This is a genomic window from Tannerella forsythia, from assembly GCF_003860135.1.
In the GTDB taxonomy this organism is placed as follows: Bacteria; Bacteroidota; Bacteroidia; order Bacteroidales; family Tannerellaceae; genus Tannerella; species Tannerella forsythia_A.
Window position 1 is genome coordinate 1 of the sequence record NZ_RQYN01000007.1, and the last position, 57,671, is coordinate 57,671.

Below are 57,671 nucleotides of genomic sequence, written 5' to 3' on the forward strand. Positions count from 1 at the left end.
TGTTGTACAACAACAGGGTCAAACATGCTGTTTAAGGGTCGTTGTTGTACAACAACGGGGCAAAACATGCTGTTTAAGGGTCATTGTTGTACAACAACAGGACAAAACATGCTGTTTAAGGGTCGTTGTTGTACAACAACGAGGCAAAACATGCTGTTTTAATATCATTGTTGTACAACAACGAGCAAAAACAGCTGTTTGAACGCCGGATACTCAGTTTCCGGCGACAGGATGTACGCCTTACCCGCGGTTTATTTCGCGTCGGCAGGCAGGGCGCCGCCTTCGCGCATGCCTTTCTCTACAGCGTCCCACATGTCTTTGTGAATAATGTGGACGATATCGAACACCATCAGTCCGTCCGACTTGGCGAGGTTCATCTTGATCGATTCGGTCAGTCCTTCGGGATTTTCATAAAATTGATCGACCAGAATACCGCCCAGAAATTTGTTTTCGCCAAGCACGCGGCGCAAGTTCTCGCACGAGCCTTCCACGCAGTACCAGATGTTTCGCTGCGCCTGCATGTCGGTTTCGTTCTGCACCACTTTGTCTTCGGCCATATAGGCTTCTTTGGTGATGCTCGTGTAGTAGTTGCCCACCATGTACAGGTCGATCAGTTCGGCATACCCTGTCTTTTGATACGTCGGCGAAGCCCAGTCGAATTCCTTCGACGGATCGTACTCCTTGCTCGCGAAATTCACGCCTACTTCGTAATACGACGGATACCACGCGCCGGTATAAGTACCGAAGCTCAACGCCGGATTCACGGCTTTGACCTCGTTACGCGCTTTCTCCATAAAATCGCGGATGTTCATCGCCCGCCATTCGAGCCATTGCAGGTAATGCTTGCCTTTTTCGGGGTAGTACGCTCCTTTATCGTCCTTCTTCCATTCATAGACGTCTTCGGGGAATCGTTCGACTTTTGCGCCCAGATATTCCTCGAACTTCGCGCGCGACAGCTCGGAGAAATCGGCCATAAAACCGTCGTAACGCACACGGTCGAGGATGATACCGTCGAGCGACGAGTACTTCTGTACCACTTCGCGGAAAATATTCAGAATATACTCCTGATATTCGGGAATGATCGGGTTCACCATCGCCGAATATTTTTTCGGAACCGACATGATGGGCACCAATCCCTGATCGGGAGTATAAGCGATCGTTGCCCACTCGGGGTGCTCGCCGAATACGACGCCGGAATTTTTGTAGTTATGCCCGGCCACGAACGTATTCAACGCCGCGTGAATTTTCAATCCGTTGGCGTGAGCCCGTTCGATGAAATAGCCGAGGAAATCGAACGATTCGTCCCGTTTCACGCCTTCCCACTCTTCGAGGAACGGCGCGTAAGCGCTGCGATACAGCACATGTCCCGAGATAGGACGTACATCGACTACGGCGTCGGTGAACCCGAGCGATTGAATCTTTGCCAGATAAAAATCGATCGAATCTTTGTGGTTGAAGCGCTCGAAATTGGCCGTGGCATCGAACCACATCAGTTTAGGAGTCTCCGTTTTCACTTCCGTTTCCGTATTCGCCTGCTTCGTTTGACATCCCACGGCGAACAGCGCGCATAAAATCGCGCAAATCATTGTTGCTTTTTTCTTCATTTGTTTACTTGTTTTTTGTTGGTTGTATACTTGTTTTATATTGGTTTCCGAATCGGTCGGTAGCTACGATTTCGACGGTCGATTGCCGCGAGGCGGGCGTCGCCCGAAACATGTGCGTCGTTTTAATCGGTGCAATCCATTTAAACCTCAGCCGGTCTTTGTCGGCACACATGGTCACGACTTCGGGATCGATGCCGTCGAAACGGGTCATCTCGCCCTGAAGGCGTCCGTCCTCGTACCATTCGACCTTCCAACCGGCATCCCAGTTCCAGATATTCACCGTCACGTCGTCGGGAAATTCCTTGTTCGCTCCGGCGGGATAGCCACGCATCTGATGATCGCGCGGGTGACCGGCACTCTTGAAATACCACGTTACGCGGTCGCCGTCGATCTCGTACACCCCGTAGCCGAGCGGCGTACCGTCGAGGCAATACGCTCCCTGCCACCACGTGCCGCAGATGGCCGCCGTGTTATGTTCGTACAGTCGCGGCGAGTGTACGATATTCTTATTGTAGTGCATGTGTCCGGTCAGGATATGCGCCTGATAGGGTTTCAAGAGTTCGAACAGTCCCTGCGCGTTGATCGTTTGCCCGCCCATCTGCTCGTTCGAATACGTGAAAGGTTCGGACTTCTCGGCCAATCGCGCCGGAATATGCATCGCCACGAAGACGGTACTTCCCGCAGGTACATGCGACAAGTCCTGCTCCAACCAGCGAAACATTTTTTCGGTGATATAGCCCATGTAGAAATAATCGCGGCCGATGTAAAACACATTGTCGAGTACGATGTAATGTACTTTGCCGCGGTTGAACGAATAGTAGGCCGGCCCGAAATGACGGGTGTACGTAGCCGTCGAAAGTTCGTCGGTGCGCCCGCCGTAACGCATGTCGTGATTACCGAGCACGCGGTAGAACGGTACGCCCGTCCGGCTCAGTTCGTCGATGTAACGGTTATAAAGCTCCGGTTTGTCGCCCACGAGATCGCCGCAATCGATGCCGAATACATCGCCCTGCGTGTACGCGTCGACGGTTTGCCGGCAATCGGCGACAATATCGACGTATGCTTCAAAATTTTCTTCGCTGAAAAACTGCGGATCGGCATGCACGACGAGCAAATGACGCTGATCATCCTTCGGATTCCGACGGAGGGAAAAGTCATGCTGTTGCGGTTTCGCGCGGTCGATCGCCCGATAGAACCGCGGAATGCCCGCACTGTCGGGTGGCAGATACCCCGCCGGTGTCGATACATAGACGAACTCGGCTGTCGGATCGGTCGCGGGCAACGCGTAACGCCCTTCGCGATCGGTCGTCACACACGTTTGTCCGTCGGTAACAACCACGCCCGATATTCCTTTTCCTTCACACGTCACACGGCCTTCGACGGCCGTCTGCGCCGAGGCTTCCGGAGCGTTCCATCCTCCGCCAAACACGACGCACCCTAATACATACACAAAAAATCGTTTCATACGTTTCTTTTTTTCTTGATTTGTCCTATACATTATATATATGTTATATCTTCTCGTATGGTCCCGGCCGATCATAACGGGAGGCTGTGCCAAAAAGTATCTTTCCGACACAGCCTCTCTCTTTTCTCAAGCCGCTATCCGTCAGCGTTACCGTACATTTTTATTGCAGCGTTACCTTCCAGAGCATCACTCCGCCGTTCGTGCAGAGGAACGCGACATGGGCCGACTGACCGTCAGGAGCGACACGTACTTTCACCTCCCCCGTCACGTTTCCGTTATTACCAAGCGCCTTGTCCATCGGAAACTCCAGCCACCCATTCCACTTGCGCGTATGAATGAGACTGTTTTCTACTACTTACCGGTGCTACCCATCGCCAGCCGGATACCTTCTTGGGCATAGCTCCACTGGTTGGCCAGTTTCAGATGGATCATATCGAAAAGGAAATATCCGTCGCAAGCGTCCATACAGGCTTTTACGGATTTCACAATGGCCTCGTTTTCCTGCGCGGGGGTAGCTGTATTTTTCAGGTCCCAGTTACCCACATCAGGACCTCCGGCCACCATCGGACAATCCTTTCGGATTTTCTCTTTCGCCAAACGGCAAAATCCTTCCATCGTCCACTCCGTACTTCCGTACACCTTGAGCGGCGAGGCGTAAGCTCCGATCAACATCTGATCCATCAAGTCGGCATACCCGTACTTGCGGTATTCGGCCGAAGCCCAACGGTAATCGGAAGCGGAATATTTCTTGCTTGCCCAGTTGACGCCCACTTCGTAATAAATGGAGTACCAACCGCCGACATACACGCCAAATTTCACCTTCGGGTTCGTATCTTTAACCGATTTACGGGCTTTCGCCATAAAATCATGCATCACTTTAGCCCGGAATTCAAGCCATTTCTTAAAATAAGGAGGATAAGACGTCATCTTGTTTATATCGGCCATCGTCGCGCCTTTAGGCAAAATATCGTCGGGGAAATTGTTGACTTGCTTTCCGATATAAGCTTCGAATTGTTTGCGCGTCAGGTCGGAGAAATCGGACTGAATGCCGTCGAAGCGTCCTCTGTCAAGAAAAATCCCGTCCAAATCGTATCGAGCGAGGTCTTTCAGCAATGCGCACAAGTAGTCTTGTACTTCCGGATTTACCGGATTAAAGAATTTGGTGTTTCGCTGACCGTTACTCAGCGTATTCGTAATACCGGACGCGAGATTTTCGGAGGTCGCCCAGTTCTTTTTCGACGCATCGCGAAAGAGGATGCCTTCCGCTCCGAGCGAAGTGCTGTTGCCTCCGGTCATCGTGTTAAATCCGGCATGTACCTTTAAGCCCAGCCGATGCCCTTCATCGATAAAAGCCTGAAGATAGTCCCACGTTGCCTTCCGTTCGATTTTCGTATACGTACCTTTTACCCAAGCTCCCAGCCAGCTAACCGGTTTGGATCCGGGAACGGAAGAGCGATAGAGAAGGTCTCCGTTGGTCGGACGCACATCCACGACCACATCGGTAAAACCGGCCTCTTTGGCGAGCGCGAGATCACGAGCGATATTTTCCTTGCTGTCGGCAAAATCGGGAAAATTGGCAGCCGCATCGATCCAGATAAATCGAGGTTTCTTCGAAGCCGGCGTCGTAACATCAGGCGTATCCGGTTCTTTCGGCCATTCCCAGGGCAGTTCTTTCTTTTCTTCTCCACAGGCGGAAAGAAGCGCCAAAATAAGCAGTAATAAATAAGCGTATGGATATTTCATCATAAAACATAAAAAAACGATGTGTCATAACGGGCGAATAGCGTCGTTGCTTGCGGAATGCGAACTCGGTCACATACCTCTTAGTATGCTCCCTCGCCCTCATCCTTAGCGCCTCGCATTTCACCCATTCTTACACATCTAAAGAGGGTGTGCCCAAACATTGCGTTTTGACACATCCTCTTGTATAAACAATTTATAATTACATCAGTTTACTTACATCGATACAATCGAACTCATAAGCGTCTACCCCTCCATTCGTACCGAAGAGATACAACACCATTTTCAATCCGTCGGCAGAAACTTTCAAATGAATATCTGCCGTTGAGTTTGCGTTGTTGTCGGTCGGTAACGAAGGCGATTTATATACGAGGGCATTATCCCCTCCGATGCTCGAAGGAACGGTAACATCGAAAATGAAACCGGTTGCGTTCGCTGCATAGAATTGACTGCCTAAAGCAAGATACGTAGCTCCGTTAAATACGGCTAAATCGAGCGCATGGTTCACATGCTTATCCAGACCCAGACCGGTTAAGTTCGCTCCGGCATTCAACGTTCCGTCCGCATTGAAGAACCCGACGGCATTCACAGGACCGTAACCGGCAATAAATAAGCCTTTGTTCAAATCTTTCTCCGTAGTGGCCGCATCGGCGACAAAGTTCCATTTAATCTTCGTCTCATCGGCCGTGTATATCTGCGGCTCCTGCGACTGCAATACGCCACCGGTTACCGTCCAGTAAAGAATCTTGCTCGACTTATCGGAAGGAGCGAAAATAATCGCATCTCCGTCCAGACTTCCGGAAACAGACATCCTACGTCCCGATACGGGTGCGTTCTTGAATTCGATATACTTCTCCGGGTTGGCGGTATCTTTTATTCTGTAGATCGTCAATGTCCCTCCGGCTTTGTTGTTGTAATTCGAAATAAGCAAATTATCGTTATCATCATTTGTGATAAAGAAGTTGCCCAAGCTGGATTTGAATGGCAACGAAATAGCACCCACCTTTTTACCCGTAAAACGATCGATATATGTCAAATCAGTGTTTCGCGTATTGATAAACACATATTTGGAAGATACGGCGATACCGGTACTCCAGTGATTGCCTTGATTAATTCCGATATCGGACAGACGAACACTGAACAGTTGCTTGGCGCTTTCTTTACGCAATCCGTACGGTATTTTATCGGGAATAATGACCTGAACCGTATATTTCTGTATTGATCCATCGTGGGCCGTTACCGTATATTCCACCGGCTTACTGAAATCCTGCGGTAACGAGGGATCGGGAGAAACCGAAGCATGAGCCGATGTCTTGATGGTCGGCACCATATTCGAAAGATCCAATCCTCCGGAAATAAGTCCGATCATTTTCTTATCTTCGAAAATAATTCCCTGTATTCCTTTGGGAAGCGAAAACTCGGTAATCATTTTCTTGGAGCTCTTCCGACGTTCTCCTTTGACCGTCAGTTTCGATTTCGACCCGTTCGGCGAAGTAACGGTAATCTGATGTTCCTTCGTCAAATCAAAGATACCACCTAATCCCGGTTCTACCGTAACATTATTCGGTAAAGAAGCATACAACTTCATCTTCGTCAGATCCGTCTCGTTGTTACTGTCTTCGGGATAGAACCAGGGAACAACAAAGGTCAACACATCTCCGTCTTTATAAGGAGCAGCTTTCTCGGGATAAAAGTCTCCCGACCCATCGGAGAATTTAACATTAAATCCGTGTGCTCCGGCCGAAGATTCATCCATCACCAACTCCTCGGGAGTTTGGCAGCCTGTTAATGATAAGGCTATGCTGCACAATATGCTAAAATAAATATTTTTCATCTTTCTTTCTGTTTTTATTTCCATTCATCTAATTGCTGAATAGCCGAATTGTTGGCAAGTTCGGCAGAAGGTATAGGAAACGACTTTTGAAGTCTTTCGGTATATTTTCTTACCTGATCGTCTACAACCACATATTGATAGCTAAACGAATTTCCGTTTTTTTCTATTTTCAACCCATGAAAACGCACGTTGTTAAGCTCCGTCATGGCTCTGTTCCACCGGCGAAGATCCCAATAATATTGTCCTTCAAAAGCCAATTCTACTTTTCGTTCATGACGTACAGCCTGCATTAAGGCATCGCCTGTTTTGGCGCTCCAAGGCAAATTGACACGTTTCCTTACGGCGGTAAGCGCCTGATTGGCCGTTGCCGCATCTTTCAATTCGGCCGAAGCTTCGGCTAAGTTCAAATACACTTCGGCCAGACGAATTTCGATCCAGGGTTGTGTGCTGAGATTTTTTTCCACATCCGTATTCTTTTCATCCAAATTCTTTCTCAAGAAATATCCGGTAACGGTATGTCCGTTCGACGCCGAAGCAGAACCATAGTCCTGAAAGCCATCGGCACCTCCCACAAAGGCTTCCACTTTGCGTCCTTTCCAAGATGCGCCATTGTAGAGTATGGAAGCTTTGAAACGAGGCTCCAGAAGTTCGTACGGAGGTGTTTCGGTTGTTTTAGAACGCCATTTACTCCAGTCGGGCTTCCCGCCGGTTGCCAATTCGTATTCTTCTACCATTTCCTGAGTCGGCCCCGCCAAAGCTCCCAGTCCGGCATAATCGCCTCCGGGCACGTAGTTCTTGTCGAAGTTATGCGTCGGGGAAGGGGAAACATAGCGGAAATACAGGATCGCTTCCTTGTTTCCTTGCTCATAGCTTGCGAAAGCTTTTTGATATTCAGGATTGAGTTCGTACACAAGCCCTCCTTTATCATCTTTCAAATCGATACATTCCTGAGCGGCCGTTTTAGCCTTATCCCATCGTTGGGCATAAAGCATCACTCTCGATTTGAATGCCAAGGCCATTCCTTTCGTCAGACGTCCCGATTCGGCAGCCGGACGAGTAACCGGGAGAGAAGCGATGGCTTCATTCAAATCCTTTTCGATGAAATCCCAGCCTTCAGCTTCCGACGCTCTCGGATTGTCTTTATGAGAAGTCGGCTTATCTAATAAGATGACGCTCTTATGCCGCTTCATCAATTGAAAATAGATATAAGACCTGAAAAAACGCAACTGCCCTTCAAAATCTTTTTTCTTCTCCTCCGGAAATTTAGCGAACTCATTTAATCCCAACAATGCCTCATTGACACGACGCACCCTTTCGTAAGCATCGTTCCAAACACCGAGCGAGTTCTGATCAGGCGTGATGCGTTCGGGATAGTACGCGTAGAGATTAGGCGTACCTACCCCCGCAACATTTCCGGCATATTTGAGTTGGTCTGTAAGACCATCGGTCAGCAGGGTTGCCCCGAATTGTCCGTTTCCAAAGTTTCCGTAAATGCTTATATAGGTATAAAATCCATTTAAATAAAGGGTTGCATTTTTTTCACTTTCCCACGTGAACTTATTCGAATATTTATTGGTAGGCGTAGGATCTAAAAAGTCCTGACAGCCGACAAAAAGAATAAAACCGAATAATAAGATGGTATGATAAAATCTATTTTTCATAATTTGCTTATTTTAGAAAGTAATGTTTAATCCGATACTGTATGTTTTCTGTTGAGGATAATACCCGTTGTTTACATCGGGAGCCTCCGGATCAATATACGGCATATGACTCCATGTAAACAAGTTCGATCCTGAAACATAAAGACGCAAATTATCTGCCCCTATCTTCTGTACCATTTTTTTAGGAATGCTGTATCCTAATTGAACGCTTTTAAGACGCAGATAAGAGCCGTCGATCAGCCAAAGCGTATTGGCATATCCGTTATTGTCGGGTTCGAGGGTCAGACGCGGATATTTGGCATTCGGGTTATCCGGCCGCCATGCGCCTTCCATCAGGTAAACGGGAGAGTTTCCGCCTCCGTAGAAAGGACGCGTAAACTGAGTGTTATCCCAACCTACTCCATGATAAAATCCCATCAACGCGACGTCGGACATGGCTCCGCCCTGAAACAGTGCCGAGAAGTCGAATCCTCTCCAGTCGGCACTCAGATTCAAACCGGCAATCAGTTCGGGATAATTGCTTTTGCCGATAAACGTACGGTCTTGATCGTACGTAATTTTTCCATCGCCATTGAGGTCTTTATACTTGATGTCTCCCGGACGGGTCGGTTTACCTGCCACAACAGCCGAATTGGCAATCTCTTCTTCGCTTTGGAACAGACCCAACGCGATAAAACCTTCTTTTTGTCCGACGGTACGTCCGTTATTCTTCTGCCAATAAGGGATATTCGGGCTTTGGTCCCACTTAATTATCTTACTCCGTGCCCAGCTCACATTAGCTTTAATTCGGTAGTTGAAGTCATTGATGCGGTTATTATGCGAGAGCGTCAATTCAAACCCGCGGCTATCTACAATCCCTTCATTCACGTAGATAGGGTAATACTTTCCGACAGAAGGCGGATAAGAAGAAGGTTTGCGTAAAATATCGGAAGTCACTTTATAAAACGCGTCGAATTCTACGCCGAGTTTGCCTCCCCAGAACATGGACTCGAGTCCGAAGTTATAGGTGGTAGCTACTTCCCACAGCATATCGGGACTTGCTACAACATCGGTCATCAAGGCTTTCTGAGAAGCTTCTCCGAAGATAACGGATGCGTCTTTCGAAATAAACTTCATGTAGCTCAAGTAAGAGAACGGATCCACCGCCGCATCATTCCCCAATTTACCGTATGAAGCTTTTATTTTCAGATCGTCGACAAAAGAGAGGTTCGAGTTGTTTTTAAAGAAATCTTCGTTCGAGATTCTCCATCCCAAAGAGAGTGCGGGGAAAAAGTCCCAGCGTTTGTTCTTCGCAAATTTATACGATCCGTCATAGCGACCCGACAGTTCGGCCAGATATTTCTGTTTGTAGGCATACGTAATACGTCCGACATAGCCAGCCCGAGGAGATGTTTTGCTTTCTCCGCCAAACCCTTTTCCGATATCGCTGATCTTATTCATCAGGTCAAGTTCTTCCAAACCGAGAATATCCAGATCAATTCCGGATACGTGAAATTTATTGAATCTTCTGTCGGAATGCTCATAAAGGAACAATCCGGTCACATCGTGATCGCCGAACGTATTGGCATAGTTGATCGAATACTGCCCGGTAAACCGGGATGCTCTTCCCATCGACTCCGTCAGAGAAGGTCTTGAGATAGCCTGAAAATTATTTTTAGTGTAAAATTTATCCGTATGCAATTGGGTAATATCAGCCCCCATCAACTCATACGTATTTTTAAAATTCTTTCCATACGTATAATCATGGTCGTAGCTTAACATTGCTTTGACATGTAAGCCTTTTATATGGGGGATATTCCATTTCAAAGAGAGGTTGCTTTGCAGAACCGCCATCGTTGTATTGTTGTATCCCGATAAATCTCTTGCCGCAATCGGGTTCATCGGTATCGGATTCACTTTCGAACCGGTAGGAATGCCTTCGTACTCTTTCGGCAGGAAAGGTAAAGCCTTCACCGCTTGCCTGAGAATGCTGTAACTGTAAGCACTTCCTTCGATACCACCGCCTTTTCCTGCGTCTAAAGCCGGAGCTTTTCTTTCTTCCAACCGGGCACCAATATCTAACGATAAAGACAGGTTTTTCGTGATATTGGCGTCTACATTGCTACGAATGTTATAGCGTTCGAAATCGAAATTCTTGATATTTCCCTTCTGATTATAATACCCGGCCATAACGTAGTACTTCACATTTTCATTTCCTCCGTTTACGGCAATATTATGATGTTGGGTATGTCCTGTCTGGAAAATTTCATCCAGCCAATTCGTATTTCCCAGTTTACCGCTCGGATCTCCGTTTCTCATTTTATTCACGTCATCTTCCGTAAACAAAGGATCTCTTCCGTCCATTTCGCGGGCTTTGTTATAGTAATACGCATATTGAGGCCCATCAAGGAATTTCGGGAAAGCGGTATTCTCGTTGGACGAAAAACTTGTTGAATACGTGATTTTTGGCTTCTGAGCAACACCTTTTCTTGTAGTAACGAGAATGACTCCATTGGCCGCCTGCATTCCATATACCGCTGCTGCCGAAGCATCTTTCAGGATGGTAACAGACTCAATTTCATACGGGTCAAGTTGATTATACGAACGCTGCACCCCGTCTACCAAAATAATCGGAGCATTGTTTCCGGTCGTTGAAAATCCTCTTACCAAGATACTGGCATCGTCACTACCCGGCTGCCCCGAAACCTGCGTAGAGGTAATACCCGGCAAACGCCCGGTAAGCATCGAAGAGATGTTCGATACGGGATTCTTTAACAGATCTTTTCCCTGAATCTGTACGACAGAGCCGGTAACACTGACTTTCTTCTGCGTACCGTAACCGACAACGACGACTTCGTCCAGAAGTTTGGTGTCGTCTTCGAGCACAATGGAAAAATCTTTCCGGTTTCTGACCGTAATTTCCTGCGTCACATAACCAATGTACGAGATCTGAAGAACGGCCTTTTCTGATACCTCGAGCGAAAAGCGACCGTCGATGTCGGTGATCACGCCGTGGCCTGTGCCTTTCTCCACAACATTGGCGCCAATGACCGGCTGCCCTTCAGCATCGACCACTTTTCCGCTGATACGCCTCGAAGCCTGAGTAACGGATTGTTTAACGGCCTCTTGTTTGTCTTTCGAAAGGACGATATAAGAACCGTCGATTCGATACTTGATGCCGGAATTGCCAAACAATTCCTGCAAGGTCTCCCGAATCCCCCGCTGACGTACATGGACGGAATACTCGCGCTTCATGTCTACATCGCCCGAGTAAACGAACAAATAGCCGGACTGAGATTCGATTTCATGGATAATCTGTTCGAGGCGAACGTTGTTTTTTTCGAGCGAGAGTTTGTTTTCCTGCTCCGACAATACACCGGCATGTACGCTGCCGGAAGCCAGCAGAAACGACAGCACAAACACGTTCGTACATCGAAACAGGTTTCTCAATAAAGGATTCCGTTTACCCGGGTCCTTCGATAAATGTTTTTTTGTCATGTTGTTAAATGTTTTATTTATGATGGATTAGATATTTAGCATGAACTCTCAGCGAATATAAATGACCGATTCGGCATCGTCACGTTCAAACACATAACGCTCTTCCTGTTGCAGCAAACGCAATACATTTTCTACTCCGTCCGATATGCGGAACTTCCCGCTGAAAACTTTCCGCCCGATCCGTTCGTTTTCGATCCGGATCGTAATGCCGTAACATTTTTCGAGGCGAGACATCAATTCTGCAAAAGGAATGTTCCGGAAACAAAGCAGCCCTTCGCGCCAACGGTAGCTTTCGTACTCGTCGATCGAAGTAACCGCCAGCCGTCCGTTTGACTCGACCGCTTTCTGATTCGGTACAAGCGTAATGGGATGAGCCGGATCGTCCGCAGACATAATTTCGACAGCCCCCTCCATCAACGCTGTGGAGAAAACGTCCGAACCGTGATAAGATTCGACGTTAAACTTTGTCCCCAGCACATTGATATCGTAGCGTTCGGTACGCACAACAAAAGGATGACGCGCATCGTGAGCTACCTCGAAATAAGCCTCGCCGTCGAGCTGCACTTCACGCACGTCGTCCGAAAAATACGAAGGATAGGTGATAACCGAACGAGCATTGAGCCAAACGTTCGTTCCGTCCGGCAAACGAAGATTCGCGCGTTGTCCGGCCGGAACGGTAAGCGTATGCCTTGCCGATCTTACTTCGTTCATCTTCGCCGAGTAAACCGAAAAAGCGATCCCGGCAACTACAGCGGCCACAGCAGCCATTTTCAGCAATTCTACCCCTACTCTACGATAAAGTCTCCGTTGTTTTTTAGCACGCAGGATAGCTTCTTCCTCTTCTTTTTCTGACAAGATCAGTGCATCGAAAAAAGCACGTTCGGACATCAGCTCTTTCATGTGCTCCTCCGACTCCGCCAGCCATTCCTTGACCGACCATACCTCTTCGGACGTAGCCGTTCCGTCGAAAAAACTATGTAACGTTTCGCGTTTCATTTATTATCGTTTGTGTATAAAGCAAACGTTTAGACATAAACCCTAAATAAAACCCGAAAAAAACGAACTCCTTATTTTTATATATCAAATAAACTGTGGAAAATTTTCATCCTGATTTTCAGAAAACGACATAAAATAAAACACTGGATTCCAGACATTCCAAAACAAATAAAAGATATTTACGAATTTTCAAAAAGAATCAAATGGGCAGAACGGATTTCTCAAGGTTGAAAAACATGTAGGGCGAAAATAGGCAAAAGAGAAGGTGCCCTGATTAATTCCGAACACCCACTTTCTTGATTTTGTATTCTAAGACAACTCTTCTTACTCCGATACGGTAAATCCTTCGGGAACCGTAAATTTCTCGGCCGGAACTTCGACATTTTCCTGTACTTCAACGGCCTCTTCGACCACCGTCATCCCGCCAACCTGCGTTTCCGTCTTCAACGGAATGCCTTTCCAGAGCCACAACGTCGCCTGAAACGTCTGTCCCATCTCGGTCAGTTCCAACGAAACTTTTTTGCACGGACGATCCAAGAAGGTTTCTTCGCCCAATTCCTGATATTTATACTTTTCTTTTTGCTCATCCGTCAGCGTCAGAAAGTTGTCTAATTTATCAGGCTTTTCCATCCGCTGAACAGTCTTTGCGTCCAAATCAATACTGGCAATCGAATTACCCTCATCGAGCGTACGCATATTCTTCTCGGTACCGGCAACGTTAACCGTCGTCTCTACCGCTTCCATCTTCCCATAATCATCGAAATACAATATGCTTTCGACTTTCTGCCCCATTACATTCGACACCTTCTTAACGATGCCCGATTTGATTTCATACTTGGCCTCCTGTGCCGTTATCATCCCTACTGCTGCTATCAACAGCATCATTACAAACCATGTTTTTTTCATCTTCTTTCGGTTTTTAGTGTTAATAACTCATTTTGTTTCTTCACATCTTCCGCTGCACGTGCCCAACGGATTCCGTGTTTTCTATGAAACAATCCGAAAAGAAAAATGGTTCATTTCTTCTTTTTTTCTTCTTGATAAACGTATTCGTAAGCGCCGATCGACGGGCCGGTAGTGTTATTCAGACGGCCGACTCCGTAGCGGTCGGTCGGATACCGTGCCGTTACGGCACGGTCGGCCCCGCTGATTCCAACGGATTTGTTCGCCAACCGGAAGTCAAACGCATAAGCATCATCCTCGCTTCCGGTGCGGATATACGTTGGTCTCCGGTTGAAGATGCACTGAACGAAGCGCGGGTTATCCGTTATTTTTTTCGTCTGGATAAGGCATGAATTAAAATGATAGTTGAATCCATCCCCACCTTCGGGACGGTTATCTTTCGTAAAAAATGAGATTTCCCCCCGGTAAAGTTTTGTCGTATCGTCATGCAGGCTTCCGTCGATGATGCAGTTGTCGAAAGCGGCCTGTCGTATCGGAAGATGCACCGATCGATTATTAATTTTCGCCGTATCGGAAAGTACCAGTGCAGCCACCCGTTTACGTGGCGCCAGCTTCATGTAGTTCGCTATCGTGCAATGCGTGAACTGATAGAAACCGCCGATGAGACAGACGGTGTTTTCGGCCGCGTTCGTAAATTCACTGTTCGACGCTTCGATGCGGCAGTTAACGGCTGTCAGCAGGCTGCCTTGGCTGTTCGTGATCTGCGAATCGTGGATGCGGATTTTCAGGTTATCCGGAGTCGATTCGTGGAAAAACAATCCGGAGGTCGTATTTTTTACGATCACCTGTTCAAACTCGTTATCGAAGCTCGATGCCCCAAAGTAAATACCGCCCCATTGTCCCGGTATGCGGTCGTAAGCCAAAGTGACGTTGGTATAGATACTGTCTAAACGGTCGCCACGGAAAACGATCGGTTTCTCACGCGTCCCTTTAGCCTTGATATTGCCGGAGACGATCAAGTTGGCATGCTTGTGAAAATAAAGCGTAGCACCCGGTTGCAGCGTAACGGTCACCCCTTCGGCAACGACCAGACTGTCGTAGATAAGGTAAGGACGATCGGCCGTGAGCGTCGTATTTTGGGTGTACGTCACCCCGCCTTTGAGCAGATGTACATCCTGTCCGCAAGCCTGCAACAGTACGGATTGTCTGACACCGTTCGTATAGAACAGTATGGAATCTTCGACAATCATCGGTTGATCGGAGTTGTTCGGATCAACCGTCACCTCGACAAGGATATAGAGGCTGTCTCGCTTCCAGATGTCGATGTCGCGAAACGAGCTGCCTTTCCGGCCGTCTACATTGATACGGAATCCGCTCTTTCCGGGATTAGCGAGCGACACCGACTCGATACGCAGATTCTCGTTGTGCGGGTTATAGACCTTGAAGTGCTTCGTGGCCGAACCGATCGTGGTAAATACGGTATCGAACGAAAGCGTATCGGTCGAAAAACCAAGTCGGAGGTTGGGGTTGGTCGAATAATCGCCTACCCCTTCACAACCGACGGTCAGGTTGATAAACAACCCGATCAATAAACTAAAAATGATAAACTTTTTCTCCACTTTGTCTTAGCGTTCTACCGTAATAGAACGCCTTTTTGCGCGGAATATTTTATGCGGGAATGTTTTTCAGCACCTCAAGCAAATGTTTCCACCACAAATCGACAGTGGCAATCTCGATCCGCTCCGTGGGCGAGTGTACGTCGCGCAACGTCGGGCCGAAAGAAATCATGTCCAGATAAGGATACTTTTCGAGGAACAATCCGCATTCAAGTCCGGCGTGAATCGCCATAATTTGCGCTTCCTTACCGAACAGCCTGCGATACGTCTCCTGAGCCACCTTCAAAATCTCCGAGTTCGGGTTCGGCGCCCATCCCGGATAGCCTTCGCCGTGCTGTACTTCGGCACCGGCCAGCAGGAACACGGAGGCAACCTGATCGGCCACGGCATTCTTCGCCGACTCGAGCGAGCTGCGCTGACTTGTACCTACGACGATCTTGCCACTCTCCGGCATCTTCACCGACGCCAAGTTGGTCGATGTTTCCACCAGTCCTTCGATGTCTTGGCTCATCCCCATCACGCCGTGCGGGCAGGCGAGCAACGAACGAATCAATCGCGTGGCCATTTCCTTCGGCATGCATGTCTTCGGCGCTTCAACCGTCTCCATCGTCATGCGCACGTTCGGGTCGACGTGTTTGAGTTCATTCTCCACATCGGCCTGAAAACGGTTCAGCAACACGCGCACCGGCTCACGGTCTTCATCTTTCAGACCGATAACGGCATAAGCCTCGCGGGCAATCGCATTGTGCAGATTTCCTCCTTCGACAGCGGCAAGTGCCATGTCGAACTTCTTATCCAAGGTATAAAGGAAACGCGCCATGATTTTGTTGGCATTTCCGAGTTGCTTGTGAATATCACCTCCCGAATGCCCGCCGTTCAAACCCGTAACAACGATCTTGAAATACTGTAACGAGGCCGGTACAGAAGCTGGTTCGTACGTGAATGTCGCGACTGTTCCTTTACCGCCGGCACATCCCATAAAGAGCTGTCCTTCGTCTTCGCTGTCGAGGTTGAGCAGAATTTTTCCGGTCATAAAGCCTTCGGCCAATGCCGCCGCGCCGGTCAGACCCGTCTCTTCATCGACCGTGAAGAGGCATTCGATCGGGCCGTGCTCAATATTGTCAGACGCCAGCAACGCCAGTTCGGCCGCCATACCGATTCCGTTGTCGGCCCCCAGCGTCGTCCCTTTCGCACGCAGCCATTCGCCGTCGATAACCGTTTCTATGGGGTCGTTATCGAAATCGTGCGTTACGTCGTTATTCTTTTCACAAACCATGTCCATGTGCGACTGTAATACGACGGTCGGCAATTTCTCATATCCGGGTGTAGCAGCTTTTGAAATAAGGATATTTCCCACGGAGTCTTTCTTGATCGGGAGGTTGTGTTGAGCGGCAAAGTCTTCTAAATACCGAATGATTTTTCCCTCTTTCTTCGATGGGCGAGGCACTTGAGTGATTTCGTAAAAATACTTCCACACGACGGCGGGCTGTAAATCTAAAATTGTCTTCATGTTTTTAATTATTTACACATTGATTTAAACCGTTAATATTGTTGAAGATACAAGTATCAAACGAAAAAAAAAACAGAAATATTCGCAAAAAGGAACGTTCTATTTGGCGAAACTTGTATCTTTGCGTCCACAAAGATAAGAAAAATGTTTATCACGCTAACAATAGGAACAGCAATTATTATTTTGACTATTTGTGTCGTTCTGCTCTGCGTAAGGGTCATTTTTAAAAAGGACGGACATTTTCCGAATACACACATCGACAGCAGCCTCGCTTTGCGCGAGCAGGGGATTTGCTGCGCAAGAACACAGGACAGGCAAGCTGCACGTCATAAAAACCTTGCAGAGCGCATGAAAGAAATGAATATAAATTAAATTTTGGCTGATATATGAAGAATAATGTAAACTATGTGATCCAAGGGATTCTCGCGATTGCCGTGATTATCCTGTTTGTAATGTATTTCTCCGGGAAAAAGAGCGGTACTCCCGCCCTGAGTACGACAACCGAGTCGGGCGAACAGATTGCCGGCTTTCCGGTGGCGTATATTAATGTAGATTCATTATTACTAAAGTACAATTTCTCTATCGACCTGAACGAGCAGATTCTGAAAAAGCAGGAGAACGCGCGTGCCAACTACACACAAAAAGCACGCAGTTTGCAATCGGAAGCCGAAGAATTCCAGTACAAGTTGCAAAACGGCGCATTTGCTACGCGCGAACGGGCGGAGCAGGAACAACAGCGCCTGATGAAAAAACAACAGGAACTGCAAGAACTCGACAGCCGATTGACACAGGAACTGATGGAACAGACACAAGCCATGAACGAGCAATTGCGTGATACGGTAGTACACTACCTGAAACAATACAATCAGGACAAAGGCTATCAGATCATTTTCAGCAATACGGCCGGCAGTCCGATCTTCTTGGCAGACGATGCTTATAATATCACAAACGAAATCGTGGAATACCTGAACAAACGGTATTCGGGCGCGAAGTAAAACAGAGAAGTCAAAAATAAAATCAAATAAAAAGAGGGTGTGTCAAAACGACACATCCTCTTTTTTTCTTTTTGCGAACTCGCTCCTCCGGCAGCCGATGCTTCCGGAAGAGCTATTCGGATTCGAAGAGACCTACTCTCTGTTCACCTCCACGCCTTTGCAAAAGGTTTTTACGACGTTGAACCGTGCATCGACGAGGTTGATATCGGCATCTTTGCCGACAGCAATCGAACCTTTGCGGTCGAAGATTCCCATCATCTTGGCAGTCGTGCCGCTCGTCATCCTGACGACGTCGGTCGCCGGCAGTCCGACGTTGAAGATGAGATGGCGAACCATCCCGTCGATCGGAGTGATAGACGAGGCCAACGAGGTGCGCGCGCTGTTCATGACGACCCCGTTTTCGACGACGTACGTCTCTCCGCACGAATGAATCGTGTCGCCGTGCGTTACGACGCCGGCCGCTCTGCTGGCATCGGAGCAGACCGAGAGCCTATCCGCCCCTTTGCAGCGGTAAGCAATCTGAATCAGTTCGTTGGGCAAGTGATAGCCGTCGCAGATGATTTCGGCATACAACGCGTCTTGCGTCAATGCCGCCTCCACGACACCGCCGATGCGGAACGGGCCCGTTTTCTTCGTCTGCGACATGGCGTTGTAGAGATGCGTCACGCTCGTCGCTCCCGCCTCTATCGCTGCCAGCACATCCTTGTATTCCGCACAGCTATGCCCTACCGACAGTTGGATGTTCATCGCCCGCAACGCCGGAAAATAATCGAGGTTACGCCCGACTTCGGGCGCGATGGTAGTGCGCCGGATGACGTCGCTGTAAGTTTCGTAAAACCGCAGATGATCGTCTGTCATGGGGAGAATGGCGTCTTCGGCCTGACTTCCTTTATAGACCTTGTTCAAGAAAGGTCCTTCGAGGTGACAGCCTGCGATCTCCGTCTCTCCCGCTTTGTTCTGCCGCATGACCGAACGAATGGCTCGCAGCCCTTGCTCAAGCGCGGGCAGCAGGTCGGCCGCCAACGTCGGGTAGAGCGTGGTCACACCGTGCCTGCCGTAAAATGTACGCATCTTCACGAGGGCTTCTTCCGTTCCCTGATTGCAGTCGTACCCGCCTCCGCCATGGCAATGCACGTCGATATAGCCGGGCACCGCCGCAAGCCCTCTCCCGTCAATCACGGTCTCCGCGTCTGCCGTCTCTTCCGAAGTACGACAGACCGACGCAATAACACCGTCGGACAGCAGAAGACTTCCGTCGCGGATGATTTCCTGTTCGGTATAAATATCGATGTGAGTAATCCGAATATTCATAGGTATTTTGTTGTTGAAGTGTTTGAGGGTTTATTGGTTGGCCATGCGGTAGATGGCTTCCATATCCTCACGATTCAGTTTCTTAAAGTTACCGGCCGTTACGCTGCCGTTCCGACTGCATTTATGGGCCATCAATCGAATCTCCTCGTCGGTGGCTACGCGCCCGATCAATTCTCGGATGCTCACCGGCATGCCGATAGCCCGGTAGAAGTATTCCATCGCCTTGATGCCGGCCAGCGCCGTACCTTCGGGATCGGTAAAGTCGTTGTCGATCCCCATCACATTGACGGCAAAGCGAACGAAACGGGAGACATTCTCACGATAGGTGTAACGCGCCCAGCTTCCCCAGAGGGCTGCCAGCCCCGCGCCGTGAGCTACGTCGTACAGAGCGCTCAGCTCGTGTTCGAGCATGTGCGTGGCAAAGTCGGGCGTTGTCCCGCATCCCGTCAGGTCGTTGTGCGCAAGACTGCTGGCCCACATAATCTGAGCGCGATGTCGATAATTCGTCGGGTCGTCCAGCACCTTAAACGTACTGTCTCTGACGACGCGCAGCAAGCCTTCGGCCAACGTATCGGTAAGCGTCATATCGTCGTCGTGAGAAAAATAGCGCTCCATCGTGTGCATCATGATGTCTACCGCCCCGCAGGCAGTCTGATAGGGAGGCAACGTATAAGTGCGCTCCGGATTCATAATGGCGAAACGGCAACGTCCGAAGTTGCTGTCGTAAGCCCGTTTAAGCTCCCCTTCTTCCTTCGAGATCACGCTTCCGCTGCTCATCTCGCTCCCTGCCGCAGGGATGGTCAGTACGGCCGCCACGGGATAGCAGGCTCGTGCTTTCGCTTTACCCTCAAAGAAGTCCCATACATCGCCCTCGTAGGCCAGTCCGTAGGCAATCGCCTTGGCCGAATCGATAACACTTCCTCCCCCCACGGCAAGGATAAAATCGACGCGCTCGCTGCGTCCCAGTTCGATACCTTCGTACACTTTCGACAGTCTGGGATTAGGCACGACACCGCCCAACTCTACGAAAGGAATCTGTTCGCCGTTAAGCAGATCGCGGATTTTTCCGAGCAAACCGGAGCGCTCGGCGCTGCCTCCTCCGTAATGTATCAACACCTTGTTTCCTCCGTAACGTTTGATCAGCTTCGCAACTTTCTCTTCCGAGTTTGCTCCGAATACCACTTCGGTAGGAGCATAATAAGTAAAATCTTTCATGACGCGATTTTTTTAAATTTTTGGAGAGACAAATTTAAGCGAAAATCCCTGCAAATCCAAACGATCACAATCAAAATAATATTCAGCGACTTACCTCCGAATCCCAACGTTTTTAAAAACATCTAAGCCTTTTCACCAAAACATCTAAGCCTTTTCCCCAAATCGTCTAAGCCTTTTTTCGGAATCATTTCGACGGATGAATGAAAAGGTCTTAATACTTGCATCGGCGTCCTCGAAGAATAGATCGAATAAGCGTGAAGATATGTATAAAATAAATGAAGTTTGTATATTTGCGCGTTAGAAAACAAGGATCAAAAGATAAGTCATAAAACGGTCGGGCGATTTGCGAAGTGATTTGCATTTTGCAAATCGCTTGTTGGTGGACAGTCCCGGAGGGCTGGACACCGCAAATCGCCCGACCGTTGGGTGGGAAGCCCGAAGGGATTTCCACCCAACAAACAAGTATACGAATAAACAAATCAATATTTCATCAACGCAAAAAACAGTACTATCCCCATCACCCCCTTGCGGCTTACGGATATGTTTCAACATATCGATTAAGGCACCACAAGAGACAGGTTTTGAATGGGATAAATATATACAAAAGACATCATCAGAATATGATCTTAAACATTACAACAACACATCAACCGACGACAGACTTCGGCTATTTGCTTCATAAACATCCGGACAAATTTCAAACGTTCGACTTGTCGGTTGGAAAAGTTCATGTGTTCTATCCAGAAAAGAGCGAGGAGAAGATCACCGTCAGCCTTTTGCTCGACATTGATCCGATAGACATGGTTCGTAACGCAAGAAATTTGGGCAGAGACGGATTTGCCCTCGCACACTATGTAAACGACCGGCCTTATGTGGCTTCCTCGTTTATGAGCGTGGCTCTTTCGAAAGTCTTTTCATCGGCCATGAACGGCAAATGCAAAGAGAAGCCGAAACTCGTAGAGATGAAATTACCCTTCGAGGTTTCAATCGTCTCGCTCCCTGCACCCAGAGGCGGAGAAATGCTGATCCGAAACTTATTTGAGCCTCTCGGATACAAGGTAGAAGTAAAAAATCATACGTTAGATGATAAATTTCCGGAATGGGGAAACAGTAAATACTTCTTCTTAAGACTGGAACATACCATAACCACAAAAGAATTGCTTTCGCATCTGTACGTCTTAATCCCTGCGCTGGACAATGACAAGCATTATTTTGTAAGCAAAGACGAAATGGAGAAGCTGCTGCAAAAAGGAAAAGGATGGCTCAACGATCATCCCGAAAAAGAATCGATCATCAAGCGTTATTTGATTCATCTGCATTCGCTTTCGCGCCAAGCGCTCGAACGATTAAGCGAAGGAGAAGAAATAGACCGTTCGACAGAAGCGCCGGCCGAAAAAACAGAATCGGAGAAACGGAAAGAAACGCTCCACGAAAAACGAATCAAGTTGGTAGCGCAGAAATTAGCCGAATCCGGCGCGGAACGGGTCTTAGATTTAGGCTGCGGAGACGGAAAGCTCATCAGAGAACTTTTGCAACAAAAACAGTTCACTGCGATTACGGGGATGGATGTTTCATATCAGGAATTGTTGAAGGCCAAAGAAAAGCTTCATTTCAATGAAATGTCTCCGAAGCAGCAAGAGCGGATTCATCTTTTTCAAGGCTCATTAACGTACAGAGACAAACGTCTCGAAGGCTTCGACGCGGCAGCCGTTGTAGAAGTGATCGAACATTTAGATTTAAACAGGCTTCAGGCATTTGAGCGTGTTCTGTTTGAATGTGCCCAACCGCAAACCGTCATCCTGACGACGCCCAACAAAGAATACAATGTGATGTGGGAGAAGTTGGATGCTGAAAACATGAGGCATGACGACCATCGCTTTGAGTGGACCAGAGAAGAATTCGCCCAATGGGCAAACAAGATAGGAGAAACGTATAACTATAACGTGGAGATTTTACCGGTCGGTGACGAAGAAGCACAGATCGGAGCTCCGTCACAAATGGCAATCTTTCGATATGGAAATTAAAATCCCCGAACTTTCATTAGTCGTACTAATTGGTATTTCAGGCTCCGGAAAGAGCAGTCTGGCTAAAAAACTATTCAAACGCACGGAAATCTTATCATCCGACGAATGTAGAGCGATCGTTTCGGACGATGAAAACAATCAGGCCTCTACGAACGACGCGTTTGATGTTTTATATTACATCGCAGGTAAGCGTTTGAAGAATGGCTTATTGACCGTGATCGATGCGACCAACGTGCAGAAAGAATCGCGAAAAGGATTGGTAGAGTTAGCCCGAACATACCATTGTTTGCCGGTGGCCATTGTGTTGGATCTGCCTGAAAAAATCTGCGAAGAAAGGAACAAAAACAGACTATCGCGTAACATCGGAGCACACGTTATTCATCAGCAAAGTCAACAGCTGAAAAAGAGCATCAAGCATTTGAAAGAAGAAGGATTCAGACAGATTTATGTATTAAAATCGGTGGAAGAAGTAGAACAAGTGCTTGAAATCAAAAGAGAAAAGCTGTATAACGACAAGAGAGATGAAACAGGTCCGTTCGATATCATCGGCGATGTGCACGGATGTTTCGATGAGCTATACGAACTTCTTACAACGCTCGGCTATCAAATAAACCATGTAAAAGCCGACGATTCGAACTTCGGGTTTGAGGTGCTTGCTCCTCACGGCAGAAAGGCTGTCTTTGTCGGCGACCTCGTTGATCGGGGACCTGATTCTCCCGATGTGCTGCGCTTAGTGATGAGCATGGTCCACTCCGGAGTGGCCTATTGCGTGCCGGGCAATCATGATATCAAACTGCTGAAATACCTGAACGGCAAACAAGTTCAAATCAAACATGGTTTAGAAGTAACGGTAAAACAATTGGAAAATGAATCTATCGCGTTTAAGCAGAGCGTTCGGCAGTTTTTGTACGGTCTGATTAGTCACTATGTGCTTGACAAAGGCAATCTGGTTGTTGCGCATGCGGGACTGAAAGAGGAGATGCAAGGCCGTGCCTCTGGTGCCATTCGTTCTTTCTGTATGTATGGAGAAACGACGGGAGAAATCGATGAGTTTGGATTACCAGTCAGATATAATTGGGCGAAAGAATACAGAGGAAAGGCCAAAGTCGTTTACGGACATACCCCCGTTCCGGACGCCGAGTGGTTAAACCGGACAATGGATATCGATACGGGTTGCGTGTTTGGAGGCAAACTAACCGCGTTACGCTATCCGGAAGAAGAACTCGTTTCCGTCAAGGCCAAGCAGGTCTATTACCAACCCGTAAAGCCCTTAGACTACTCTGCATCGGAGAAGAAACTCAGCTCACAACACGAATATGACGACTTACTGAACATCGAAGATGTTACAGGCAAGCGTATTGTACAAACGCGGCTCAGGAACAACATCACCATCCGCGAAGAGAACTCGATTGCCGCCTTAGAGGTCATGAGCCGCTTTGCCATCAATCCCAAATGGCTGATTTATCTTCCTCCGACGATGTCTCCGTGTGCTACCAGCGATTTACCGGACTTCCTTGAACATCCTGTACAGGCATTGAACTATTACAAAAAAAGAGGTGTCGAAAAAGTCGTTTGTGAAGAAAAACACATGGGCTCAAGATCCGTTTTGGTTATCTGCAAAGACGAAGAAACAGCACTCAAACGATTTGGTATTGAAAATGAAGGCATCGGAGTTTGTTATACACGAACGGGCAGAAACTTTTTCAATGAGCCGGTTATGGAAAAGGCCTTTATGACAAGAGTTAATCAATGCCTGTCGGAAGCGAACATCTGGGAAAAATTCAACACAGGTTGGATTTGTCTGGATGCGGAATTAATGCCATGGTCTGCCAAAGCACAGGCTTTGCTGAAAGATCAGTATGCGTCGGTCGGCGCAGCAGCGGGAAACGCATTGACGGTCGTTGAGCAGGTACTGCAAAAAGCTGTCGACAGAGGCATGAGAGAGGCGCAGCCTTGTTTAGAAAAGTTTGAGACTAAGGCTAAGGCGATCGATAAGTATGTAAAGGCTTATCAAAATTATTGTTGGACTGTTCGAAACATCGACGATTACAAATTAGCGCCTTTCCATATCTTAGCGACTGAAGGTCAAGTACACGTAGACAAAACGCATGAATGGCACATGAAGCACATCGCCGAGATATGCCTGGGCGATCCCCGACTGTTTATGACGACTCCATACAAGATCGTCGAACTCAATGATCCGTCCAGTTTTGATGATGCCGTACAATGGTGGCTCGACCTGACAAGCAAAGGAGGAGAAGGCATGGTAGTCAAACCGTATCACTTCATCGCTTATGGCTCGGAAGGTCTTTTGCAACCGGCCGTAAAATGTCGAGGAAGCGAATATTTGAGAATTATCTACGGGCCTGAATACGATGTCCCCGAAAATATCGAACGACTTAAAAACAGAAACCTTTCGAGAAAACAATCGTTGGCACTCCGAGAATTTGCCCTTAGCGTAGAAGGACTGGAAAGATTCGTAAAAAAAGAACCTTTAAGACGAGTACATGAAAGTGTTTTCGGGATATTGGCTTTGGAAAGTGAAGAAGTAGATCCGAGATTATAACGCCCAATTTTGATGTTATACAAAAAGATCAAGCGTAGAAATAAAAGGATGAATTAAAACTTTCATTTCTTTCTATAAAAGTCATCACTTCACGGATTAATCTCCTCAGAGATTTATTACACCGTAAGTTATAAAAATAAGCCAAACATAGAATATAATATTCCCATTTAAGGTTTGAATTGAGATTGTACTTCTTATCTTTGCACATGAATAATAATAATTTCGATGCGATGAAAGAGTCTTTTTTCACGGATTATATTCGTTCGAACGTTCCTCTCACCGACGAACAACTATCGACACTCCTCGAGAAGAGCAAGGTGCTGGCGCTTGGGAGAAAAGCATTTCTGCTCTCTGCGGGCGAGACCTGCTGTCATCGTTTTTTCATCGAGGAGGGCGCCGTGCGCGAGTATTCGATCGACAGGCATGGGAAAGAACATCTGCTGCACTTCGCCGTGGAGGGGTGGTTTCTGATGAACGTGGAAAGCATCTTCTTCGATCGTCCCTCTTCCTACTTTATCGAGACGATCGAACCTTCGCGTATCCTGCTGCTAAACAACGAACAGGTGAACCGTCTTGCCCGCGAAGACAAGTCGTTCGAGCAGTTCGACCGGCAGCTCCTCTACGAGCATATCCATACCCTTCAGCTCCGCATTACCGGCATGCAGAGCCACTCTGCCGAGGAGCGCTACCTGCACTTCGTGGAGCATTATCCCGAGGCCATGCTCCGCGTGCCGCAGCAGATGATCGCCTCCTATCTCGGTATCGCTCCCGAAAGCCTGAGCCGCATCCGCCGCCAACTGGCCGAACGTCACTTTCGCTAAAGGCAAGGTATTTCTTAACCGAGATCAATGCACAGCCCGGCGGCAAGAACTACCTTTGTAACGTAAATCAAAACAATACAAAGGAGGATACTTAAATGACAGCAACGAAAAAAATCGCATTCGTAACGCATCCGCAAGAAACGCATTGGGTAGGCAACGGCTTCCGTGTACATAACTTCATCCCGGCTGTTCCGGGGCTCTCCAGGCAGGAGATGGACCCCTTCATCCTGCTCGACTACAATGCCAAAATGAGCGTCGGCCCCACGGATTCTCCGGGCGGAGTAGGCGTTCATCCGCACCGTGGCTTCGAGACGGTTACGATCGCTTACGAAGGAGAAGTGGAGCATCATGACAGCGCCGGACACGGAGGTATCATCGGCAAGGGCGATGTACAGTGGATGACGGCCGGCGGCGGAGTCCTGCACAAGGAGTTTCACGCCCGCAAATGGGCCGAAAAGGGCGGCACTTTCCAGATGGTACAGCTTTGGGTCAACCTGCCCTCGAAAGACAAAATGTCCGCCCCCAAATATCAGAGCATCACCAACGCTTCGATGGGCAAGCATACCCTGCCTGACGATGCAGGTATCGTGGAAGTCATATCCGGAACATACCGAGGGACAGACGGGCCGGCGCAGACGCATTCTCCCGTCTCGCTGATGAACGCCCGGCTCAACGAAGGCGGCAAGGCCGAGTTCTCTTTCCCTTCGCATTACAACACCGCACTGCTCGTCGTACAGGGACACGCACTGGTGAACGGGACGGATGTGCCGACGGACAACATACTCAAGTTCGCCAACGAAGGCGAAAGGTTCACGGTAGAAGCAATCGTACCCGATACCATCGTCCTGATCATGAGCGGAGAGCCTCTTCGCGAACCCATCGTGGCCTACGGACCGTTTGTCATGAATACAAAGGAGGAAATACTTCGGGCCATGGACGACTTCAATCAAGGTCGCTTCGGCCATCTCGACGATTGACGACTACCGCCTATTAAGAATCTCTTGCAACCGGCTTTGTTAGACAAACTGGTTGCAAGACTTGTTTACCCCTTCGAGCTTCTGCTAAAAATGCATGCACAACAGCCATCCTACATCTTTACACACGGTCTTTCGTTATCACTCCAACAAGCTGACGAACAAAATATTTAACTGACATATTCCGTTAAAGAAAGATTGTTTATACTCGAAAAAGGTTATCGGACAAGTATAAAATTTGACGTATCTTTGCGCGAAAATTAACACAGAAAATACAATGAATCCGATAATGAAATTTTCTTCAGAGAAAACAAGCAAACGATGCGCTTTTCTCCGCTCTACCTTCCTTTTTTCGACAATCCTGTCGGTCATGTCGTGCCATTCTTCTCAACCTCAATATTACGAAGAGAGCGGAACGGTTTTTCATACGCTTTATCAGATTAAATACAAGTCGCCCGTGTTGTTAACCGAAAAAATCGACGCGGAGTTTCAGGCTTTTAATCTTTCGTTGAATCCCTTTAATCCCAACTCGATACTGGCCAAAGTAAACCGAAACGAAGAAGTGGAGGTCGACGATTGGTTCGTGACCGTTTTTAACAAGGCGATGGAAGTATCCGCCCAGTCCCACGGAGCTTTCGATCCCACAGCTGCTCCGTTGATCAATCTGTGGGGATTTGGTTTTGAGCGAAAAGACAGCGTATCGCAACCCGTTATCGATAGTCTCTTAACGTTTGTCGGATATCGAAAAGTACGTCTCGAAGGCCGGAGTGTGGTCAAAGAAGACCCGCGTATCCAGCTTAATTTCTCTGCTCTTGCCAAAGGATATGCTTGCGATGTGATCGCTGCCCTCCTCGAACGTGAGGGAGTCGAAAATTATATGATCGACATCGGTGGAGAAGTTGCTTCCAAAGGCTTGAATCCCAAAGGAGATTGCTGGCGCATCGGAATTAATAAGCCCGAAGACGATACGACAGGTATTAAAAACGATATCGGCCAAGTGGTGACGCTCTGTGGTAAGAAAGGAATGGCAACGTCGGGCAATTATCGTAATTTTTATATCAAAGAAGGCAAGAAATACGCCCATACGATCGACCCTCGAACCGGCTATCCTTCGGAGCAAACCATCCTGAGTGCATCAATCATCGCTCCTGACTGTATGACGGCAGATGCATACGCCACGGCATTTATGGCGATGGGCGTAGAAGCAGCCTGCCGCATGGCCGAAACGTTTCAGAATATCGAATATTATGTAATTTATTCGGACGAGACAGGACGGAACCTAATCAAATATTCCAAGGGGATGGATTCGGCCATGGTGAGGCCTTAAAAAGAAAAAATCCCAGACTCACGTCTCGGATTCCTCGCATAAACCATTCATATACCACTAAAAAGACTTTATTATGAAATATTATGTCTGTGGATGCAAAGATAGACACAAGACAGGTGGTTCTGCAAGTTTTCAAGCCTCTATTGGACAAAGAAGCCGCCTTTGTTATCAAACGAACGGGTTTCGGGGTATAAAATGCGAGGGATCGGACTAAGTTGGAAAAAAGACGACAGAAGAATGCTAAAGCAATAACCGCCGGGTTTCTCTTCCGAAATGGAAACGTAAAGCCCGGCAGTCTTTAATCTGTCACCCCGACAAGCAATGTATCGGAGCGTTGATTCTAATTCTTCTGATCCGTAAAGTATTCGGGATATTTGAGGTCGTTGATAATAGCTCCACCACGCAGACGGATATACGTGCGGAAGCCTTTGACACCCTCCGTCAGTTCGATGATGCGGGCCCCATTCGGTTTCAGGTTGTTGTAAACCGTATTTCCCCCGCTGTAACGTCCGAAAGCCAACAAAATGCCATGCCACTGAACAGCGTAGTCGTTGTCATGATCATGACCGACAAATACTCCTTCGATATCTTTCATCTCTTTCATCGCCACAAACATGCCCGAATTGAGTTTCGGTGACGAAGCAGCTTCCATACGTGTTCCGCAGAAGTGCGCATGCTCGTCCGAAGAGGCCTGATTAAATTCAGGGAACGGGATATGGAAGAAAGCCAATGAGGGAATGGGTACACCTCCGTTAGCACGTGTGAAAGACTCGCTTTGTGTGCGATACCAAGCAATTTGATCCGCTCTGATATAATCGTATCCCTTCACGTCTTCGAGTTTCGAATAGGCATTAGAGTCGAAGCAATACAATAGTTCGGCCGTTTTTCCGCTCGTAGCCGAGAGAATAGGCAAGATAAAATTGGTTACGCCATGGATGCCTTCAGCCGTAGCTGTCAAGTTGTAGGGCACGCTTTGAATCACCGTAAACAGTTCTTCACGGGACATGTCAAACTCGTCATCATGATTGCCATACGTTACGGCAAAAGGAATCTTTCGTTCGGAGATAGGCCTCAACACAGCACGCATACCGGCTTCGGCCGGCTTGCCATATATCACGTCGCCGGTGATGATGACCAGATCCGGCTTCTCGGCATCGAGCGTCTCGGCGATGTTTTCCAACGAGCCGGCCGAGCGCGGATCGCCGTCGATGTAATGCACATCGGTGAATTGAACGATTTTAAACTTCTTGTCTGCATTAAATTTTAAAGCAGGTTGCTGCGCAGAAAGCAATATGCCTCCTCCGAAATACAACAGACTTGTCCAGAGCATTTTTTTCCAGTTTTTCATTTGTTCTGTCATTAGTAAGATGATTAAATAAACAATTTGTAGATGTCGATACAAAAGATCGGCACACAAAGGTATGAAAAAATCGCAGAGAAGAATTATCGATATACTCTGTTTGCATCGCTTCCTTTTACCATATTTTTGCAGATATTGTTTTTTTGCGTACATTTCGCCCTGAAAACTCATAAATCGTTTGAGCAGAAGATACGTATGAAGTCAAGGAAAGCAACTATACAATCGTTTCTCTTTTTTGCCGTTACGGCTGCGATCATCGCTTATTTTTTTCCGCGTGAAGGAAAATTTCCTTATCAGTTTCACGAAGGTAAGCCGTGGCGGTACGACCTGCTGACAGCCCCGGGCGACTTCCCCATCTACAAGAACGATCAGGAAATCAAGGCCGAGAAAGACAGCATCAAAGCACGTTTCGAACCGTATTTCCGGCTGAAAGAAGATGTATCGAAAACGGTGCTGGAGAATCTGAAAAACGATTACCTCTCACAACATACGATGAGTACTCCGTTGTGGCAATACCTCAACCGTCAGATACAACAACTTTATAACCAAGGCATCGTGGCCGCTCCGGAACTGGAGAAGCTGGCTTCGGAAAATCGTACACGCGTGAATGTACTGAAGAAAAACGTGGCCGTCGGGAGGAATGTAAGCGACTTCTATTCGCCTAAAACGGCTTACGAAAACATCATTCAAAATGCTCCCGAGCCGATGGATAAAGACGAATTGTGGTCGAGCAATTTCGAGCAGTATCTGGAGCCGAACCTCACGTATGATGCGGAAACATCGGACAAAGTATTGAACAAAAGGCTGCACGATGTTTCCCTCTCGATCGGAATGGTGCAGGCCGGCGAGCGGATCGTCGACCGAGGTGAGGTGGTGGATGCCGAAACGTACAACATCCTCCGCTCCCTGAAAATCATCCACGAAACGAAATCGGGCGGTAGTCGCCGATACGGAACGATCTGGGCAGGTCAGCTTGTACTCATCTTCGGTATCTTGTTCTGCTGCGCGTTATATTTTATCTCCTTCCGTCCCGAGATATTCTTTCGGCGCAACAACAACATCTTCATCCAACTCTGCATACTGGTACCTTGTCTGTTGACCGAGACATGCCTTAAATACGACCTGATCAATATCTATATCCTGCCGTTTGCCATCGTTCCGATCGTGGTTCGTACGTTCTTCGACTCGCACACAGCGCTCTTTACTCATCTGATTACGGTACTGCTTTGTTCGCTCATAGCCCCATTCCCGCACGAATTCCTGATGTTACAAACGATTGCGGGTATCGTCTTTATGGTCAGTCTGAAAGAATTAACGCAACGTTCTCAACTGATCCGGTGCGCTTTTTTTATCTCGCTCGCTTACGTGTTGTGTTACTTGGGGCTTGCGCTCTATCAGGAAGGCGATCTGAACAAAATCAACTGGCAGATGATGCTTTTCTTCGGCATCAGCTTTATTTTGCTGATGTTCTCGTACGTATTGATTTACATGCTCGAAAAGCTTTTCGGCTTCGTCTCACCCATCACGCTTGTCGAACTGTCGAACATCAATACACCGTTGCTGAAGAAACTTTCGGAAACGTGTCCCGGCACATTTCAGCACTCCCTGCAAGTCTCCATTCTGGCTTCGGCGGCAGGAGCCAAGATCGGTGCAGATACCCAACTGATACGTACCGGTGCATTGTATCATGACATCGGGAAGATGACGAGTCCTGCATTTTTCACCGAGAACCAGCACAAGCAGGTTGATCCGCACCTCAAGCTGTCGTACGAAGAAAGTGCGCAGATCATCATCAGCCATGTCACGGAGGGCATTAAAATGGCTGAAAAAGCGATGCTCCCGCGTGCCATCATCCATTTTATCCAGACACATCATGGGCGAGGCAAAACGAAATATTTCTACCATTCATACAAAAACGCTTATCCCGACCAGCCCATCGACGAAGCGAAATTCACTTATCCGGGCCCCAACCCGTTTACGAAAGAAACAGCCATTCTGATGATGGCCGACTCGATCGAAGCGGCATCGCGCAGCCTCAACGAATATACGGACGAACATATCGAAACACTCGTTCATAAGATTATCGACAGTCAGATTAATGACGGCTTGCTACACAATGCTCCTTTGACATTTAAGGACATCGATGTCGTCAAAGCGACATTCATCGAAAAACTTAAGACGATGTATCACACCCGCATCAGTTATCCGGAGTTGAAATAACGGCTTATTGTCGGGGGTAGGAAGAGGCTCTCTCCTACCCGCTTGTCGCTAAATGATTCCGAAGTGGTGTAACGCCCGCGCAACTCCCCCATCATCGACGGCAGATGTGACATAATCGGCAGCCTGCTTCACCGTCTCATCCGAGTTGCCCATGGCTACTCCTACGCCGGCGTATCGAAGCATGGAAATATCATTGCCACCATCGCCGACAGCCATCATTTCTTCAGGACGGATTCCGAAATACGTTCCTATCACTTGCAGTCCCACAGCTTTCTCAACACCTTTTGCCACGACATCGGCAAACGTCGGGTACCAGCGCGTAGCAGTGCAATGAGGCATCTGCCGCATCACTTCCGGCTCGGCCTCTTCCGAAAAGAAGGCCGTCAGTTGGTAGATCTCGCGCTGCATCAATTCATCCATAGAAACGACAGGGCGCGGCGGGAAACAGATCAGTTCACGCATACGCTCCATGACGTCAGCCCGGGTATTGGCCGAAATAGCATCGGCCTCGACAAAAAAACAGGGAATAATCCCATTCTCTTCCTGATAACGGACAAAAGCCTCAATATCTTCCTTCGGAATGCTTTTCCGGAAAATCACCTCATCGCCTACCAAACAACAGCTCCCGTTGAGAGTAATATATCCGTCGAATTCCATATCGCCAAGATTATGGATATCTCCGCGCTGGCGGCCGGTAGCCACGAAAAGTTTCACCCCCCGACGGCGTGCTTCACACAAAGCCGATGCCGTATCTTCCGGCATCCGGTGCGTATCGAAACTGACCATGGTTCCGTCAATGTCTAAAAAAATCGCTTTAATCATCCGTAAATGCTATCGAGTGCGCAAACTTACATAAAATACATTTTTTATATGCCTTCCGATAAAAATCGAGCCCCCCAACTGTTCTATAAATAATTAAAATATTGAAAGGCACAATCGTTTTACATCTAAAAATTATCTTTATGAGAACAGTCAGCGGACTCGATGTCCACAAAGATAGCATCTTTATGTGTATTGTGGACGAACAAAGCAAAAAAACAGAAAAAAAACTTGGCGTGACTGTACTGTCGAGCCTGAGAGAAACAGAGAACAAGCGTGGAAAGAATACAATGCCCGGATACTGCTCGATGCCCGCAAGAATGCGCAACTGACACAATGGAACTTACGGTAAAGTTGCGTCCCATGTAGTTTTGTTTCCGTTTTGATTCATACCGTTGTTGCACAATAACAGATATAAAATAGCTGTTTGAATGCCGGATACTCAGTTTCCAGGACAAAAACAGCTGTTTGAATGCCGGATACTCAGTTTCCAGGGCAAAAACAGCTGTTTGAACGCCGGATACTCAGTTTCCAGAGCAAAAACAGCTGTTTGAAGGCCGGATACTCAGTTTCCAGAGCAAAAACAGCTGTTTGAATGCTGGATACTCAGTTTCCAGGGCAAAAACAGCTGTTTGAACGCCGGATACTCGGTTTCTACCCCTTGCAACAAGGAGATTGAACTTCGTGACGTCTCTTCGCCGTGTTTTTCTGCCTTTTTAAATACTTTTCGTTCGTCATTATGGTGCGGAATTTGAAAATTATCCCTTACATTTGTGCGTTTTTTTAAAAAGAAATAAGTTTCAGAAATATGTATAGAACGAGAACTTGCGGCGAATTGCGCCTGTGCGACGAGGGACAAAACGTGACATTGGCCGGTTGGGTACAGCGAACACGGAAAATGGGTGGCATGACCTTTATCGACCTGCGCGACCGGTACGGCATCACCCAGCTGGTATTTAACGAAGAAGTAAACGCTATGCTCTGTGAGCAGGCGAATAAGATCGGACGCGAATACGTTATTCAGGTCACCGGTACGGTTAAAGAACGTTCGAGCAAGAACACCAATATCCCGACGGGCGAGATCGAGTTGATCGTTTCCGAACTGAACATTTTGAATGCGGCCATGACTCCGCCCTTCACCATCGAAGACGAGACGGACGGCGGCGACGACTTGCGGATGAAATACCGGTATTTGGATTTGCGCCGGAACATCGTCCGTAAAAATCTCGAACTGCGTCATCGCATGGCATTCGAAGTACGTCGATACCTCGATAACGAGCGTTTTCTCGAAGTTGAAACTCCCGTATTGGTTAATTCCACTCCCGAAGGAGCACGGGATTTCGTGGTTCCTTCGCGCATGAATCCGGGACAGTTCTATGCACTGCCGCAATCGCCCCAGACGCTGAAACAGCTGCTGATGGTTTCGGGATTCGACCGTTATTTCCAGATCGTGAAATGTTTCCGCGACGAAGATTTACGTGCCGACCGTCAGCCGGAATTTACGCAGATCGACTGCGAAATGAGTTTCGTGGAGCAAGACGACGTGCTGAACATCTTCGAAGGACTGACGAAACATCTTTTTAAAACGTTGCTCGATACAACATTCGACGCACCGTTCCCGCGTATGACGTGGCACGATGCCATGAAATATTACGGGTCGGACAAACCCGACGTGCGCTTCGGCATGAAATTCGTCGAACTGACCGAGATGCTCCAAGGAGCAGGTTTTCCGGTATTCGATAACGCGGCATATATCGGCGGTATCTGTGCGCACGGAGCGGCAAGCTACACCCGTAAACAATTAGACGGATTGACCGATTTCGTTAAAAAGCCGCAAATCGGCGCCAAAGGACTTGTTTACGCTCGTGTAGAAGCCGACGGAAGCGTGAAATCGAGCGTCGACAAATTTTACTCGCAAGAGAAATTGCAGGAAGTCAAAGCAGCATTTGGTGCTCAACCGGGCGACCTGCTGTTGATTCTCTGCGGAGACGAAGTGAACAAGACGCGCAAACAACTCTGCGAACTGCGTCTGGAGATGGGAAATCAACTCGGGTTGCGCGACAAAAACAAATTCGAGTGCCTCTGGATTGTCGATTTCCCGCTGCTCGAATGGAGCGAAGAAGATCAGCGCTTCTATGCCGTACATCATCCTTTTACCTCGCCCCGACCCGAAGATATTCCCTTGCTCGAAAACAATCCGAAAGCCGTTCGCGCCAACGCGTACGATTTGGTCATCAACGGCGTCGAAGTCGGTGGCGGTTCGATCCGTATCTACGACAGTCAGCTGCAAGACAAGATGTTCAACATACTTGGCTTTACGAAAGAACGGGCGCAGGAGCAGTTCGGCTTCCTGATGAACGCTTTCAAGTACGGCGCACCGCCGCACGGCGGTATCGCTTTCGGGTTAGACCGGGTGGTGTCTATTTTCGCCGGCCTCGATTCGATTCGCGACTGCATGGCGTTCCCGAAAAACAATTCCGGACGCGACGTGATGCTCGACGCACCCTCCGTGCTGGAAGAAAGTCAGTTGAAAGAGTTGCATCTGCGAATCGATCAAGCAATTGACGGAGAATCATAAAGAATCACGCGCCATGTTACGTATCAGAGACATCTTGCAGGAAATCGAACGCCACGCGCCGCTATGGTTACAGGAATCGTTCGATAATTCAGGCGTTCAGGTCGGCGATGTCAACCGTCCGGCACAAGGCGCGCTTCTATGTCTGGATGTTATCGAAGCGGTGATCGACGAAGCCCTCGAACGGGGCTGCAATCTGATCATTGCGCATCATCCGATCGCCTTTAAGCCTTTCAAGTCGTTGACGGGAGCGAATTACGTGCAGCGTTGCATCATGAAAGCATGCAAAAACGACCTCGTGATCTACGCAGCGCATACGAATCTGGACAACGCAACAAACGGAGTCAGTTTCAAGTTGGCCGAATACCTCGGCTTACAGAACGTTCGTATTCTCAGCCCGCAACAAGGCGCCCTGCTGAAGCTGGCCACGTTCGTACCCGAAGCCCAAGCCGAAGCCGTACGCGCAGCGCTCTTCGAGGCCGGGGCCGGCCATATCGGCGCTTACGACGCATGCAGCTTCAACATTCGGGGCGAGGGAAGTTTTCGCGCTTCGGAAGGATGTCGGCCTTTCGTCGGAAGTGTCGGCACGCTCCATCGCGAACCGGAAATCCGCATCGAAACCATCCTGCCCAAGCATCTGAAAAGCGCAGTGCTTCGCGCGTTGCTCGCCGCCCATCCTTACGAAGAGCCGGCCTTCGATTTCTATCCGCTCGAAAACGCATGGAATCAGGCCGGATCGGGTGTTGTGGGCGCATTACCCGAAGAAGCGGACGAACGCGTGTTTTTGCAACACATCAAAGAGACACTCCATCTCGATTCGGTGCGCCACTCTTCTCTTACCGGAAAAAAGATCCGGAAAGTGGCGCTCTGCGGAGGAAGCGGCGCCTTCCTGATTCCCGAAGCGATCGCAGCCGGAGCCGATCTCTTTATCACCGGCGAGGCGAAATACAACGATTTCTTAGATGTGGAAGATCGCATCCTGTTGGCTGTCATCGGACACTACGAAAGCGAGATATGCACAAAACATATCTTTCATGACATCATATCAAAAAAATTTCCTACCTTTGCCCTACAATTTTCGACAATAAATTCAAATCCCGTAAATTATATATAGAGCACATGGCGACAAAGAAAGAAGAAACGGTAAAAAAGAAAGAAACAACGGCTAAAAAAGAACCTGCCAAAAAGAAGGCAACAACTCAAAAGCCGGTGGCAGCTGCGAAAGAAAAAGAAAAAACAGTAAAAAAGAAATCCGCTCCCGAAGTAAAAGAAGCGGAAACGCAACCTGTCGTTGCTCAGACCCAAGAAATACAAGACGAAACCCCGACTCCCGTGGTAGAAAACACGGCTCAGAACGAGGAGAAAGAATATACGGTAGAAGAACGGTTATGTTCGCTTTATCAGCTGCAAAGTATTATGACGGAGATCGACAAGATCAAGACCCTGCGTGGTGAATTGCCGCTGGAAGTTCAAGATCTGGAAGACGAAATTGCCGGACTCGAAACACGGCTTCAAAACTACCAGACCGATATTGAAACGAATAAGACAAACGTGATCGCTCAGAAGAATAAAATTTCCGATTCGAAAGAACTGATCGAAAAATATAAATCACAGCTGGATAACGTACGTAACAACCGAGAGTTTGATAATCTATCGAAAGAAATAGAATATCAAGGACTGGAAGTGGAATTTGCAGAGAAGAAAATCAGGGAACTGAATGCCGCGGTCGACGTTAAAAAACAGGAAGTCAAACAATGTAAAGAAGTACTCGAAGGGCGGAAAGGCGATTTGGACATGAAGAAGAGCGAGTTGGACGAAATCATCTCCGAAACGCGTCAGGAAGAAGAGAAACTCCGCAACAGAGCCAAAAAACTGGAAGAAACAATCGAGTCCCGTTTGTTGATGGCTTTCCGGCGTATTCGCAAAGGAGCCCGAAACGGGCTGGCCGTGGTCGGTATCGAACGCGATGCGTGCGGAGGTTGCTTCAATAAGATTCCGCCTCAGAAACAAATGGACATTAAGTTGCGCAAAAAAATCATCGTTTGTGAATATTGTGGTCGCATCATGATCGATCCGGCATTAGCCGAAGAGAATAAACTTTAATTTTTTTATTTAGAAATCGTTTTTTAGCAGGGGTATCGGGATGCTGATCCGTATCCCTGCTTTTTTATTCTTTCTAATATGCTCCGAACCATCCGGAAATACATCGAACAGCATGATCTGCTTCAACCCGATGCTCCCGTCATCGTGGGACTCAGCGGAGGAGCCGATTCCGTCGCCCTGATTCATCTACTGAAGCGATTGAACTACCGATGTATCGCGGCTCATTGTAACTTTCACCTGCGCGGAGCGGAAGCCGATCGCGACGAAACGTTTGCCCGACAAATTGCCGGATCACTGCAAATTCCGTTCGAAAAGAAAGATTTCGACACCGTCGGATATGCCGAATCACACGGAGTGTCGATCGAAATGGCCGCACGCGAGCTACGCTACCGATGGTTCGAAACACTCCGCACGGCTTACCATGCTCAGGCTATCGCCGTTGCCCATCATCAGGACGACAGCATAGAAACCGTACTCATGAACCTGATTCGGGGAACCGGTATCGGCGGACTGCACGGCATCCGACCGAAAAACGGATACATCGTCCGGCCGCTGCTGGCCGTCAACCGATCCGAGATCGAAACATGGCTGACAGACCAAAAGCTAACCTACCAGCAGGATAGCAGTAATTCCTCCGACGCATATACGCGTAACGTTATTCGCCGGCAGCTTCTTCCGCTGATGGAAAAAATCAATCCGTCCGTGCGGGAGGCTATCCTGCGAACAAGCAAGCACCTGTCCGACGTCGAAGTCATTTATCGATCGACCATCGAAAAAGAACGCGCACGCCTGCTCGACGATCAAGAACGTATCTCTATCAGCGGCCTGTTGAAGTCGGAAGCGCCTCAAACCGTCCTTTACGAATTGATTAAACCCTACGGATTCACCCGTGAACTGATTCCGGCCATCTCCAGCAGCCTTCGCCGCGAATCGGGTAAAACATTTTCTGCCCCCGAGACCGATTATCAGATTCTGAAAGACAGAGAATACCTGATTTTATACAGAAAACAGCCGCAAGATGAAACGATATATCCGGTCGAAGCCGGCGGCATCCTTCATATCCCCATCAATCTTCGAACCGAAGTACGCGCTGTCGATTCTTCATTTATCATCAATAAGCATCCTCACATAGCCACCTTCGACCTCGATAAGTTGACCTTCCCCTTAACTTTACGCACGTGGCGCAAGGGGGATTGGTTCGTGCCCTTCGGGATGAACGGACGCCAAAAACTGAGCGACTATTTTTCCGATCATAAATTCAGTCGTTTGCAAAAAGAACAGACTTGGTTACTTTGCTCCGGAGAAGATATTATATGGATTGTCGGCGAACGTACGGATCATCGTTATCGTGTCGAAACCACCACCAAAAATGTGCTGATTGCAACTGTTTTTTGAATGAAAAATTTGTCGTTCGTAAAAAAATACCTACATTTGCGCCGTCTTCATCTTCCCGATATAATAAATAATACTTATATCTCGGGATAAAGACAAACAATCCAGACTACATAAATTTTGACTGATTATTAACAAAAGCAAAGAAGGTATTGAAGGCTTTCGTTCATGAGAGGCTTATCGACCTTCCGGAATGCCGATACCGATTTGCTCTATTTACATCATATGCAAAAATATAACATTCTTGAACTCACGGAAAAAGAACTTCCCGAATTGCAGCAGATAGCAAGCGATCTGGGGATTAAAAAAATGAAATCTCTCGAAAAGCAGGATTTGATCTACAAGATTCTTGACGAGCAAGCCGTTTCATTAGCCGGTATCCAAATGGAGAAAGAAAAGGAAAAAGAAGCTCGCAAATCGGAACAGAAAGCCAAGCGAGCGGCAGCACGTAAAAGTCAGGCTACCGAAAAAGCAGCCTCTAAAACGACTGCCAAAAAAACTGCGCAAACCGAAGAGGATGTGAAACCTCGCAAACCGGGACGACCACCCAAAAATCCGGTTGCAGAAGCGACGCCAGTTCCGGAAAATGACGAAAAGAACACGGCCGAGAAACCCCGTAAACCGGGGCGCCCGTCTAAAAAAACGAGTCAGGAACCGGTAGAAGAAAAATTGCAGGAACCCAATGAAACGCCACAAACCGTACAGACGTCCTCGACCGTAGTTCCTGTTCCGGTGGCTCTACCTACTGCCGAAGCAGTTAATCAACCCGTAACAGAACCGATGGCAACAACTTCTGCGGTTCTTCCTGCCGAAACTGAAGCTGTAACCGAAACGGTCGCGAAAACCGACGAGCCGGATAACAAAGAAAAAACAGAACCGCAAACCGAAGAAAGCCCCAAGAGGCTGATCTTTAAACATGCGAACGATACTCCTTCGGTACTCGATCAGGTATTGCCGATGCAGCCTCCCACTCCGCAACGCGAAAAGCAACCGGGCGAGGCGAAGAACAGACCGCAAAACAATAACCGGACGAATAATAACAATCCGAACCAACGCAATACCCCGGCCAATAATATGCCGATGTACGATTTCGATGGAATCCTGACAGGAACGGGAGTCTTGGAAATCATTCAGGACGGATACGGATTTTTACGCTCGTCGGACTATAATTATCTGACTTCGCCGGACGATATTTATGTGTCGCAATCCCAAATCAAACTTTTCGGACTGAAAACGGGAGACATCGTCGAAGGCCCAATTCGCCCGCCACGGGAAGGCGAAAAATATTTCCCGCTGGTGAAAGTCGACAAAATCAACGGACGCTCACCCGAAGAAGTGCGTGACCGTGTGCCTTTCGATCATCTTACACCACTGTTCCCGGACGAGAAATTTATGCTGACCGCCCGTCGGTCGCCGAAAGTGTTTGATCATATTGCCGTTCGTGTGGTTGATTTATTCTCTCCGATCGGTAAGGGACAGCGCGGTTTGATCGTCGCCCAACCGAAAACGGGTAAGACGATGCTCTTGAAAGATATTGCGAATGCGATCGCAGCGAATCACCCCGAAGTATATATGATTATTTTGCTGATCGACGAACGTCCTGAAGAAGTAACCGATATGGCGCGCAGTGTGGACGCCGAAGTGATCGCTTCTACATTCGACGAGCCGGCCGAGCGCCATGTAAAAATTGCCGATATCGTACTTAACAAGGCTAAACGCATGGTAGAGTGCGGACATGACGTGGTCATTCTTCTCGATTCTATCACCCGTCTGGCACGTGCGTACAACACGGTTCAGCCGGCTTCCGGAAAAGTTCTTTCGGGAGGGGTAGACGCGAATGCGTTGCAAAAACCGAAACGTTTCTTCGGCGCAGCCCGTAATATCGAGAACGGTGGCAGCCTCACAATTCTGGCTACGGCATTGACCGAGACAGGCTCGAAGATGGACGATGTGATCTTCGAAGAATTTAAAGGTACGGGTAACATGGAGTTGCAGTTAGACCGGAAACTTTCGAACAAACGGGTATATCCCGCTGTCGATATCATTGCGTCGAGTACACGTCGCGACGACTTGTTGCAGGACGATAGTACCATCAACCGGATGTGGGTATTGCGTAAATACTTGTCGGACATGAACTCGATCGAAGCGATGGAGTTTGTGAAGAAACAGATGGAAAATACGCTCGATAACATGGAGTTTCTGGCTTCGATGAACGGATAAACGATTATCCGACCAAACTAAAATAAAAAAGTGGGGCTGTCCGAAGGTCGAAGACCAAACGGATAGCCTCACTCGTTTTTAATATTCTCGTTACTCAATCGCTCCGAAAGGAATGTATGAATTTTTGCAATATCAATCTTCAACCGGCATTATGGGTCTAAACATCGTTCGGACGAGCTGACAGTCTTTCTTTATCTTTATGCTCGCAATAGATGAACCACAAGTCTCACAAGTTTAGTTAGATTCAGCATTCGGTTTTCAACGTTCAGCCAACAAATATCGCAACACTTCAAAACCTCAACATTTTAACACTCGTCGGGCATAACCACAAGTTTCACAAGTCTCATTTGCGATTATTTGTGATTATTTGCGCAATTTGCGTTCGTAATTCGTTATTTGTAATTCGTCATTTATTTTCGCGTGATTTTTGCGATTTGCGTTCGTATGAGCAGATATAATATATTTTAGAAGATGCTCCATAAGCAAATAACAATTCAAATCACTACCTTTGTGCCGAATTTCAACAAACAGTCAGTAACGGAATGGAAACATTAAAACACGAGTGCGGCGTAGCGATGATACGGCTGCTCAAGCCGCTCGAATATTATCACCGCAAATACGGCACATGGATGTATGCGCTCAACAAACTCTATCTCCTGATGGAGAAACAACATAACCGCGGACAGGACGGGGCGGGCTTCGCTTGCGTCAAGTTCGAGGCTGCTCCCGGCGAAGAATACATGTTTCGCGAACGGGCGGTAGGCACCGACGCGATCACCGAGATTTTCGACACGGTGTATAGCCATTACAAGGGAATACCTGCCGAACGACTCAACGATCCGCAGTTCGCGCAGGCCAATCTGCCTTTCGCCGCCGAGCTGTATATGGGACACCTCCGATACAGCACGACGGGCAAGTCGGGTCTTTCGTACATCCACCCGTTTCTGCGTCGCAACAACTGGCGCGCGCGTAACCTCGCCCTGTGCGGGAACTTCAATATGACGAACGTACACTCCATCTTCAAAGAAATCACCGCTACCGGTCAGCACCCCCGGCAATACGCCGATACGTACTTCATCCTTGAGCAACTCGGACACCTGCTCGACCGTGAAGCTGAACATCTCTTCCGCAAATACGAGGCCGAGGGCATGCAGGGCGTTGAAATCACCCATGCCATCGAAGAAAATATCGACCTGGCCAATGTGCTCGGGAGAGCCGCTTCGACATGGGACGGCGGCTATGTGATCTGTGGCGTGACCGGAAGCGGCGAATCGTTCACCATCCGCGATCCGTGGGGTATCCGTACCGCTTTCTACTATGCCGACGACGAGATCATCGTCACCGCTTCGGAGCGTCCCGTCATACAGACCGTGATGAATGTACAGGCCGACGACGTCAAAGAACTGCAACGCGGCGAAGCGCTGATGGTAAACCGCAAAGGCGAGATGCGAACCATGCAGCTCCTCGACCGGAAGCCGCTGAGCGCATGCTCGTTCGAGCGTATCTACTTCTCGCGCGGCAGCGACAGGGATATCTATCGCGAACGCAAACGCCTCGGCGAAAACCTCGTCGACTCCATCCTCAAAAAGGTGGACTACGACATCGAACATACCGTCTTTTCCTATATCCCCAACACGGCCGAGATGGCTTACTACGGCATGATGGAAGGACTGCAAAAATACCTCGACAAGCTCATCTCCGAACGACTTTCCGGGAAATGCGCTTCGCTGAGCGAGGAAGACATACGGAAAATCTTCGCGCAACGCATCCGTAGCGAGAAGGTGATCCTCAAAGACATCAAACTGCGTACCTTCATCGCCGAAGGAAATACCCGCAACGACCTGGCCGCCCACGTTTACGACATTACCTACGGCAGCATCACGCCTCACGTCGACAATCTCGTGATCATCGACGACAGCATCGTGCGCGGAACAACCCTCAAGCAGAGCATCGTCAGTATCCTCGACCGCCTGCATCCCAAGAAGATCGTCGTCGTTTCCTCTTCGCCGCAGATCCGATACCCCGACTACTACGGCATCGACATGTCGAGCATGGGCGAGTTCATCGCTTTCCGTATGGCTATCGAACTGCTCATCAGCCGAGGCATGGAACACGTCATCATCGACACGTACAACAAGGCTAAACAGCAGCAGGGGAAACCGGAAGACTCGATCGTCAACTGTGTAAAAGATATCTACGCGCCCTTCACCGACGAAGATATCTCGGATAAGATGGCGCAGATGCTCAGCGGGAAAGATATCCATGCCGGCATCGAAATCGTTTTCCAGACCCTCGACGGACTGCACGAGGCATGTCCCGATCACCCGGGCGACTGGTATTTTTCGGGCGACTACCCGACGCCGGGCGGCACGCGGCTCGTTAATCAGGCCTTTATCCACTACGTAGAGGAGACCTATCTGAAACGTGGCCGAAGAATTATTTAATAGCTATATATATAATGTATAGGAACGGGAGGCTCTCGTTATGATCACACGTAGGCGTATAACCGATACGCGGCATCCGCTTTTCAGTCGAGCGTGGGAATTGTACGAAAGCGCTTTTCCGGCCGATGAGCGGCGAACGCTGCACCCGCAAAGCAAGGTGATGGAACATGCGGCCTATCATTTCGAGGTCGTCACCGACAACGACTCTTTCGTCGGACTGTTGCTGTGGTGGCATTTCGACGACGTGCGTTACGTCGAGCATCTGGCCACGTTACCCGAACTGCGGGGGAAAGGGTACGGAAAGCGGGTACTCGAAACTTTCGTCGCCGAGTCCGACATTCCCGTATGGCTCGAAGTAGAACCTCCGACCGACGAGATGAAACGACGGCGTGTCGGTTTCTACCGAAGGCTGGGGTTTGTGCTAAACACCCATCATTACATGCAGCCGCCCTATACCGAAGGAGGAAGCCCCGTCCCTCTGTTGCTTATGACGTATCCCGCTACCGTGACGGAGGCGGCCGTCAAAGACTTCTGCCGCACGTATCATCCCGTACTGACGGATTATACATAAAGAAAAGAGGCCGTCTTCGTGGCGGCCTCTCCCATGTTTATACGAGGATTTCCAATCTTGCGTGAAACGTAGCATCCGTTTCGCGCAGGCAATATGTACGTACCCTGCCTGATGACGCGTGTTCGTCAGATCGTTTGTTCCACGTTCCAGACAAAGGCGCGTAAGCCTAACTGGGGCGAGCGTTCATCGATAGCCCGCAGCGCTTCAAGCAGCGGAGCGACCCTGTCGTCGTCGACCACCGAGAGGATAGCCGAATTCATGCCCGGCCACGCGTGCGATCCCAAATGCGGGTCGCCCTTCTCCGAGCCTCTCCCCTGTACTTGTTCGATGCGCGTATAACCCCTGCAGTTGAGTCGGTTAAGTACAGCCATGATCTGCTCGAAATGCGCCTGATCGAATGTTATGAATACCGATTTCATACGTTATCTTGTTTGCTTGGTTTTAATAATCCGGTCTTTTCGCTCCTGATAGTATGCATCTAACTCACGCGATTTGCGCAATTTGCGCCGTTGGCGTTTTATCCCTACGCCGGCAAACGAGCAGTAAAGAACGGGTACGAGCAACAGCGTCAGCAAGGTCGAGACCGTTAGCCCGCCGATTACGGCGACCCCCATCGGGCGCCACATCTCGGAGCCTTGTCCGGAGCCGATGGCCATGGGCATCATCCCGAGAATCGTCGTCATGGTCGTCATCAGTACGGGGCGCAAGCGGCTTTTTCCCGACGTGATAACCGATGTAATGACCGACAGTCCGCGCTCGCGGCACAGGATGATGTAATCGATCAGCACGATACCGTTCTTCACCACGATACCGATCAGCATAATCGCTCCGAGCAGACTCATCACGCTCAGCGTGGTGCGCGTCAAGAATAACGCCATCAGTACGCCGCTCACGGCGAAAGGTACGGAAAACATGATGATGAACGGGTAGGTGAGAGACTCGAACTGAGCCGCCATCACGATAAACACAAGCAGGATGATTATCAGGGCCAAGATTCCGAGATCGGTAAACGCTTCCGCCTGATCTTCGAACGTACCGGCCGCCTGCACTTTAATGTTGGGCGGAATCTCCATCCCTTTGATGATCTTTTTCCCTTCGGCTACCACTGTTCCGAGCGCCGCTCCGGAAGGAATGGCCGAGACGGTGACGATACGCTCGCGGTCTTTGCGGTCGATGGCCGGCGGCGCAAAACGCTCGACCACCGTGCCGACATCGCGAACGCGCACGGCATGCCCCTGATTATTATAGAGAAGAATATTCTCAATGTCGTCCAGATTAGTGCGGAACTCGGGAGCGTAGCGTACCACGATGTTAGACTCGTCGCCGTCCTCGCGGTAACGCGAAGCGATGGAGCCATAGACGCGGTTACGCAGGAAAGTGCCGGCTGTGGAGAGGTTGAGTCCGTGCATGGCCAGCTTTTCGCGGTCAAAGTCCACCTGATATTCGGGTAAGTAGTCCCCACGACTGATGTTAACTTCGGACACTCCGTTTACCTTGAGCAGTTTTTCTTTCAGCTCCGCGGCAATGCGGTCGGTCGTGGCCAGATCGTAGCCGTAAATCTCGAAGTCGGCCGTCGACTGTCCGCCCATACCTCCTTTTTGACCGCCGGGAACGATGCTTATCTTCGTAAATTCGGGATAGGCTTTCAGGTCTTCACGCATGCCGTCGGCAATTTCGTTCATCGACCGCTCACGATCTTCGGCGTTCGACAAGCTGATACTGAACGAGAGAATGTGCGATCCGTTATCTCGCATCGAAGCGAACGTATTGTCCGAGTCGGCCTGCCCAACGGAATAGCTGCATACCTGTATCTCCGGGTATTTTTTTCGCCACTCTTTCGACAGTTTCGCTCCCAGCTCGCGGGCTACCTCTTTACGTGTGCCTACGGGCAACTCGAACGAGGTGGTGATGTAGCCGTTGTCCTGCATCGGGAAAAACTCCGAATGAATTTGCCCCGCGAAGATCATACTGAGCGCGAAGAATGCGAGGCACGACAGCACCATCGTCTTGCGGTGGCGCACCGCCCATCCGAGCATCCGGGCATACTGCACATCGAGCTTATCGAGTACTCGCTGTATGGGGTGGTAAAGCGTGCGGAACAGTTTCGACGGTTTCTTTTGCAGACGTAATAACCGCGAACAGAGCATCGGGGTGAGCGTCAGCGCCGCAACGGTCGATACCACCATGATCGTACACATCATCCAACCCAGCTGACGGAATAATACGCCTGTCATGCCTGTTACCATCGTCAGCGGGAAGAATACGGCAATCATTGTGAGCGTAGAGGCCACAACCGAAATCGCGACCTCGTTCGTTCCGTGCACAGCCGCCTGATTCGGCGCCGAGCCTCGCTCGATATGGGTTGTGACATTTTCGAGCACCACGATGGCGTCGTCTACCACCATCCCGATGGCGATGGAGAGCGACGAAAGCGAAATAATGTTGATCGAGTTACCGGTAATCCCGAGATAAATAAACGAGGCGATCAACGAGAACGGAATGGCTACGGAAATGATCAATGTCGCGCGCCAACGTCCCAAGAACAGGAAGATGACAAGCACCACGAAGAGTAGCGCGAACAAAACCGTTTCCGTAAGGCTTTCGATCGTCTGGAGAATGTTCTCGGACGAGTCCCAGATAATACCGAGCTTCACATCCGAAGGCAGATTCTTTTGCAGTTCGGGTAGCTTCTCCAATATCTTGCGGGCAATATCGACGGTGTTCGCGCCGGATTGCTTCTGCACAATAATCATTCCTCCGCGTTTGTCGTTGGCGAACGACTCCTGCGCGCGCTCCTCTACCGTGTCAATCACACGTGCCACGTCACGCAAATAAACGTTGGCGCCATTGCGCGATCCGACAACGATATTTTCTATCTGGCGGGCATCTTTGAACTCGCCCTCGACACGCAACGCATACGTTTCGTTGCCGATATCGAAGTTTCCTCCCGGTATGCTTCGGTTCTCTGCTCCGATGGCTGCGCTGATCGTCTCAATCGTCAGATGATACGCTTCTAACTTGTTCGGGTCGCAATAGACCTGTATCTCACGCTTGGGCGCACCCGAAACGGAGACTGTCCCGACACCCGGGATACGTGCCAACGGATTGGAGAGACCGTCGTCAAGGATTTTGTGAAGTGCCGGCTGACTCTCCTCGGCTTGCACCGACAGGATGAGAATCGGAATCATGTCCGAGCTGAACTTGAAGATCACCGGCGTTTCCACGTTGTCGGGCAGACTTGAGCTGATCAGGTCGAGCTTGTCGCGCACGTCGTTAGTCAGTTCGTTAATATCATGACCATATTCGAACTGCATTTGGATAAGCGACATGTTCTCCGACGACCGGGAAGTGATATGCTTCAAATTTCCAATCGTATTCAGAACACTCTCCAGCGGACGCGAGACGTTATTCTCGATATCCGACGCACTGGCGCCGGGATAGGCCGTCATTACCATGATCGTGTTCGTCTCGATGTCGGGGTACAGATCGACCGGCAGTCGCGACAGGGAGAATAACCCGAAAATCACGATCGCTACAAAGCAAAGAAAAGTCATTATCGGCCTTTTGACCGCTCCTTCGTATAGACTCATAATACTTGTTTTTGAGGATTGCCGACCGGTAAATTCATTTTCCGGGCCGGCGCGTTAAATAATCGTTTTACTGCACGACCTCCACCCGGGCGCTGTCTTTGATCGACGACTGATATTGTCCGCTGATCACGACGCGGGCATCATGGTCGATACCTGATACTACTTCGTATTCGTCGTTCATGCGTCGTCCGAGTTGAACGACCCGTCGGTAAACGACGCTGTCTTGATAGACATAAACGTACCTTTCGCCCGAACCGGCTTGCTTGATGATCGCCTTGTCGGGGATAATGACATGATCGGCCGTGCCGAAATGAAGCGTTACGCGGGCAAACATCCCGGGACGCACACGCATATCGCGGTTGTCGAGCCGTATTTCAACGACAAACGTGCGAGTGGTCGGGTCGATGGTCGGATAGAGCAGGTTTACTTTTCCTTCAAACTCTTCCTCTCCGTACACATCGAATTTCACGCTGACCGTCGAGTTCTTGACTATTCGTGTGAAATAACTCTCCGAGACGTTGATCAGAAGTTTTACGGGCATGATCTGTTCGACAGTCACCACCGGCGTTCCTCCGCCAAACATGTCGCCACTGTCATAGTTACGAGCGGTTACGACACCACTGATCGGACTTACGAGCGCCGTGTTTTCGAGCATGTTCTTGTATGACGTTTGGCGCATCTCCAGCGTCATCTTCGAGGCTTCCCACTCTGATTTGGAGACACCTCCGATTTTATACAATTCGTCGATGCGCGTGAACTCCGCGGTCTGATTATCTAATTGTAGTTTCAATTGCTTCAGACCGGAAGCGTCCATCTGCACCAGCTTCTGACCTTTGCCGACGCGGTCGCCCACTTCGACGTATATTTTTTCGATGCGCACAGGCGAAGAAGGGGCAATATGGTTAGTCGCGTATGCCTGAACCGTTGCCGTATATTCCTGTATCTGGTCTACCGGACGCGTTGTGACCGAAGTGAGTTTCACTTTCGGCTTTTCGTCTTTCACCTCTTGCGCTTTTTGTCCGCCGGAGCAGGCGCTCAGCAGTCCTGTAAGGCAAAGGGCTGCTAATTGGTATCTCTTTCTCATAGACATCTATCTTTTTATATTTTTTTACTTGATTTCTGCTTCTTTTCCCAATATCAGATCGAGGTCTGTTTTGGCGACCAAATAGTTGTAAATCGACTGTGTGTAGGTCAGCTTCGATTGTGTCAGCGCTAACTCCGAGTCGTTCAACTCGAGGATGGTGCCTTTGCCTACGTCGTAACGTTTCTGAGCAATACTGCGGCCTTTCATCGCCTGATTCACATTCTCTTTGTTCGAAGCGAGCTGTTCGACCGACTGTTGCATGTTGTTCAGATAACTTTTAGCCTGCATATTCAGGTTTCTGCGAAGATTCGTCCGGTTCCAGTTCATCTGAATCAGTTGAATCTTCGTCTGTTTCATTTTGTAGAATCGCCGCCCACCGGTGAAGAGAGGCACGGAGACAGTCACCCCGACGGAGCTGTAGGGGTTCCACCGGTAATTGCGAAACCTGAAATCTTCGTTCATCGCCGTCCATTGATAAATAGCCGAGAGAGAGACGTTAGGCAAAAAAGCAGCCTTGTCCATCTCGTACGTTTTCTTCAGCATCTCGGTTTGCAAATCCATTTGTTTGAGTGAGGGGTTGAATGCCAACTGTGCGGTATCGATATGCATATAGTCGGCATACAGATCTACTTCGTAGTCCGAAAGTCTACCCAATACGGCGATGTTACAACCGGCATCGACCCCCATCAATACTTTTAGCTGTAGATTCGTCAATGTTACGGCATTTCGCGCCTGAATCAGGTTGGGATTGAGGTTTCTGACCTGTACTTCGGCACGTATCTTGTCGTACTCGGACACGAGGCCTTGTTTGAATTTGTTCGTCACATTCTCCAGATTATCTTGCGCTTGCCGGTAACTTTGTTTCAAAACCTCGTACGAGTCTTGCGCCAACAGCAGTTGAAAGTAAGCTTTCGACACCTGATTCACCATGTCCAGCCTTGAGGCTCGCGCTTTTTCGGCTGCCAACTCCACATCAATGGCTGAGAGCTGAATGGATTTATACAGGGTAGGAGCGAACACGGGCAGTGAGAGGTTGAATCCTCCCGACCAGTTGTTACTCAATCCCACCTCAATTCCTTCGTTTCGTCTACCTCCGCCGCCTTTGGGAAGTTGCGGCATCTCCATCCCCAGCTTATCGTAGAGGGGTTTAGTAAGCCCCACGATCGGTTCCAGCAGCATGGCTGCGAATCCTCCGCCATCGTCATCACCTCCCCCCATATACATCACCTGCTTCTTGAGCGTGCGGGTGTATCCGGCCGATCCGGACAACTGAGGGAACAATTGCGCGATCATCTCTTTGCGCGCGTATTGCTTTTTTTCGATTTCCTGCCCGGCAACTCTGACCGTCGGATTTTCGGCCAGTGCGATTTCTATCGCTTGTTCGAGTTTGATCCTCAGGGTATCGGTATGCTCCTTCGAAAGGCTGCTCTGTGCGTGTGCCGGAAGACCCCAAGCACCGAGACACAACCACACAAAAATATATTTCATATTTCTTATCATCATATTCCGTGTTTAGTAATAAAGATCGATTCCATAAATACTGGTGACAAAAGTAGTGGATCTGTCATGGATGGAAAAGGGATAATCTGTTAGAAAATTAGTCAATATCGAACATTTTCGATGGTAAATGGCAAGAAAGCAGAAAAAATATGGGTGAAAAAAGAAAATATGAGAAAAAGATGTTATCTTCGCTTCCGTTTACTGAAAAAAGAGCAGATGCCTCGTTTCTTTGAAGATACCGTAAGAAGGTTGGGAAACATCGTCGTTTCGTCCGATGTTTTCCAAAATGACATCATGGTCATGCATTACGATCAGGATTATGCTACTCGAAACGATCGGGCGGGGCGAATTTACCAGCACTATCTCAGGGCTCCTTCACGTATGGATGCTCTTCTCTTTATCGGGGTTCTGAATGGTAACATGGAATTACAGGTCGATTATGTGAATTATAGTGTTTCAGATTATGGATTGATGGTGATCCTTCCGACACATATTACGCAAATGAAACGTATCAGCCCTGATCTGAAAGCATGGCTTCTGATGATTTCGACGTCGTATTTGGATACACTTTCACAATCGAAAGAAAAACATCCGTCGACGTTGATCTCGTATATGCAGCTAAAAAAACATCCGTTAAAACAGTTTGATTCTGAAAGATTCCAGCAGATTGGAAAGAGTCTGGATTTTCTTTGTGAGAAAATCAGACAACCTGCGCACTTTTTTTATCAAGGATTGGTCAATACGGCATTACATCTGTTCTTGATGGATTTGGGAGACATTTATCTGGATAAACAAAAAACGCTGCATCCCCCCACATTGAGCCGCAAAGAAGAACTGTTTGCCGATTTTTTGGATTTACTCTCCACACATTGTAAGGAACAACATGAAGTCTCGTTTTATGCGAATAAGCTTTGTATTACTTCACAGTATCTTTCGTTAGTGTTGAAGGAGCAGAGTGGTAAATCGGCAAGCCAGTGGATTCAAGACGCCTTGATGCTCGAAGCGAAAATCTTGCTTAAAGCGCCTCGGATAAGCGTGCAGCAGGTAGCAGACGAACTGTATTTCCCCGATCAATCTACTTTCGGGAAATTTTTCAAAAAGCATGAAGGGATTTCACCGATTGCTTTTCGCAGGCAGGGAGCGATGCACCTTTAATCGATGGGTAAACAAGCGAGGAGAAATAAGACCATAGAGCGTACCTGTAAGCGCCACAATCGTCGGGTGATGATTGAACAGTCCGTACATATCGACCGACGGAAGGAACGCCGAAGCACTGTCCATGAACAATATTTGAAAAATGTTGCAAAATATTAAGATGATGTAAAATCTTATTCTTTTTATATCTACAAAATTTTGATTGCAAGAACATTAAACCTTTTATTGCTTTCAAAAACTATAGCAACTTAACAATACCAAAAATGCTTGTCAATTTTTTTCAAGACATAACAATCAATGATTGGCCGTCATGCGCTTGATGATGCTGTAAGCATTCAGGATGCCGAGTTCGCCGGCTTTGCTAAGATCGGCAATGCCACGCGTAGCATCACCTTGTGAGAGCCTTGCGAGACCACGATTGAAATACGCTTCCGCAAATTCGGGATCGCGCAGGATCGCTTCGTTATAGTCGGCAATAGCCGCACGGAAATCGCGCTGGGCACATCGCAGGTTACCGCGGTTATAATATGAATAGATGAAGCCGGGAGCTTGCCGAATGACCATGTCGTAGTCCCGGATAATCAGTTCGTGCTCGTAGCCTTTCGCTTCTTCTTTCAATCGGCTTTGTTGCAGATCGTTTACCGGATTTTCATGGATGACCGAAGGTTTGTTACCGCCGAATTGAAAATTGATTGTTCTGGTACTTAACTGTTCATCCGTATGTCCCTGCGACAGGTTATATTCCATCTGTTTGTAACGAATAGAAGCCCGATTGAAATAAGCCAAGGTATAGGACGGATCTAACTCAATGACTTTGTCGAAGTTACGAATAGCTTCCGCAAAATCCTGAACGAGCATGAAATCGATGGCTCGTCCGAAATAGTTATCAGGGTTATTAGGTTCTCTCTCTATTTTAGCCGAGTACTCATTGATCGAAGCAAAATGAATGGCGATCTGATCCTCGGTCAAAGCCGCCTCTTTGTTTGTCAGGAGCAGTTTCCATGCCAGAACCATGCGCGCATTGAACTGCTCAACCGTCTTATCGTAATAAACAGCCTCCTGAACAAGGCTGTTTCTTTCGTAATACGTCAGGATAAACTGCGGTTCGAGATCGACTTGTACGTTGCGATCCTGCACTCTTCCACGTATTTCGCTCTGGTACTTGCTTTTCTGTTCCTCTTTCTTATCGTAAACGACCAATCGATTAAACTTGTCGATATTCTTGTCGGACTCTTCACGTGTATTCGTCTCTTTTTCGGTACTTCCGGATGTCTCTTCACCGGACTTCTGCCCCTGACGCTTATCTTGCTCCAGCTTCATGGCCATGAGGTAATCTCGATCGGCACCGCTCAAATCATTCAATTTTCGTTTGGCTTCGGCACGACTGTAATATCCGGGCAAGAAGTTGGGATATTGCTTCAACACCACGTTGATATCTCGTATGGCGCCTCTGTAATCACCCACTTCATGATTCAGCAGAGCACGGTTATAATACGCCATATAATTATCCGGCTCCTGCTCAAGTACGACATCGAAATCTTCAATCGCCCGGTTATTGTCTCCTACCTGTGCACGCAGCAGACCACGGTTAAAACGGGCAATCAAGTTTCTGCCGTCCATATCGATCACTTGATCATAGTCGGCCATAGCCCCCCGCAAGTCATTCATTTGATAACGCACGAGTCCACGGTTGATGTAGTAACCGCTCTCACGCGTATTCAAGCGGATGGCTTCGTTCAAGTCGGCTAAAGCGTCCTTGAAACGCCCTGTCTGATAGAGCACGATCGCCCGATTTCCATAACATGGAGCATGATACGGGTCAATCTCGATGGCTTTGTCGTAATCGTTCAGTGCAAGCGCCGTATCTCCTTTTTCCAAATACATGGCACCGCGTGTCAGATAGCCGAGGGAATATTTGGGATGAGCGCGAATCAAATCTTCGAAAACATGTTCCGCGTCGTTAAAATCCTTTTTCTGAACGTAAGCAATCGCCTTGTTCGACATCATCGGGCGATCACCGGGCTTAAATTCCAGTCCTTTGTTGTAGTCTTCAATTGCTTCGTCATGCATTTCAAGGCTCTGACGGGCAATACCGCGCGCATAATAGGCCTGCGCCAAAAACGGATTTCGTGCCAGGCTTAACGAACAGTCCTCCTCCGCACCTTTGAAATCGTCCAGATTCAACTTCGCCACAGCCCTGTAGAAATAAGGCTCAGCCATCCACGGTTTAGCTTTAATAACCTGATTGAAATACTGGATCGACAGCACATAATCCTCGAAATAAAGCGCATTTCTGCCGATGGCCATCACCCGGTCGGTGTTGACCTGCGCTTTGATCGTGATCATGCAGGACAGAAAAAGAAAGAAGGCGAACGTTCGTTTCATCTTATCTCCTTATTTCTTGAGCGGTTTGGTACGGTAGGAACACGACGTTGCCCCCTTGATGATGTTATTCAGTTTGCCTTTGTTAAGTTGCCGACGAATCGCCGATATATTATCAATAAACACATGCCCTTGCAAATGTTCGTACTCGTGTAAGACGATCCGTGCGGCAAACCCTTCGAGGTTCTCCTCTTGCGGCTCAAAGTGTTCATTCATGTACCTTACTTTGATTTTCTCCGGACGGGTTACTTTCTCATGAACCCCCGGAAAGCTCAGGCAACCTTCCTCGAACGTCACCGTTTCGTGGCTCTCTTCGACAATCTCCGGATTGATCAGCACACGTTTAAAATCTTTGCATTCGATACGATCATTGGCCACCGGCGTGCCGTCAATCACGACAAGTTGAATGGATCGGCCGATCTGGGGAGCAGCCAGCCCGACACCATCGGCATGATACATGGTTTCAAACATATCGGCAATCAACTTTTTCAGTTCGGGATAGTCTTTATCTATCGGTTTTGTCGACTCTCTCAATACGGGTTGTCCGTATGTATAAATCGGTAATATCATAATATTCTGTTTTTAACCTTTATTCCTTAATCTTTCGAGAAAGCCCTGCAAGATCAGGACGGCGCTAATTTCATCAACCAGTCCTTTGTCCTGCCGTTTCTTCTTTTTCAAACCTCCGTCAATCATCGCTCGCTGAGCCATAACCGACGTGAAACGCTCGTCATAATACTCTACCGGAATAGCAGGAAGTATTTTCGTGAGTTGAGCTACGAAGGCTTCTACACGCTTCATGTTCTCCGAAGGTTCGTTGTTCATCTGTTTTGGATAACCGACGACAATCAGCTCGACCGACTCCTGTGACGCATACCGGACAATATACCCTGCCGCTTCGCTGCTGGGGAGAGACGTCAGTCCATTAGCAATCAGTTTCAGGGTATCGGTAACAGCCAGTCCGGTACGTTTCTGTCCATAATCAACGGCCATAATCCTTCCCATATCAGTAGGCATTTTTTTCGCCTCGGAACATATTGAGGACTGTCACAAAAATAATTTTCAAATCCAGGAAGAACGACCAGTTTTCAATATACCACACATCGCGCTTCACACGTCCTTCCATCTGTTCCAACGTTTTCGTTTCTCCGCGGTATCCGGTAATCTGCGCCCAACCGGTAATACCCGGTTTAACGAGATGACGCACCATATACTTATCAATCAGTTTGGAATATTGTTCCGTATGTTTGAGCATATGAGGACGCGGCCCTACGACAGACATATCGCCAAGCAGTACATTGAGAAATTGTGGAATTTCGTCCAAGTTCGTTCGCCGAAGGAAACTTCCGATTTTTGTCGTCCGCGGATCGTTTTTAACGGCCTGCACCAAATCGGCGTCTTTATTTACTTTCATCGTCCGAAATTTGTAACAATCGAATTCTTTCCCGTAAATGCCGGTACGTTTCTGCTTAAACAAGATTGGTCCGGGAGAACTTAATTTGATCAACAAACCAATTACCAGATAAAGTACAGGATAAAGCAAGATAAGCACAAGTGTGGAAAAGACGATATCGAACGTTCGCTTAACCGCTCGTTTCGAGACCGATTGCAAAGGCTCGTTACGGATCGAGAGCAGAGGGATAAACTCCATGATCTCCATCACCATACTTTTTTTAATATCGCGATAAAACTCCGGAACAATGTAGAAACGAATCATATGCTTCTCGGCAAAGAGCAGCAAATTCGATATCTTGTCACTATTCGCTCCGGGGATTGTACAATAAATTTCATCCACTTTATGTTCCGAAACGAAATCGTTCATCTCTTCGATTCGCCCCAAATAGTTAGGTAGAATCTCTTTCAGTGCCGTATTATCGTCGAAGAAGCCCAGAACATTAAATCCGTACGCCAAATCGTCTCGAAGCACATTATAAAGCTCCATTCCGTTTTTTCCGGCCCCGATAATAATAATATTCTTCGCATTATATCCTTTTCGACGATAAATTTTGACGAAGATACGCATTAAAATACGCCATAGCGAAAGAGAAAGCAGAATAGTGACGTAGTAAATAAAAAGAAAGACAATCAACGAATTGCCAACTTTCAAAAATGTCAGACAAGTACCGAACAAAAATGTTTGAAACGTAACCAACGTAAACGATCGCTGTACGACATTATCCAGAAAAACAACGGAAAGATGTATTTTGATAGGGACAAAGTAGAGGGCAAAAAAATAACAAAAATTAAGCAGTAATATCACTTCTTTAAAACTGTGGGCAATGGGCTGGGTATATACAGGCTCAAGGGCATAGTAAATACCGAAAAACAGGGCGTTTAATATGATTAAATCGCCCACACCAATCAGCCACTGAAGAAAATATCCTTGCTTCGAACTTTGTTCCATCTCATTTTAAGAATTGACAAAGGTAGCGAATATTTCAGAGTTTTAAAAACGAACGGTAGCTTTTTCCGGGGTTGTATATTCCAATCGTAAGTGTCACACATCGATAAACAAAAACAAAATAGCCTACATATAGCAGATCAAAAAATTTAGTTACCTCCGTCCTTACTAATCGGTATATCGCACGAATAGCTATTAGATTTTGTATTGCGATTATGGTTCTTCAACAACACATTCTGCTTTTTTCGATTCAGAAGCTACCGCTCCGAAAGCCCGGTTCGGATGTGTTTGTGTATAATCGTCATTTTTTGCTACCTTTGCAACCAAAAATCAGAGCTATGTTTGAAAATTTAAGTGACCGGTTAGAACGCTCGTTTAAGCTATTGAAAGGCGAGGGCAAAATTTCCGAGTTAAATGTGGCGGAAACGCTGAAAGACGTACGTCGGGCCTTGTTGGACGCCGATGTCAATTATAAAGTGGCCAAGCAGTTTACCGATACGGTAAAAGCAAAGGCGATGGGGCAGGACGTGCTCACTTCGCTGAAACCCGGCCAATTGATGGTTAAAATCGTACATGATGAACTGGCAGCCTTGATGGGAGGCGCTGCGGCCGAATTCAATCTGACAGGCTCACCATCGGTGGTGCTGATGGCGGGTCTGCAAGGTTCGGGTAAGACAACTTTCTCCGGTAAACTGGCCAATATGTTGAAGAGCAAGAAAGGAAAGAATCCTTTACTCGTAGCTTGCGACGTATATCGTCCTGCGGCCATCGACCAGTTACACGTCTTAGGCGAACAGATCGGTGTACCGGTATATTCGGAGCGGGAAAATAAAAACCCGGTCGACATCGCGCTTCACGCCATCCTCGAAGCGAAGAAAACGGGACGTGACCTGATCATTATCGATACGGCCGGCCGTCTGGCGATTGACGAGCAGATGATGGAAGAGATCGCAGCGATCAAAAAGGCGATCCAGCCGAACGAAATTTTGTTTGTTGTCGACTCGATGACCGGACAAGACGCCGTGAATACAGCCAAAGAGTTTAACGACCGACTGGACTTTTCGGGCGTGGTACTGACCAAGCTCGACGGGGATACGCGCGGTGGTGCAGCACTTTCAATACGCACCGTAGTCGACAAGCCGATTAAGTTTATCGGAACCGGCGAAAAAATGGACGCGCTTGATGTGTTTCACCCCGAACGAATGGCCGACCGAATTCTCGGTATGGGTGATGTCGTATCACTGGTTGAACGTGCACAAGAGCAATACGACGAAGCGGAAGCACGACGAATCCAAAAGAAACTGGCGAAAAATCAGTTCGATTTCAATGATTTCCTCGGACAAATCCAGCAAATCAAGAAAATGGGTAACCTGAAGGATTTGGCATCCATGATTCCGGGTGTCGGCAAGGCATTAAAAAATATTGATGTCGACGAGAATGCATTCAAGGGCATTGAAGCCATTATCTATTCGATGACTCCGCAAGAACGAACGAATCCTTCTATACTGAACGGTTCGCGCAGACAACGCATCGCTGCCGGTAGCGGAACGTCGGTACAGGATGTCAACAAGCTGATCAAACAATTCGACGAAACACGTAAGATGATGCGAATGATTACGACCGTCAAGCCGGGTAGCCGGACGATGCGTTCACCTTTTCGCAGATAAAAATAAAAAGTCATGGAAGAACAGGTTTATCAATTAATCGATGGCAAGGCCGTTGCAGCCCAGGCCAAAAAAGAATTAGCTGCCGAAGTAGAAAACATCAAACAGGCGGGAGGGAAAATTCCGCTTCTTGCAGCCATATTGGTCGGCCA

At 48.3% G+C, this 57,671-nt stretch carries 42 protein-coding genes (1 of these 42 running past the window's edge); 18 read left to right on the forward strand and 24 right to left on the reverse strand.

Annotated features, from left to right (window positions below):
• Positions 1–251: 251 nt before the first annotated feature.
• The 11 genes from EII41_RS03240 to EII41_RS03290 form a co-directional block, all read right to left on the reverse strand.
• Positions 252–1,604: an alpha amylase family protein gene (locus EII41_RS03240; RefSeq protein WP_260425459.1), complete on the reverse strand. Its 1,353-nt coding sequence runs from the start codon at positions 1,602–1,604 to the stop codon at positions 252–254.
• Between the two features lie 4 nt (positions 1,605–1,608).
• Positions 1,609–3,069 (reverse strand): calcineurin-like phosphoesterase C-terminal domain-containing protein, encoded by a 1,461-nt coding sequence (locus EII41_RS03245; RefSeq protein ID WP_124789403.1) that lies wholly within the window; start codon positions 3,067–3,069, stop codon positions 1,609–1,611.
• A 160-nt stretch (positions 3,070–3,229) separates the two neighbouring features.
• Positions 3,230–3,367 carry a hypothetical protein gene (locus tag EII41_RS03250; RefSeq protein WP_185711510.1) on the reverse strand — a complete coding sequence of 46 codons (138 nt, stop codon included), beginning with the start codon at positions 3,365–3,367 and terminating at the stop codon, positions 3,230–3,232.
• Positions 3,368–3,420: 53 nt separating this feature from the next.
• The gene (locus EII41_RS03255) at positions 3,421–4,812 is read right to left on the reverse strand and encodes an alpha amylase family protein (RefSeq protein ID WP_221620694.1); all 1,392 of its coding nucleotides are present in this window, start codon (positions 4,810–4,812) and stop codon (positions 3,421–3,423) included.
• Between the two features lie 199 nt (positions 4,813–5,011).
• Positions 5,012–6,643, reverse strand: coding sequence for a DUF5018 domain-containing protein (locus tag EII41_RS03260; protein ID WP_185711817.1), 1,632 nt, complete (start codon positions 6,641–6,643; stop codon positions 5,012–5,014).
• Between the two features lie 14 nt (positions 6,644–6,657).
• Complete coding sequence (locus tag EII41_RS03265) at positions 6,658–8,304, reverse strand: RagB/SusD family nutrient uptake outer membrane protein (protein WP_124789406.1); 1,647 nt, start codon at positions 8,302–8,304, stop codon at positions 6,658–6,660.
• Positions 8,305–8,316: 12 nt separating this feature from the next.
• Positions 8,317–11,781: a SusC/RagA family TonB-linked outer membrane protein gene (locus tag EII41_RS03270; RefSeq protein WP_124789407.1), complete on the reverse strand. Its 3,465-nt coding sequence runs from the start codon at positions 11,779–11,781 to the stop codon at positions 8,317–8,319.
• A gap of 48 nt (positions 11,782–11,829) precedes the next feature.
• Complete coding sequence (locus EII41_RS03275; RefSeq protein WP_124789408.1) at positions 11,830–12,777, reverse strand: FecR family protein; 948 nt, start codon at positions 12,775–12,777, stop codon at positions 11,830–11,832.
• 324 nt (positions 12,778–13,101) lie between these two features.
• A complete protein-coding gene (locus EII41_RS03280; RefSeq protein WP_124789409.1) occupies positions 13,102–13,683 on the reverse strand; it encodes a hypothetical protein in 582 nt (193 codons plus the stop codon).
• A gap of 110 nt (positions 13,684–13,793) precedes the next feature.
• Positions 13,794–15,299, reverse strand: coding sequence for a hypothetical protein (locus EII41_RS03285; protein WP_260425460.1), 1,506 nt, complete (start codon positions 15,297–15,299; stop codon positions 13,794–13,796).
• A 49-nt stretch (positions 15,300–15,348) separates the two neighbouring features.
• Positions 15,349–16,806, reverse strand: a complete 1,458-nt coding sequence (locus tag EII41_RS03290) for an aminoacyl-histidine dipeptidase (RefSeq protein WP_124789410.1) — start codon at positions 16,804–16,806, stop codon at positions 15,349–15,351.
• A 144-nt stretch (positions 16,807–16,950) separates the two neighbouring features.
• Between EII41_RS03290 and EII41_RS03295 the strand changes: the two genes are divergently transcribed.
• Positions 16,951–17,178, forward strand: a complete 228-nt coding sequence (locus EII41_RS03295) for a hypothetical protein (RefSeq protein WP_124789411.1) — start codon at positions 16,951–16,953, stop codon at positions 17,176–17,178.
• Positions 17,179–17,192: 14 nt separating this feature from the next.
• Positions 17,193–17,801: an OmpH family outer membrane protein gene (locus EII41_RS03300; RefSeq protein ID WP_124751803.1), complete on the forward strand. Its 609-nt coding sequence runs from the start codon at positions 17,193–17,195 to the stop codon at positions 17,799–17,801.
• Positions 17,802–17,933: 132 nt separating this feature from the next.
• Here EII41_RS03300 and nagA read toward each other — a convergent pair whose 3' ends face one another.
• Together nagA and EII41_RS03310 are read right to left on the reverse strand one after the other, a co-directional pair.
• Positions 17,934–19,112 carry an N-acetylglucosamine-6-phosphate deacetylase gene (nagA, locus tag EII41_RS03305; protein WP_124789412.1) on the reverse strand — a complete coding sequence of 393 codons (1,179 nt, stop codon included), beginning with the start codon at positions 19,110–19,112 and terminating at the stop codon, positions 17,934–17,936.
• A gap of 30 nt (positions 19,113–19,142) precedes the next feature.
• Positions 19,143–20,327 carry an iron-containing alcohol dehydrogenase gene (locus EII41_RS03310; protein WP_124789413.1) on the reverse strand — a complete coding sequence of 395 codons (1,185 nt, stop codon included), beginning with the start codon at positions 20,325–20,327 and terminating at the stop codon, positions 19,143–19,145.
• A 620-nt stretch (positions 20,328–20,947) separates the two neighbouring features.
• Between EII41_RS03310 and EII41_RS03315 the strand changes: the two genes are divergently transcribed.
• The 5 genes from EII41_RS03315 to EII41_RS03335 all read left to right on the forward strand — a co-directional run bounded on the left by EII41_RS03315 (position 20,948) and on the right by EII41_RS03335 (position 28,039).
• The gene (locus EII41_RS03315; RefSeq protein ID WP_124789414.1) at positions 20,948–22,351 is read left to right on the forward strand and encodes a 3' terminal RNA ribose 2'-O-methyltransferase Hen1; all 1,404 of its coding nucleotides are present in this window, start codon (positions 20,948–20,950) and stop codon (positions 22,349–22,351) included.
• Positions 22,341–24,917, forward strand: coding sequence for a polynucleotide kinase-phosphatase (locus EII41_RS03320; protein WP_124789415.1), 2,577 nt, complete (start codon positions 22,341–22,343; stop codon positions 24,915–24,917). Before EII41_RS03315 ends, EII41_RS03320 begins: the two co-directional genes overlap by 11 nt.
• A gap of 206 nt (positions 24,918–25,123) precedes the next feature.
• Complete coding sequence (locus EII41_RS03325) at positions 25,124–25,738, forward strand: Crp/Fnr family transcriptional regulator (RefSeq protein ID WP_124789416.1); 615 nt, start codon at positions 25,124–25,126, stop codon at positions 25,736–25,738.
• Positions 25,739–25,833: 95 nt separating this feature from the next.
• Positions 25,834–26,715 carry a pirin family protein gene (locus EII41_RS03330; protein ID WP_124789417.1) on the forward strand — a complete coding sequence of 294 codons (882 nt, stop codon included), beginning with the start codon at positions 25,834–25,836 and terminating at the stop codon, positions 26,713–26,715.
• Between the two features lie 367 nt (positions 26,716–27,082).
• On the forward strand, positions 27,083–28,039 hold the full coding sequence (locus EII41_RS03335) for an FAD:protein FMN transferase (RefSeq protein ID WP_124789446.1): 957 nt from the start codon (positions 27,083–27,085) through the stop codon (positions 28,037–28,039).
• A 340-nt stretch (positions 28,040–28,379) separates the two neighbouring features.
• Here the strand turns inward: EII41_RS03335 and EII41_RS03340 are convergent, their stop codons facing one another.
• Positions 28,380–29,387 (reverse strand): metallophosphoesterase family protein, encoded by a 1,008-nt coding sequence (locus EII41_RS03340; protein ID WP_124789418.1) that lies wholly within the window; start codon positions 29,385–29,387, stop codon positions 28,380–28,382.
• Between the two features lie 207 nt (positions 29,388–29,594).
• Between EII41_RS03340 and EII41_RS03345 the strand changes: the two genes are divergently transcribed.
• Entirely contained in the window at positions 29,595–31,619 is a 2,025-nt protein-coding gene (locus tag EII41_RS03345; protein ID WP_124789419.1) for an HD family phosphohydrolase, read from the forward strand.
• A gap of 48 nt (positions 31,620–31,667) precedes the next feature.
• Here the strand turns inward: EII41_RS03345 and EII41_RS03350 are convergent, their stop codons facing one another.
• Positions 31,668–32,441, reverse strand: coding sequence for a Cof-type HAD-IIB family hydrolase (locus EII41_RS03350; RefSeq protein WP_124789420.1), 774 nt, complete (start codon positions 32,439–32,441; stop codon positions 31,668–31,670).
• An 805-nt stretch (positions 32,442–33,246) separates the two neighbouring features.
• Between EII41_RS03350 and aspS the strand changes: the two genes are divergently transcribed.
• The 7 genes from aspS (at position 33,247) to EII41_RS03390 (ending at position 43,743) form a co-directional block, all read left to right on the forward strand.
• Positions 33,247–35,016 carry an aspartate--tRNA ligase gene (aspS, locus tag EII41_RS03360; protein WP_124789421.1) on the forward strand — a complete coding sequence of 590 codons (1,770 nt, stop codon included), beginning with the start codon at positions 33,247–33,249 and terminating at the stop codon, positions 35,014–35,016.
• Positions 35,017–35,029: 13 nt separating this feature from the next.
• The gene (locus EII41_RS03365; RefSeq protein WP_124789422.1) at positions 35,030–36,127 is read left to right on the forward strand and encodes a Nif3-like dinuclear metal center hexameric protein; all 1,098 of its coding nucleotides are present in this window, start codon (positions 35,030–35,032) and stop codon (positions 36,125–36,127) included.
• A gap of 218 nt (positions 36,128–36,345) precedes the next feature.
• Positions 36,346–37,116, forward strand: coding sequence for a zinc ribbon domain-containing protein (locus EII41_RS03370; protein ID WP_124789447.1), 771 nt, complete (start codon positions 36,346–36,348; stop codon positions 37,114–37,116).
• Positions 37,117–37,194: 78 nt separating this feature from the next.
• Positions 37,195–38,511, forward strand: coding sequence for a tRNA lysidine(34) synthetase TilS (gene tilS / locus EII41_RS03375; RefSeq protein WP_124789423.1), 1,317 nt, complete (start codon positions 37,195–37,197; stop codon positions 38,509–38,511).
• Between the two features lie 222 nt (positions 38,512–38,733).
• On the forward strand, positions 38,734–40,728 hold the full coding sequence (gene rho / locus EII41_RS03380; protein ID WP_124789448.1) for a transcription termination factor Rho: 1,995 nt from the start codon (positions 38,734–38,736) through the stop codon (positions 40,726–40,728).
• Between the two features lie 542 nt (positions 40,729–41,270).
• Entirely contained in the window at positions 41,271–43,172 is a 1,902-nt protein-coding gene (locus tag EII41_RS03385) for an amidophosphoribosyltransferase (RefSeq protein WP_124789424.1), read from the forward strand.
• Positions 43,173–43,212: 40 nt separating this feature from the next.
• Entirely contained in the window at positions 43,213–43,743 is a 531-nt protein-coding gene (locus EII41_RS03390) for a GNAT family N-acetyltransferase (RefSeq protein ID WP_124751327.1), read from the forward strand.
• A 125-nt stretch (positions 43,744–43,868) separates the two neighbouring features.
• Here EII41_RS03390 and EII41_RS03395 read toward each other — a convergent pair whose 3' ends face one another.
• The 4 genes from EII41_RS03395 to EII41_RS03410 all read right to left on the reverse strand — a co-directional run bounded on the left by EII41_RS03395 (position 43,869) and on the right by EII41_RS03410 (position 49,905).
• A complete protein-coding gene (locus tag EII41_RS03395; protein ID WP_124751326.1) occupies positions 43,869–44,162 on the reverse strand; it encodes a PG0541 family transporter-associated protein in 294 nt (97 codons plus the stop codon).
• 3 nt (positions 44,163–44,165) lie between these two features.
• Complete coding sequence (locus EII41_RS03400; RefSeq protein ID WP_124751325.1) at positions 44,166–47,333, reverse strand: efflux RND transporter permease subunit; 3,168 nt, start codon at positions 47,331–47,333, stop codon at positions 44,166–44,168.
• A 67-nt stretch (positions 47,334–47,400) separates the two neighbouring features.
• A complete protein-coding gene (locus EII41_RS03405; protein ID WP_124789425.1) occupies positions 47,401–48,417 on the reverse strand; it encodes an efflux RND transporter periplasmic adaptor subunit in 1,017 nt (338 codons plus the stop codon).
• Between the two features lie 24 nt (positions 48,418–48,441).
• Positions 48,442–49,905, reverse strand: coding sequence for a TolC family protein (locus EII41_RS03410; protein ID WP_260425461.1), 1,464 nt, complete (start codon positions 49,903–49,905; stop codon positions 48,442–48,444).
• 180 nt (positions 49,906–50,085) lie between these two features.
• Here EII41_RS03410 and EII41_RS03415 point away from each other — a divergent pair, with 180 nt between their 5' ends.
• On the forward strand, positions 50,086–51,072 hold the full coding sequence (locus EII41_RS03415) for a helix-turn-helix domain-containing protein (protein ID WP_185711818.1): 987 nt from the start codon (positions 50,086–50,088) through the stop codon (positions 51,070–51,072).
• Here EII41_RS03415 and EII41_RS14095 read toward each other — a convergent pair.
• The 5 genes from EII41_RS14095 to EII41_RS03435 form a co-directional block, all read right to left on the reverse strand.
• Complete coding sequence (locus EII41_RS14095) at positions 51,031–51,198, reverse strand: hypothetical protein (protein WP_185711819.1); 168 nt, start codon at positions 51,196–51,198, stop codon at positions 51,031–51,033. The two genes, EII41_RS03415 and EII41_RS14095, sit on opposite strands and share 42 nt — an antisense overlap.
• 168 nt (positions 51,199–51,366) lie before the next feature.
• Complete coding sequence (locus EII41_RS03420; protein ID WP_124789428.1) at positions 51,367–53,457, reverse strand: tetratricopeptide repeat protein; 2,091 nt, start codon at positions 53,455–53,457, stop codon at positions 51,367–51,369.
• Between the two features lie 9 nt (positions 53,458–53,466).
• Positions 53,467–54,024, reverse strand: coding sequence for a peptide deformylase (def, locus tag EII41_RS03425; protein WP_124751320.1), 558 nt, complete (start codon positions 54,022–54,024; stop codon positions 53,467–53,469).
• Between the two features lie 12 nt (positions 54,025–54,036).
• On the reverse strand, positions 54,037–54,459 hold the full coding sequence (ruvX, locus tag EII41_RS03430; RefSeq protein WP_124789429.1) for a Holliday junction resolvase RuvX: 423 nt from the start codon (positions 54,457–54,459) through the stop codon (positions 54,037–54,039).
• A gap of 1 nt (position 54,460) precedes the next feature.
• Positions 54,461–55,858, reverse strand: coding sequence for an undecaprenyl-phosphate glucose phosphotransferase (locus EII41_RS03435; RefSeq protein WP_124789430.1), 1,398 nt, complete (start codon positions 55,856–55,858; stop codon positions 54,461–54,463).
• 335 nt (positions 55,859–56,193) lie between these two features.
• On the opposite strand from EII41_RS03435, the gene ffh reads away from it, so the two are divergent.
• Both ffh and folD read left to right on the forward strand, forming a co-directional pair.
• Entirely contained in the window at positions 56,194–57,522 is a 1,329-nt protein-coding gene (ffh, locus tag EII41_RS03440; protein WP_124789431.1) for a signal recognition particle protein, read from the forward strand.
• 12 nt (positions 57,523–57,534) lie between these two features.
• Positions 57,535–57,671, forward strand: the beginning of a protein-coding gene (gene folD, locus EII41_RS03445) for a bifunctional methylenetetrahydrofolate dehydrogenase/methenyltetrahydrofolate cyclohydrolase FolD (protein ID WP_124789432.1). Its footprint extends 772 nt past the window's final position; the window shows 137 of its 909 coding nt (coding positions 1–137); the start codon lies at positions 57,535–57,537; the stop codon falls past the right edge of the window.

What these genes read in the sequence shown, in the direction of transcription:
- EII41_RS03240 (WP_260425459.1), bottom strand. Translation starts at nt 1,604, where the DNA reads ATGAAGAAAAAAGCAACAATGATTTGCGCGATTTTATGCGCGCTGTTC.
- EII41_RS03245 (WP_124789403.1), bottom strand. Translation starts at nt 3,069, where the DNA reads ATGAAACGATTTTTTGTGTATGTATTAGGGTGCGTCGTGTTTGGCGGA.
- EII41_RS03250 (WP_185711510.1), bottom strand. Translation starts at nt 3,367, where the DNA reads ATGGACAAGGCGCTTGGTAATAACGGAAACGTGACGGGGGAGGTGAAA.
- EII41_RS03255 (WP_221620694.1), bottom strand. Translation starts at nt 4,812, where the DNA reads ATGAAATATCCATACGCTTATTTATTACTGCTTATTTTGGCGCTTCTT.
- EII41_RS03260 (WP_185711817.1), bottom strand. Translation starts at nt 6,643, where the DNA reads ATGAAAAATATTTATTTTAGCATATTGTGCAGCATAGCCTTATCATTA.
- EII41_RS03265 (WP_124789406.1), bottom strand. Translation starts at nt 8,304, where the DNA reads ATGAAAAATAGATTTTATCATACCATCTTATTATTCGGTTTTATTCTT.
- EII41_RS03270 (WP_124789407.1), bottom strand. Translation starts at nt 11,781, where the DNA reads ATGACAAAAAAACATTTATCGAAGGACCCGGGTAAACGGAATCCTTTA.
- EII41_RS03275 (WP_124789408.1), bottom strand. Translation starts at nt 12,777, where the DNA reads ATGAAACGCGAAACGTTACATAGTTTTTTCGACGGAACGGCTACGTCC.
- EII41_RS03280 (WP_124789409.1), bottom strand. Translation starts at nt 13,683, where the DNA reads ATGAAAAAAACATGGTTTGTAATGATGCTGTTGATAGCAGCAGTAGGG.
- EII41_RS03290 (WP_124789410.1), bottom strand. Translation starts at nt 16,806, where the DNA reads ATGAAGACAATTTTAGATTTACAGCCCGCCGTCGTGTGGAAGTATTTT.
- EII41_RS03295 (WP_124789411.1), top strand. Translation starts at nt 16,951, where the DNA reads ATGTTTATCACGCTAACAATAGGAACAGCAATTATTATTTTGACTATT.
- EII41_RS03300 (WP_124751803.1), top strand. Translation starts at nt 17,193, where the DNA reads ATGAAGAATAATGTAAACTATGTGATCCAAGGGATTCTCGCGATTGCC.
- nagA (WP_124789412.1), bottom strand. Translation starts at nt 19,112, where the DNA reads ATGAATATTCGGATTACTCACATCGATATTTATACCGAACAGGAAATC.
- EII41_RS03310 (WP_124789413.1), bottom strand. Translation starts at nt 20,327, where the DNA reads ATGAAAGATTTTACTTATTATGCTCCTACCGAAGTGGTATTCGGAGCA.
- EII41_RS03315 (WP_124789414.1), top strand. Translation starts at nt 20,948, where the DNA reads ATGATCTTAAACATTACAACAACACATCAACCGACGACAGACTTCGGC.
- EII41_RS03320 (WP_124789415.1), top strand. Translation starts at nt 22,341, where the DNA reads ATGGAAATTAAAATCCCCGAACTTTCATTAGTCGTACTAATTGGTATT.
- EII41_RS03325 (WP_124789416.1), top strand. Translation starts at nt 25,124, where the DNA reads ATGAATAATAATAATTTCGATGCGATGAAAGAGTCTTTTTTCACGGAT.
- EII41_RS03330 (WP_124789417.1), top strand. Translation starts at nt 25,834, where the DNA reads ATGACAGCAACGAAAAAAATCGCATTCGTAACGCATCCGCAAGAAACG.
- EII41_RS03335 (WP_124789446.1), top strand. Translation starts at nt 27,083, where the DNA reads ATGTCGTGCCATTCTTCTCAACCTCAATATTACGAAGAGAGCGGAACG.
- EII41_RS03340 (WP_124789418.1), bottom strand. Translation starts at nt 29,387, where the DNA reads ATGAAAAACTGGAAAAAAATGCTCTGGACAAGTCTGTTGTATTTCGGA.
- EII41_RS03345 (WP_124789419.1), top strand. Translation starts at nt 29,595, where the DNA reads ATGAAGTCAAGGAAAGCAACTATACAATCGTTTCTCTTTTTTGCCGTT.
- EII41_RS03350 (WP_124789420.1), bottom strand. Translation starts at nt 32,441, where the DNA reads ATGATTAAAGCGATTTTTTTAGACATTGACGGAACCATGGTCAGTTTC.
- aspS (WP_124789421.1), top strand. Translation starts at nt 33,247, where the DNA reads ATGTATAGAACGAGAACTTGCGGCGAATTGCGCCTGTGCGACGAGGGA.
- EII41_RS03365 (WP_124789422.1), top strand. Translation starts at nt 35,030, where the DNA reads ATGTTACGTATCAGAGACATCTTGCAGGAAATCGAACGCCACGCGCCG.
- tilS (WP_124789423.1), top strand. Translation starts at nt 37,195, where the DNA reads ATGCTCCGAACCATCCGGAAATACATCGAACAGCATGATCTGCTTCAA.
- rho (WP_124789448.1), top strand. Translation starts at nt 38,734, where the DNA reads ATGCAAAAATATAACATTCTTGAACTCACGGAAAAAGAACTTCCCGAA.
- EII41_RS03385 (WP_124789424.1), top strand. Translation starts at nt 41,271, where the DNA reads ATGGAAACATTAAAACACGAGTGCGGCGTAGCGATGATACGGCTGCTC.
- EII41_RS03390 (WP_124751327.1), top strand. Translation starts at nt 43,213, where the DNA reads ATGATCACACGTAGGCGTATAACCGATACGCGGCATCCGCTTTTCAGT.
- EII41_RS03395 (WP_124751326.1), bottom strand. Translation starts at nt 44,162, where the DNA reads ATGAAATCGGTATTCATAACATTCGATCAGGCGCATTTCGAGCAGATC.
- EII41_RS03400 (WP_124751325.1), bottom strand. Translation starts at nt 47,333, where the DNA reads ATGAGTCTATACGAAGGAGCGGTCAAAAGGCCGATAATGACTTTTCTT.
- EII41_RS03405 (WP_124789425.1), bottom strand. Translation starts at nt 48,417, where the DNA reads ATGAGAAAGAGATACCAATTAGCAGCCCTTTGCCTTACAGGACTGCTG.
- EII41_RS03410 (WP_260425461.1), bottom strand. Translation starts at nt 49,905, where the DNA reads ATGAAATATATTTTTGTGTGGTTGTGTCTCGGTGCTTGGGGTCTTCCG.
- EII41_RS03415 (WP_185711818.1), top strand. Translation starts at nt 50,086, where the DNA reads ATGAGAAAAAGATGTTATCTTCGCTTCCGTTTACTGAAAAAAGAGCAG.
- EII41_RS14095 (WP_185711819.1), bottom strand. Translation starts at nt 51,198, where the DNA reads ATGGACAGTGCTTCGGCGTTCCTTCCGTCGGTCGATATGTACGGACTG.
- EII41_RS03420 (WP_124789428.1), bottom strand. Translation starts at nt 53,457, where the DNA reads ATGAAACGAACGTTCGCCTTCTTTCTTTTTCTGTCCTGCATGATCACG.
- def (WP_124751320.1), bottom strand. Translation starts at nt 54,024, where the DNA reads ATGATATTACCGATTTATACATACGGACAACCCGTATTGAGAGAGTCG.
- ruvX (WP_124789429.1), bottom strand. Translation starts at nt 54,459, where the DNA reads ATGGGAAGGATTATGGCCGTTGATTATGGACAGAAACGTACCGGACTG.
- EII41_RS03435 (WP_124789430.1), bottom strand. Translation starts at nt 55,858, where the DNA reads ATGGAACAAAGTTCGAAGCAAGGATATTTTCTTCAGTGGCTGATTGGT.
- ffh (WP_124789431.1), top strand. Translation starts at nt 56,194, where the DNA reads ATGTTTGAAAATTTAAGTGACCGGTTAGAACGCTCGTTTAAGCTATTG.